The 57,671-nt window shown below is 36.5% G+C and carries 56 protein-coding genes and 1 pseudogene (2 of these 57 running past the window's edge); 47 read left to right on the forward strand and 10 right to left on the reverse strand.

Translation table 11 applies throughout. The features are described 5' to 3' along the window. The 6 genes from rimP to ACFFIT_RS12055 all read left to right on the forward strand — a co-directional run. On the forward strand, window positions 1-222 hold the 3' end of the coding sequence (rimP, locus tag ACFFIT_RS12030) for a ribosome maturation factor RimP (protein WP_385878160.1). The gene continues 231 nt to the left of window position 1, outside the view; only the last 222 of its 453 coding nucleotides appear in the window; its start codon lies off the left edge, out of view; the stop codon is at window positions 220-222. A 53-nt stretch (window positions 223-275) separates the two neighbouring features. After that, entirely contained in the window at window positions 276-1,775 is a 1,500-nt protein-coding gene (nusA, locus tag ACFFIT_RS12035) for a transcription termination factor NusA (RefSeq protein ID WP_385877969.1), read from the forward strand. Between the two features lie 17 nt (window positions 1,776-1,792). After that, window positions 1,793-4,492, forward strand: a complete 2,700-nt coding sequence (infB, locus tag ACFFIT_RS12040; RefSeq protein WP_385877971.1) for a translation initiation factor IF-2 — start codon at window positions 1,793-1,795, stop codon at window positions 4,490-4,492. Window positions 4,493-4,664: 172 nt separating this feature from the next. Further along, window positions 4,665-5,066, forward strand: coding sequence for a 30S ribosome-binding factor RbfA (rbfA, locus tag ACFFIT_RS12045; protein WP_385877973.1), 402 nt, complete (start codon window positions 4,665-4,667; stop codon window positions 5,064-5,066). A 52-nt stretch (window positions 5,067-5,118) separates the two neighbouring features. Then, window positions 5,119-6,216, forward strand: coding sequence for a tRNA pseudouridine(55) synthase TruB (truB, locus tag ACFFIT_RS12050; protein WP_385877975.1), 1,098 nt, complete (start codon window positions 5,119-5,121; stop codon window positions 6,214-6,216). 93 nt (window positions 6,217-6,309) lie between these two features. Then, complete coding sequence (locus ACFFIT_RS12055) at window positions 6,310-7,113, forward strand: sulfite exporter TauE/SafE family protein (RefSeq protein ID WP_385877977.1); 804 nt, start codon at window positions 6,310-6,312, stop codon at window positions 7,111-7,113. Between the two features lie 219 nt (window positions 7,114-7,332). Here ACFFIT_RS12055 and ACFFIT_RS12060 read toward each other — a convergent pair whose 3' ends face one another. From ACFFIT_RS12060 to ACFFIT_RS12070, 3 genes and pseudogenes are all read right to left on the reverse strand, one after another. Beyond that, window positions 7,333-7,968 (reverse strand): methyl-accepting chemotaxis protein, encoded by a 636-nt coding sequence (locus ACFFIT_RS12060; RefSeq protein ID WP_385878161.1) that lies wholly within the window; start codon window positions 7,966-7,968, stop codon window positions 7,333-7,335. 9 nt (window positions 7,969-7,977) lie between these two features. Next, window positions 7,978-9,069, reverse strand: a pseudogene (locus tag ACFFIT_RS12065) (PAS domain S-box protein); the annotation flags it as partial. A 272-nt stretch (window positions 9,070-9,341) separates the two neighbouring features. After that, complete coding sequence (locus ACFFIT_RS12070) at window positions 9,342-12,791, reverse strand: hypothetical protein (RefSeq protein WP_385877979.1); 3,450 nt, start codon at window positions 12,789-12,791, stop codon at window positions 9,342-9,344. Between the two features lie 1,041 nt (window positions 12,792-13,832). Here ACFFIT_RS12070 and parC point away from each other — a divergent pair. From parC to asd, 5 genes are all read left to right on the forward strand, one after another. After that, entirely contained in the window at window positions 13,833-16,145 is a 2,313-nt protein-coding gene (parC, locus tag ACFFIT_RS12075; RefSeq protein WP_385877981.1) for a DNA topoisomerase IV subunit A, read from the forward strand. 20 nt (window positions 16,146-16,165) lie between these two features. Continuing rightward, window positions 16,166-16,927 (forward strand): 1-acylglycerol-3-phosphate O-acyltransferase, encoded by a 762-nt coding sequence (locus tag ACFFIT_RS12080; protein ID WP_385877983.1) that lies wholly within the window; start codon window positions 16,166-16,168, stop codon window positions 16,925-16,927. A 16-nt stretch (window positions 16,928-16,943) separates the two neighbouring features. Next, window positions 16,944-18,371: a multicopper oxidase domain-containing protein gene (locus ACFFIT_RS12085; protein WP_385877985.1), complete on the forward strand. Its 1,428-nt coding sequence runs from the start codon at window positions 16,944-16,946 to the stop codon at window positions 18,369-18,371. A 65-nt stretch (window positions 18,372-18,436) separates the two neighbouring features. Beyond that, window positions 18,437-19,963: a DNA recombination protein RmuC gene (gene rmuC, locus ACFFIT_RS12090; RefSeq protein ID WP_385877986.1), complete on the forward strand. Its 1,527-nt coding sequence runs from the start codon at window positions 18,437-18,439 to the stop codon at window positions 19,961-19,963. Between the two features lie 247 nt (window positions 19,964-20,210). After that, window positions 20,211-21,317 (forward strand): aspartate-semialdehyde dehydrogenase, encoded by a 1,107-nt coding sequence (asd, locus tag ACFFIT_RS12095; RefSeq protein ID WP_385877988.1) that lies wholly within the window; start codon window positions 20,211-20,213, stop codon window positions 21,315-21,317. Window positions 21,318-21,456: 139 nt separating this feature from the next. On the opposite strand, the gene dnaJ is transcribed toward asd, so the two are convergent. Together dnaJ and dnaK are read right to left on the reverse strand one after the other, a co-directional pair. Next, window positions 21,457-22,581 carry a molecular chaperone DnaJ gene (gene dnaJ / locus ACFFIT_RS12100; RefSeq protein WP_385877991.1) on the reverse strand — a complete coding sequence of 375 codons (1,125 nt, stop codon included), beginning with the start codon at window positions 22,579-22,581 and terminating at the stop codon, window positions 21,457-21,459. A 123-nt stretch (window positions 22,582-22,704) separates the two neighbouring features. Further along, complete coding sequence (gene dnaK / locus ACFFIT_RS12105) at window positions 22,705-24,615, reverse strand: molecular chaperone DnaK (RefSeq protein WP_385877993.1); 1,911 nt, start codon at window positions 24,613-24,615, stop codon at window positions 22,705-22,707. 763 nt (window positions 24,616-25,378) lie between these two features. Here dnaK and ACFFIT_RS12110 point away from each other — a divergent pair. From ACFFIT_RS12110 to ACFFIT_RS12120, 3 genes are read left to right on the forward strand one after another with little or no spacing between them, the layout of a single operon-like run. Further along, on the forward strand, window positions 25,379-26,740 hold the full coding sequence (locus ACFFIT_RS12110) for an efflux RND transporter periplasmic adaptor subunit (protein WP_385877995.1): 1,362 nt from the start codon (window positions 25,379-25,381) through the stop codon (window positions 26,738-26,740). Window positions 26,741-26,763: 23 nt separating this feature from the next. Further along, window positions 26,764-29,988 carry an efflux RND transporter permease subunit gene (locus ACFFIT_RS12115; protein ID WP_385878163.1) on the forward strand — a complete coding sequence of 1,075 codons (3,225 nt, stop codon included), beginning with the start codon at window positions 26,764-26,766 and terminating at the stop codon, window positions 29,986-29,988. A gap of 1 nt (window position 29,989) precedes the next feature. Continuing rightward, on the forward strand, window positions 29,990-33,163 hold the full coding sequence (locus ACFFIT_RS12120) for an efflux RND transporter permease subunit (RefSeq protein WP_385877997.1): 3,174 nt from the start codon (window positions 29,990-29,992) through the stop codon (window positions 33,161-33,163). A 544-nt stretch (window positions 33,164-33,707) separates the two neighbouring features. On the opposite strand, the gene ACFFIT_RS12125 is transcribed toward ACFFIT_RS12120, so the two are convergent. Continuing rightward, on the reverse strand, window positions 33,708-33,953 hold the full coding sequence (locus tag ACFFIT_RS12125) for a hypothetical protein (protein ID WP_385877999.1): 246 nt from the start codon (window positions 33,951-33,953) through the stop codon (window positions 33,708-33,710). Window positions 33,954-34,302: 349 nt separating this feature from the next. Further along, entirely contained in the window at window positions 34,303-35,673 is a 1,371-nt protein-coding gene (locus ACFFIT_RS12130; protein WP_385878001.1) for a DUF3748 domain-containing protein, read from the reverse strand. Window positions 35,674-35,992: 319 nt separating this feature from the next. Between ACFFIT_RS12130 and rpsJ the strand changes: the two genes are divergently transcribed. From rpsJ to dusA, 29 genes are all read left to right on the forward strand, one after another. Then, window positions 35,993-36,304 (forward strand): 30S ribosomal protein S10, encoded by a 312-nt coding sequence (rpsJ, locus tag ACFFIT_RS12135; protein WP_001181005.1) that lies wholly within the window; start codon window positions 35,993-35,995, stop codon window positions 36,302-36,304. A 28-nt stretch (window positions 36,305-36,332) separates the two neighbouring features. Next, complete coding sequence (gene rplC, locus ACFFIT_RS12140) at window positions 36,333-36,962, forward strand: 50S ribosomal protein L3 (protein ID WP_385878002.1); 630 nt, start codon at window positions 36,333-36,335, stop codon at window positions 36,960-36,962. A 16-nt stretch (window positions 36,963-36,978) separates the two neighbouring features. After that, the gene (gene rplD / locus ACFFIT_RS12145) at window positions 36,979-37,584 is read left to right on the forward strand and encodes a 50S ribosomal protein L4 (protein ID WP_385878004.1); all 606 of its coding nucleotides are present in this window, start codon (window positions 36,979-36,981) and stop codon (window positions 37,582-37,584) included. Continuing rightward, window positions 37,581-37,883 (forward strand): 50S ribosomal protein L23, encoded by a 303-nt coding sequence (gene rplW, locus ACFFIT_RS12150; protein ID WP_385878006.1) that lies wholly within the window; start codon window positions 37,581-37,583, stop codon window positions 37,881-37,883. The genes rplD and rplW overlap by 4 nt, the downstream gene beginning before the upstream one ends. 19 nt (window positions 37,884-37,902) lie before the next feature. Further along, window positions 37,903-38,724: a 50S ribosomal protein L2 gene (gene rplB / locus ACFFIT_RS12155; protein ID WP_385878007.1), complete on the forward strand. Its 822-nt coding sequence runs from the start codon at window positions 37,903-37,905 to the stop codon at window positions 38,722-38,724. 22 nt (window positions 38,725-38,746) lie between these two features. Continuing rightward, window positions 38,747-39,025 (forward strand): 30S ribosomal protein S19, encoded by a 279-nt coding sequence (rpsS, locus tag ACFFIT_RS12160; protein WP_385878009.1) that lies wholly within the window; start codon window positions 38,747-38,749, stop codon window positions 39,023-39,025. 14 nt (window positions 39,026-39,039) lie between these two features. Then, complete coding sequence (gene rplV / locus ACFFIT_RS12165) at window positions 39,040-39,372, forward strand: 50S ribosomal protein L22 (RefSeq protein WP_385878011.1); 333 nt, start codon at window positions 39,040-39,042, stop codon at window positions 39,370-39,372. A 17-nt stretch (window positions 39,373-39,389) separates the two neighbouring features. Continuing rightward, entirely contained in the window at window positions 39,390-40,091 is a 702-nt protein-coding gene (rpsC, locus tag ACFFIT_RS12170) for a 30S ribosomal protein S3 (RefSeq protein ID WP_385878013.1), read from the forward strand. 12 nt (window positions 40,092-40,103) lie between these two features. Continuing rightward, complete coding sequence (rplP, locus tag ACFFIT_RS12175; RefSeq protein WP_385878015.1) at window positions 40,104-40,514, forward strand: 50S ribosomal protein L16; 411 nt, start codon at window positions 40,104-40,106, stop codon at window positions 40,512-40,514. Continuing rightward, on the forward strand, window positions 40,514-40,705 hold the full coding sequence (rpmC, locus tag ACFFIT_RS12180; RefSeq protein ID WP_385878017.1) for a 50S ribosomal protein L29: 192 nt from the start codon (window positions 40,514-40,516) through the stop codon (window positions 40,703-40,705). The genes rplP and rpmC overlap by 1 nt, the downstream gene beginning before the upstream one ends. Beyond that, window positions 40,705-40,962, forward strand: a complete 258-nt coding sequence (rpsQ, locus tag ACFFIT_RS12185; RefSeq protein WP_385878019.1) for a 30S ribosomal protein S17 — start codon at window positions 40,705-40,707, stop codon at window positions 40,960-40,962. The genes rpmC and rpsQ overlap by 1 nt, the downstream gene beginning before the upstream one ends. Before the next feature lie 197 nt (window positions 40,963-41,159). Then, complete coding sequence (gene rplN / locus ACFFIT_RS12190; RefSeq protein ID WP_385878020.1) at window positions 41,160-41,531, forward strand: 50S ribosomal protein L14; 372 nt, start codon at window positions 41,160-41,162, stop codon at window positions 41,529-41,531. A 10-nt stretch (window positions 41,532-41,541) separates the two neighbouring features. Continuing rightward, window positions 41,542-41,853 carry a 50S ribosomal protein L24 gene (rplX, locus tag ACFFIT_RS12195; protein WP_385878022.1) on the forward strand — a complete coding sequence of 104 codons (312 nt, stop codon included), beginning with the start codon at window positions 41,542-41,544 and terminating at the stop codon, window positions 41,851-41,853. A 29-nt stretch (window positions 41,854-41,882) separates the two neighbouring features. Continuing rightward, window positions 41,883-42,422, forward strand: coding sequence for a 50S ribosomal protein L5 (gene rplE, locus ACFFIT_RS12200; protein WP_385878024.1), 540 nt, complete (start codon window positions 41,883-41,885; stop codon window positions 42,420-42,422). 10 nt (window positions 42,423-42,432) lie between these two features. Beyond that, on the forward strand, window positions 42,433-42,738 hold the full coding sequence (gene rpsN / locus ACFFIT_RS12205) for a 30S ribosomal protein S14 (RefSeq protein WP_385878026.1): 306 nt from the start codon (window positions 42,433-42,435) through the stop codon (window positions 42,736-42,738). Between the two features lie 31 nt (window positions 42,739-42,769). Then, window positions 42,770-43,162 carry a 30S ribosomal protein S8 gene (gene rpsH / locus ACFFIT_RS12210; protein WP_385878027.1) on the forward strand — a complete coding sequence of 131 codons (393 nt, stop codon included), beginning with the start codon at window positions 42,770-42,772 and terminating at the stop codon, window positions 43,160-43,162. A gap of 13 nt (window positions 43,163-43,175) precedes the next feature. After that, window positions 43,176-43,709, forward strand: a complete 534-nt coding sequence (rplF, locus tag ACFFIT_RS12215) for a 50S ribosomal protein L6 (RefSeq protein WP_385878028.1) — start codon at window positions 43,176-43,178, stop codon at window positions 43,707-43,709. A gap of 9 nt (window positions 43,710-43,718) precedes the next feature. Continuing rightward, window positions 43,719-44,072: a 50S ribosomal protein L18 gene (rplR, locus tag ACFFIT_RS12220; protein ID WP_385878030.1), complete on the forward strand. Its 354-nt coding sequence runs from the start codon at window positions 43,719-43,721 to the stop codon at window positions 44,070-44,072. A 12-nt stretch (window positions 44,073-44,084) separates the two neighbouring features. Then, window positions 44,085-44,585 (forward strand): 30S ribosomal protein S5, encoded by a 501-nt coding sequence (rpsE, locus tag ACFFIT_RS12225; RefSeq protein ID WP_385878032.1) that lies wholly within the window; start codon window positions 44,085-44,087, stop codon window positions 44,583-44,585. 16 nt (window positions 44,586-44,601) lie between these two features. After that, entirely contained in the window at window positions 44,602-44,781 is a 180-nt protein-coding gene (gene rpmD / locus ACFFIT_RS12230; protein WP_385878034.1) for a 50S ribosomal protein L30, read from the forward strand. A 3-nt stretch (window positions 44,782-44,784) separates the two neighbouring features. Beyond that, window positions 44,785-45,219: a 50S ribosomal protein L15 gene (gene rplO, locus ACFFIT_RS12235; RefSeq protein ID WP_385878036.1), complete on the forward strand. Its 435-nt coding sequence runs from the start codon at window positions 44,785-44,787 to the stop codon at window positions 45,217-45,219. Between the two features lie 7 nt (window positions 45,220-45,226). Continuing rightward, window positions 45,227-46,552, forward strand: coding sequence for a preprotein translocase subunit SecY (gene secY / locus ACFFIT_RS12240; protein WP_385878038.1), 1,326 nt, complete (start codon window positions 45,227-45,229; stop codon window positions 46,550-46,552). Window positions 46,553-46,582: 30 nt separating this feature from the next. Beyond that, window positions 46,583-46,699, forward strand: coding sequence for a 50S ribosomal protein L36 (gene rpmJ, locus ACFFIT_RS12245; RefSeq protein WP_385878039.1), 117 nt, complete (start codon window positions 46,583-46,585; stop codon window positions 46,697-46,699). A gap of 135 nt (window positions 46,700-46,834) precedes the next feature. After that, window positions 46,835-47,191 (forward strand): 30S ribosomal protein S13, encoded by a 357-nt coding sequence (gene rpsM / locus ACFFIT_RS12250; RefSeq protein ID WP_385878041.1) that lies wholly within the window; start codon window positions 46,835-46,837, stop codon window positions 47,189-47,191. 14 nt (window positions 47,192-47,205) lie between these two features. Beyond that, entirely contained in the window at window positions 47,206-47,595 is a 390-nt protein-coding gene (rpsK, locus tag ACFFIT_RS12255) for a 30S ribosomal protein S11 (protein WP_385878043.1), read from the forward strand. Window positions 47,596-47,625: 30 nt separating this feature from the next. After that, window positions 47,626-48,246 (forward strand): 30S ribosomal protein S4, encoded by a 621-nt coding sequence (rpsD, locus tag ACFFIT_RS12260; protein WP_385878045.1) that lies wholly within the window; start codon window positions 47,626-47,628, stop codon window positions 48,244-48,246. Between the two features lie 31 nt (window positions 48,247-48,277). Then, entirely contained in the window at window positions 48,278-49,267 is a 990-nt protein-coding gene (locus ACFFIT_RS12265; protein WP_385878047.1) for a DNA-directed RNA polymerase subunit alpha, read from the forward strand. 35 nt (window positions 49,268-49,302) lie between these two features. After that, window positions 49,303-49,719: a 50S ribosomal protein L17 gene (rplQ, locus tag ACFFIT_RS12270; RefSeq protein WP_385878049.1), complete on the forward strand. Its 417-nt coding sequence runs from the start codon at window positions 49,303-49,305 to the stop codon at window positions 49,717-49,719. 74 nt (window positions 49,720-49,793) lie between these two features. Further along, a complete protein-coding gene (dusA, locus tag ACFFIT_RS12275; RefSeq protein ID WP_385878051.1) occupies window positions 49,794-50,801 on the forward strand; it encodes a tRNA dihydrouridine(20/20a) synthase DusA in 1,008 nt (335 codons plus the stop codon). Window positions 50,802-50,872: 71 nt separating this feature from the next. Here dusA and ACFFIT_RS12280 read toward each other — a convergent pair whose 3' ends face one another. Together ACFFIT_RS12280 and nhaA are read right to left on the reverse strand one after the other, a co-directional pair. Then, a complete protein-coding gene (locus ACFFIT_RS12280; RefSeq protein ID WP_385878053.1) occupies window positions 50,873-52,264 on the reverse strand; it encodes a Do family serine endopeptidase in 1,392 nt (463 codons plus the stop codon). A gap of 214 nt (window positions 52,265-52,478) precedes the next feature. Continuing rightward, complete coding sequence (nhaA, locus tag ACFFIT_RS12285) at window positions 52,479-53,666, reverse strand: Na+/H+ antiporter NhaA (RefSeq protein WP_385878056.1); 1,188 nt, start codon at window positions 53,664-53,666, stop codon at window positions 52,479-52,481. A gap of 213 nt (window positions 53,667-53,879) precedes the next feature. On the opposite strand from nhaA, the gene lexA reads away from it, so the two are divergent. After that, window positions 53,880-54,506: a transcriptional repressor LexA gene (gene lexA / locus ACFFIT_RS12290; RefSeq protein WP_385878058.1), complete on the forward strand. Its 627-nt coding sequence runs from the start codon at window positions 53,880-53,882 to the stop codon at window positions 54,504-54,506. 78 nt (window positions 54,507-54,584) lie between these two features. Here lexA and ACFFIT_RS12295 read toward each other — a convergent pair whose 3' ends face one another. Continuing rightward, the gene (locus ACFFIT_RS12295; protein WP_385878165.1) at window positions 54,585-55,724 is read right to left on the reverse strand and encodes a chorismate mutase; all 1,140 of its coding nucleotides are present in this window, start codon (window positions 55,722-55,724) and stop codon (window positions 54,585-54,587) included. Between the two features lie 230 nt (window positions 55,725-55,954). Between ACFFIT_RS12295 and coaE the strand changes: the two genes are divergently transcribed. The 3 genes in view from coaE to mltF are tightly spaced (at most 23 nt apart) and all read left to right on the forward strand, a layout consistent with a single transcriptional unit that may run on beyond the window. Next, window positions 55,955-56,584, forward strand: a complete 630-nt coding sequence (gene coaE, locus ACFFIT_RS12300; RefSeq protein ID WP_385878060.1) for a dephospho-CoA kinase — start codon at window positions 55,955-55,957, stop codon at window positions 56,582-56,584. Window positions 56,585-56,598: 14 nt separating this feature from the next. Further along, window positions 56,599-57,339: a cell division protein ZapD gene (locus tag ACFFIT_RS12305; RefSeq protein ID WP_385878062.1), complete on the forward strand. Its 741-nt coding sequence runs from the start codon at window positions 56,599-56,601 to the stop codon at window positions 57,337-57,339. Between the two features lie 23 nt (window positions 57,340-57,362). Continuing rightward, window positions 57,363-57,671: the 5' end (the start) of a membrane-bound lytic murein transglycosylase MltF gene (gene mltF / locus ACFFIT_RS12310; RefSeq protein WP_385878064.1), read on the forward strand. Its footprint extends 1,149 nt past the window's final position; only the first 309 of its 1,458 coding nucleotides appear in the window; it begins with the start codon at window positions 57,363-57,365; its stop codon lies off the right edge, out of view.

Consider the following 57,671-nt stretch of genomic DNA (forward strand, 5'->3'; position numbering starts at 1 on the left):
TCTCCAGGTCTAGATAGATTACTTTTTACTCCTTCTCATTATGAACAATATATCGGTGAACAGGTACAAGTGTCATTAAGAATGGCAGTTTCGAACAGAAGAAATTTCAAAGGTGTGATTGATTCAGTGGACGGTGAAATGATCAACTTAAAAGTTGATGGGCAAATTCTCACTATTGCACTGAGTAACATACAAAAAGGCAATATTATCTATCAGTTTTAATGATATGAAATTATCAACGTAATTACCCTTCGTTTAAAAATGAGGCCAGTAAAATGAATAATAAAGAGATATTAGCGGTAGTCGAATCTGTTTCTAATGAAAAAGGCTTAGCAAGAGAAAAGATTTTTGCTGCAGTTGAAGCAGCACTTGCAACAGCAGCTAAAAAACAACATGGCCAAGATATTGATGCACGTGTTTCCATCGATCGTAAAACTGGGGATTATCAGGCCTTTAGACGTTGGTTAGTTGTTGAATCCGTATCAAACCCTTTTAAGGAAATTACATTTGATGCAGCGAAGTACGATAACGAATTGATTCAATTGAATGAATTTGTTGAAGATGAAATTGAAGAAATTATATTTGATAGAATCACTATGCAAACAGTTAAGCAAGTGATTATGCAAAAAGTAAGAGAAGCTGAAAGAGAACAAATTGCTGATCAATTTCGTGGTCAATTAAATCAAATTATTTCAGGTATTGTTAAAAAAGTTAACAGAGAAAGTATCATTGTTGATTTAGGTAATAATGCAGAGGGTATTATTGCTAGAGAAGATATGTTACCCCGTGAAAACTTTAGGATTGGGGATAGAGTCAGGGGGATCCTCTATGCAGTTAAGCCTGAATCTCGAGGTCCACAACTTTGTATTAGCCGCAGTTTACCTGAAATGCTTGTTGAACTATTCAAAATTGAAGTTCCAGAAATTGCAGAAGAGTTAATCGAAATTAAATCAGCGGCTCGTGATCCTGGCATGCGTGCGAAAATTGCTGTAAAAACAAATGACAGACGAATTGATCCAGTTGGGGCTTGTGTAGGTATACGTGGTGCTAGAGTTCAAGCGGTATCTAGCGAACTAGGTGGTGAAAGAGTGGATATAGTGCTTTGGGATGATAATCCGGCGCAGTTTGTTATTAATGCGATGGCACCAGCTGATGTTGCTTCTATTATCGTAGACGAAGACAATCATGTCATGGATATTGCAGTTCAAGCGGATACCCTAGCCCAAGCTATTGGTAGAAATGGTCAAAATATTCGTCTTGCAACTCAGTTAACACAATGGAAACTCAATGTCATGACGGTAGAAGAGTTACAAGAAAAACATCATCAAGAAAGTAAAAAATCTATTGAAGTGTTTATGGAACATTTAGATATTGATGAGGATTTTGCGATGTTACTCGTTGAAGAAGGTTTTTCTACTTTAGAAGAATTAGCCTATGTACCTGAAGAAGAACTACTTGAAATAGAAGATTTAGACGAAGAACTAGTTGCCATGCTAAGAAGTAGAGCTCTTGCGGCAATTACAACACTTGCTTTAGCAAGACAAGGCGCAAAAAATAAACCTGCAGAAGATTTATTAGGTTTAGCAGAAATGACAGAATCGCTTGCATATCAATTAGCTGATATGGGCGTTTGTACATTAGAAGATTTAGCAGAACAAGGTATCGATGAGTTGATGGACATTGAAGGAATGACCAGTGAGCATGCAGGTAAATTGATCATGGCGGCGAGACAAATTTGTTGGTTCGCAGATGAAGCTGAATCAAATCATAAATAAAGCGGGGAGGAAGAAGTATGACAGAAACAACCGTAAAACAGCTAGCATCTGAGATTAATTTGCCTGTAGAACGTTTAGTTCAGCAATTTAGTGAAGCTGGAATCACTAAAACTATCGATGATACAGTTTCTCAAAGAGAAAAAGAAGCACTATTGAACCATCTGAATAGTAAAAATACAGCTTCCGGCAAAATGACGTTACAACGCAAAACACGTTCTACGCTGAGTGTTGCTGGTAGTGGTGGTAAAAGTAAAGAAGTGCAAATTGAGGTCCGTAAAAAACGCACAGTCAAAACACCAGAAGAAATAGCAGCTGAAGAGCAGGCGAAATTGGAACTTGCTCAAAAGAAAGAACAGGAACGTCTTGAATTAGAAGCTAAGCAAGAAGAAGAACGTCTTGCATCTGAAGCCAAAAAAGAACAAGAACGTGCAGCTAAAGCTGCTGAACTTGCTGCTAAAGCGGAAGAAGAAAAGCTGAAGAAACAAGCAAAAGATAATGGTTTACAAGCCAATAAAAAAGAAATCCGTGAGGAAATTGATCCTGTTCTTAAAGCGCAGCAAGAGGAAAAAGCAAGACTTGAGGCTGAAAGCGCTGCCATTAAACGCAAAGCTGAAGAAGAAATGCAACGTAAGGTCGAAGCAGAAGCAAAAAGAATTGCTGAAGAAGCCAAACGTTTAGCTCAAGAAAATGAAGCTAAATGGGCTAATCAGCCTACCGAAGTTATTGATGAAGGTGATTACCATACAACTACGTCTGTTTATGCTCGTGAAGCTGAAGATGATAACGATGCAGAAGTTGAAAAAGATAAGCGAAGTCGTGCTGCGAAGGCTAAAAAATCACTGCGTCATGGTGATTCGAAATCAGAACGTGAAGATGATCGTAAACTCTCACGTGGTGGCAAGAAAAGTAAACGGGGAGCAAGTTCACTGCAGCAGAGCTTTAATAAACCAGCGCAAGTTATTACCCGTGATGTTATCATAGGCGAAACAATTACTGTCGCAGAATTAGCGAATAAAATGGCAGTAAAAGGCGCTGAAGTGATAAAAACGATGATGAAGATGGGAGCTATGGCAACCATTAATCAGGTTATAGATCAAGAAACTGCACAGTTAGTAGCCGAAGAAATGGGGCATAAAGTTATTCTTCGTCGTGAAAATGAATTAGAAGAGGCTATCATGAGTGATCGTGATGGCTCTGAATCTAAATTAGAACCAAGAGCGCCAGTAGTCACGATAATGGGACATGTTGATCATGGTAAAACTTCTTTACTAGACTACATTCGCGAAGCTAAAGTTGCATCTGCGGAAGCAGGTGGTATAACTCAGCACATTGGTGCATATCACGTTGAACTGCCTAATGGCATGATAACTTTCTTAGACACTCCAGGACATGCGGCATTTACAGCAATGCGTGCTAGGGGTGCTAAAGCAACAGATATTGTTATTCTTGTTGTTGCGGCTGATGATGGAGTTATGCCTCAAACAGTTGAAGCGATTCAGCATGCTAAGGCTGGTAATGTACCTATTGTTGTTGCTGTCAATAAAATAGATAAACCTACAGCTGATCCTGATCGTGTTAAAAATGAACTTTCTCAGCATGGTGTAATTTCTGAAGAGTGGGGCGGCGATACACAATTTGTGCATGTATCTGCAAAAGCTGGTACAGGTATTGATGAGCTATTAGAAGCAATTATCCTGCAATCTGAAGTATTAGAGCTTACAGCGGTTAAAGATGGTATGGCAAGTGGTGTAGTCATTGAGTCTTATTTAGATAAAGGCCGAGGCCCTGTTGCTACTATTCTTGTCCAAGAAGGTACTTTGCGTAAAGGTGATATTGTTCTCTGTGGATTTGAATATGGACGTGTGCGAGCGATGCGTAATGAATTAGGTCAAGAGATTCAAGAAGCAGGCCCATCTATTCCAGTTGAGGTACTCGGTTTATCTGCTGTACCTTCAGCAGGTGATGAAGCGACAGTCGTCCGTGATGAGAAAAAAGCACGTGAAGTGGCACTATATCGTCAAGGTAAGTTCCGTGAAGTAAAACTTGCTCGCCAACAAAAAGCCAAACTAGAAAATATGTTTGCCAATATTGGTGAAGATAGCGTGTCTGAGTTAAATATTGTTATTAAAGCAGACGTTCAAGGTTCTTGTGAAGCAATCATTGATTCTTTAGTTCAGCTATCAACTGATGAAGTTAAAGTTAAAATTATCGGTTCAGGTGTAGGCGGTATTACTGAAACCGATGCTAGCTTAGCTGCTGCATCTAATGCAATTGTTCTAGGATTTAATGTCCGTGCTGATGCATCAGCCAGAAAAATTATTGAATCTGAAGATGTTGATTTACGTTACTATTCTGTCATTTATACCTTGTTAGATGAAGTAAAACAAGCAATGAGTGGTATGTTAGCCCCTGAATTTAAACAAGAAATTATTGGGCTTGCGGAAGTAAGGGATGTGTTTAAATCTCCAAAACTAGGTGCTATTGCTGGTTGTATGGTCACTGAGGGAATTGTTAAACGTAATAATCCAATACGTGTACTCAGAGACAACATTGTTATCTATGAAGGCGAACTTGAATCTTTGAGACGTTTCAAAGATGACGTAAGCGAAGTACGTAATGGCATGGAGTGTGGTATTGGGGTTAAAAACTATAATGACGTGAAAGTAGGAGATGTGATTGAAGTATTTGAAACCATAGAGATCAAACGCTCGATATAAATCCTAATTAAATTTTATAATAAGATAGGGGTTTGCAGGTACTACTGTAAACCCCTATCTTGATTTTAGGTACCTTCTCATACCCTGTAGTGTTTATTTATTGTAAAATAGCGACACTATGGTTTGACTATATTGAATTGTGAAGTGATTAAAAGAGTTAAGGAGATAACGTATGCCTAAAACATTTGGTCGACACGAGCGTGTTGGACAAGAAATTCAAAAAGAAATCGCCTTCATCTTGCAAAGAGAGATCAAAGATCCCCGTCTAGGAATGGTCACAGTATCAGCCGTCGACGTATCAAGAGATCTCGCATATGCTAAGGTATTTGTTTCATTTTTATTGTTGAATGATGAAGAAGAAAACCCCGAAACCATTAAATTAAACTTAGCCATTTTGAATGAAGCAAGCGGGTTTATTCGTACGCTGTTAGGTAAACAAATGCGATTAAGAATTGTTCCTCATTTAACCTTTGAATATGATAAATCTTTAACTGAAGGGATGAGGATGTCAAATTTAGTATCTGATGTGATAAGAAAAGATAAGTTAAAACAAGAAGATAATTCTGACGACTAAGAACGGTTGTTAAGTAAACTTAAATAACCTAATTAAATAGGTGATATTGAATATGGCTAGGCCTAGTAAGCGTGGTCGCGATTTAGATGCGGTCATTTTATTAAATAAACCTCTTGGGATGTCATCTAATGACTTACTTCAAAAGGTTAAGCGTTTGTTCGATGTTAAACGGGCCGGTCATACTGGCGCCCTTGATCCTTTGGCAAGTGGTATGTTGCCTATTTGCTTTGGAGAAGCAACAAAGTTTTCTCAATATCTTTTAGATGCCGACAAGAGATACATAGTAAGCGCAAAATTAGGACAAAGAACGGACACCTCTGATGCAGAAGGTCAAATTATTTCAATTCGCCCAATTGTCCACTCGATAGACGAATTGAACCATGCATTAATGAGTTTTCTTGGCAAAACAGAGCAAATCCCTTCGATTTATTCTGCGCTAAAATATCAAGGTAAGCCTCTGTATGAATATGCAAGGCAGGGTATAGATGTTCCCATTCCTCCAAGACCTATTGAAGTTTATTCTATTGAATTATTGGCTGTCGACGCTGATACGATAACATTAGATATTCACTGCTCTAAAGGCACCTATATCAGAACAATAATTGATGATTTGGGGGAAAAATTAGGATGCGGAGCTCATGTCACCAAACTCCATCGAACAGCAGTTGGCCAGTATCCTGCAGATAAAATGATTGATTGGTTTGATTTGCTTGAATTAGCTCAACCTGAGTTCATTTCTGCACGTCCATCGATGATAACCGCATTACATGATGAAGCTTTTCTAGCTAAAAGCGCTATTCAATTTAAAATGACCTATACGTTACATCCTACAGAGAAAATTTCCAGATTTTCAAGAATAGATAATCTATTGCTTCCTTTAGATACTCCTGCTATAGATCATGAAGCGATTTATTTACCGAAAGAAGCTGCAAATGCCTTTATCAAAGGTATCGATATTCCCTTTTTTGTTATTGGTAGAGAGGAACTAAATCAGTTTAAAAATCATCGTTCTAATACATTTGTTAGTGAATTGCCTAATTTGGGTTTAAAAAGAGTGTATGATGAAAGCAACGGACTTTTTTTAGGCGTTGGACTATTTGATGAGAAACAAAGACTTTGGCCTAAACGTGTAGTGGTTAGAAACGAGTAGATACACAGACAAATATTCACTCTTTGGGCTATGATGAGATATGTTTTTTAAGTGTGGTTATGAAAGTGAATAAGAAGGATAAAGGAGAATAGAATGCTTGAGAGTATGTTAATTTACCTTCCTCTTGGAATTATTGCCGGTTTAATGGCCGGTTTATTGGGTCTTGGTGGCGGTCTTGTTGTCGTCCCAATTTTGACGATCACACTAAAAATAAGTGGTGTCCCTGACGAAGAAATCATGAAAATGGCATTAGGTACTTCATTTGCTACGATATGCTTTACATCACTGAGTTCCGTATATGCTCATAACAAAAAACAAGCGGTCTTGTGGCGAGTGTTGTTCAAATTTTTACCAGGTGTTCTCTGCGGAGTATTTGTATTTGGGTTTTTTGTTACTCTTTTTTCTACTTTAGTGCTTAAATATTGTTTTGCTGTGTTTGTTTTGTTTTCTATTTATAATTTATTGCGAGCGAAGAAAAAAGCTGAAGAGAATAAACCTCCGAATGAATCTATCAAAGTACTGACAGGTTTCGGTTTTGGTATAGGGGGTATTTCTGCTTTAGTAGGTGTTGGTGGTGGTGCGATGACAGTACCTCTTTTGAATCATTTAGGATTTGAAATGAAAAAAGCGATTGGTACATCGGCTGCTGCAGGGTTTCCGATTGCTTTAGCTGGTGCTATCAATGCAATTTGGCATGGGATTAATGTAGAAGGATTACCAGCGATGAGTCTTGGCTATATTTATTTACCTGCACTTTTTGGTATCTCTATCACCAGCATGCTTTTTGCTCCAATTGGTGCTAAATTAGCTCATACTGTGTCTCCTATTATTTTAAAGCGGGTCTTTGTCAGCTATTTAGGCATTATTTTTATTCAAATGGTTTTGTCGGCTCATTGAATTTTAAACGTAACGTATCTTAAACTTTTGAACTCTCTCAGTTCTAAGCCATCGCTAGTACCGAGTTTGGACTGACACAAGTGAGAAAGTTGAAATATATAAAAACTATTTAGTGAAAGAAAAACGACTAGAACAAAAAATGGCTTATTCTTTTGTAAGACATTTTTGTTCTAGTCGTGCAATATTTAATCGTTTAATGGCTAAAAATGAGGTTAAAGATTACCCTTCTATCTTATTGAAGAGCTCAGCGAGCTCCTCTATCTTTTTAAGTGTTTCATTGATTAGATGGTCTATTTCTTGTGTCACACCCTTAGAGTTATTTGCAAGCGTTCGAACTTCATCAGCAACAACAGCAAACCCTCTACCTAGCTCACCTGCTCTTGCTGCTTCTATCGCAGCATTGAGCGCCAGTAAATTTGTTTGATCAGAAATTCTTTTGATGTTACCAACCATTTGACTGATTTGTTTACTGACTGACACAACACTATCCATTGATTCACGGGTCTTAATGATGGTTTCCTTTCTGTCACTGATATCGATACCAAAATAGACATACTGTGTGATTTCCCCTTTAAAATTTCTTAAAGCACAAATTCTTCCATCAACGCTTAATACATCTTTAACCCCGACGAAGTCTTCTCTTAATGAAACAGCTCCGTCAGCCTGTAATTGGTTTTCAACATTATGAACAAAGCCTTTTAATTGTTTCAAAAAACTGTCCATGGTAATTTGATGCTTTTGCATTTGAGTTTCTAAGAGCCGATTAACACTTTTGATGCTGTAATCTTTTTCAAATTCCGCAATAAATAGTGATTCACTTATAGCACCTAATTTTCTGGTAAAGTCGAGAGCCATCTGCTTAACTTCAGTAATATTTGCCTGCACAGAAATGAAACGTCTTACTTGCTTGTTCTCAAATATAGGCGTAATCGATAAAGAGACCCAATAAGGCTCACCCGCCTTATTATAATTGAGTATTTCATCATAGAAACTTTCTCTTGCAGCTAAACATTGTCGTATGCGTTCAACAGTGTCCGGATCCGTTTCAGATCCTTGTAAGAAGTCACCGGGCTTTTTGCCTTTCACTTCTGCTGATTTATGTCCTGTGAGTTTTTCAAAGCCTGAGTTAACGTATTCTATCAGACCTGCAGCATCTGTAATGATCACCGCATTGTTTGTTTCATTAGCTACTAACGAGAGCATTTCACGCTCTTCTCTACGAATGACCTCTTCTGTGACATCTTTAACAAACGCAGTATATAAAATACCTTCATCAATTCTGACTTTTGATAAAGATAATTGTCCCCATACTATATTGCCATCTTTGCGCTCTATTTTTATTTCCCTTGTTGTGCCGACAATTTTATCTTTACCAGTAGTCCTATTATTGTTTACAAATTGATCATGTGAAGGTTGTATTTCACTAGGAACGAGCATTTTTACATTTTTACCCATTACTTCACTACGTGAATAGCCCCATAGAGATTCTGCTGCTTTATTAAAAAGAGTGACGCAGTTATTCGTATCAATACAGACAACTGCATCAATTGCTTGCTCAAGCGTTTGTTGCATAATTTCTTTTTCTCTACGCTCATTAGTGACTTCGCGCACAAAGGCGGTATAATGTTTTTCAAACCCTACTTTGATCTGCGATAATGAGAGTTGAACCCAAATACGTTTACCATCTTTACGTTGAAGTTGAACCTCACGTGAACTCCCTACAATTTTATCCACCCCTGTTTTACGATGATGATTGACGTAATTGTCATGATTAGAACGGATTTCAGATGGTACCAGTAATGAAACATTTTTACCTATCACTTCATTGGCACGGTAGCCCCATAATTTTTCAGCCGCTTTGTTAAAAAATGTGACATTATTTTTGGTATCTATCGTGATTACCGCGATAATACTTTGTTCTAAGGCTTGTCTTTCTACATTCTTTCTAAAAAACATGTTGGGGCTCCATTTTATTATGCACTAAAAATAAGGTGATGAAATTTTTGGTAACAAATGTTTAAAAATATACATCAAAGAAGCAATAAACTCTATAAAAAAAACATTAAGTTTTCTTCATGTATCGATTAGATCAATTAAAAATGTTTTAATTAAATAGCTTAGATAAAAAAGTTAGGGAAAAGTAAATTTTGAGGTAGCCTAAGTTTTATCGGTATAGATAGAACTTAGGCTATAAATAGGAGCAACTAAAATAGGATAAATAATATTTATTATTTATTTTCTTTGATTATGTCTTTTAACTCAAGATGATAAACAATAGCAGAGTTTTCAAATAACCCTACTGGCATATTACTTGCAGTATACCTTCTGCTGGCAGGGCCTACCATTCTCCATTTTTCACCCTTACTCATGCGCATCACTGCATCTTGAAGTACTTTAGGTAATTCAGTCACTTTGACATTTGCTTCTTGCTCCATGATGACAGTACCATCACTTCGTAACTCTCTGATGGAAAGAAGAACTGTGTTTTCAGCGGTTGCTTTAACACCATTACCTGGACGCATAATTCTGAAATAGTTACCATTCGGTAGAGGGTAAGTACCACGAATTGATTTAAAGCTTTCGATATAAGCCGCGTCGCCTTCTAACGATTTTCGTTCTACCATTCCTGTATTTTGATTAAGTTCATTAACAATGACTAATGCTTCAGAAGTTGTCATTTTATTGCTTGCATTTAAAGTATCTGTCAATCCTGCCAAAATAAATTCGGTATTTAGATCCTTACCAGCTTGTTTTTGTTTTTGTAAGCCTCTTTTATAATCATTAGCAAGTAAAACACCTGTAGCGTAAGCTTGTTTTTCAAGTTCATTTGCCGGTGTAGCCTTACTGCTTGTAGCAATCGATCTGCTCTTATCATTAGGTGCATTTTGAGAGAGAGATTTGATTTGTTCTTCTAGAGCCTGTATTTTATCATTTGCCGCATTTAATTGTGATGAGAATTCCTTGGAATCGGAAGCTGCTTTATTTTGAATTTTTGTAGATTCATCTAATTCATTTTGTATATTTGCTAATTCAACAGTCAATTTATTTTTTGCATCCAATGCCTCTTTAAGTTGCTTCTCATAATCAGCCTTAACTTTATCTAATTGATTAGCATTATTTGCTTTGTTTTCTTCAAGAACCTTTAGTTTATCTTCTAAAGATTTAAGTTGAAGATTTGCTACAGCTAAAGTTTTATTTTCCTCAGCCCTTTGTGCGAGTTTCTTTTCGTATTCTTCAGACTGTTTTTTAGCAGCACTCTTTATTTTATCTAATTCCGATAGTAAGGAATTAATACGAGCAGTTTGTTTCTCAAGTTCCGGCTCTAAATCATTTTTATTATTTGCCATACTGAGAGATTCATTAGCTTTAAGAGCTGCATCTCTTTCTTCAGTCAGTTTTTTAACTTCTTCATCATTACGAGCAATCAAATCACGTAATAATTGCATCTCTTCGTTTGTTTTCTCATTATTGATTCTATTTTCTTTTTCAAATCGACTCACCTTCTCTTTTAAATCAGCATTTTCAGACTCTTTTTGACTGAGCAATGACTGTGTATTAGAAAGTTCTTGAACAACTTTAGAATCACTTGTTTCGAGAAGTTTTTTTAATTCAACTAACTGTTTTTCAAGTTTGTTTATTGTTTCTTGGTTTTTCGAAGCTAATAATTCTGCATCCTTTGCTCTAGTTAATGCCGCTTGTAGCTCTTTGTTTAGTGCAGCCTTCTCATCAGCATGTTGAACAAGTTGCGCTTTTGCATCATTAAGCTCTTTTTCAAGTTTACGATTTAGCTCATTTATTTTATTTTGTTCGGTAGTAATAAGTGTTTCATTTTTTTTGCTTAATTCTTTTATGGTTGTTTCATTATTTTTCAGCGCTTTATTTGCAGAGGCGAGTTCTTTAGTTAATTCCTCAATTTGATTATTTAATTCAGGAATTTTTTTATCATTGAGTGTTTTAGCGTCTTTTAATTTTTCCAGTTCACTGTTCAGAGACGCTATAGATTCATTTTTCTTTTGAATTTCTTGCTCAAATTGAGTCATTTTTGCTGAATGTTCTGCATTATTTTTTTCTAAACTTCTAGAAAGATCTTGTAGTTCAGTTTTTTGTTTATTTAATGCTTTATTTGCATCGTTTAATTGTTCAGTCAATGTTTTAATCTGCTTACTCAATTCACTGTCATTTTTTTCAGTTGAAGATTTTGCAGATTCTAGGTCTGATAATTGCAAGGTCAGATCTTTTATAGTCGCTGATCTTTCTTGATTAACCTTTTCTAGTTCCTCAATCTTAATTTTTTGATCAGCTTGAGTTTTAGCAAGTGTATCTTGCGCTTCTTTAAGAGCAGTTTGTAATTTCGCTAAGTTTTCATTGACCTTGTCTTTCTCATTACTTTGGTTTAACAAGGACTTTTCTGCTTTAGCTACTTTTTCCTCGAGTTGTTTTATAGTATTCAGTTGCTCTTTATCTTGTTCTTGCGCTGCTTTAAGCTGGTTTGTTGCAGAAACTAAAGAATTATTGAGGTCACTGTTATCTTTTTCTTTTTGTGCTAACAGCTCTTGAGCAATTTTGAGTTCTGTCTGAAGCTTTGTATTCAGATCATTGATTGTTTTTTGCTTTTCATCTTCAGATTTTTTACTTTCTGCAGTGATTTTTTCTAACTCTGCTTTGAGTTTTTTGTTCTCTTCTTGCGCAAGAGTTAAAGAGTCCGTGAGTTGCTTGATTTTAGTCTCAAATTCACTGATAGAGTCAGTCTGCTTTTGCAAATTATTTTTAGAGGCATCAATTGTTTTTTGTAATTCATCCAATTGTTGAGTTTTTTTCGCTAATTCAGCCTCTAATTGAGCTTTTAATTGACTATTTGTTTGTTGTTCTTTTGTTAATGCTTCGTTAGCTGCTTTAATTTCATCTTGTAATTTTGCTATGCTTGCCTTGTTATCAATGTTTAATGTCTCAGAGGATTTAGCTTTGTTAATTGCTTCTTCAATTGATGAATTTAAGGCTCCTACTTTAGTCTCACTTGCTTTAAGAGATTCTGTTAGTGCATCAATTTTTGTTTGTTGTTCTTTTGTTAATTTATTGGAATTAGCGACTTCTTTACGCAATGCTTCTAATTCTGCTTTTTGTTTTATTAATAATGCCTTTTCTTCTGCACTTAAACCTTGATTTTTATTGGATTCATCTGTTGATATTTTACCTGATAGAATAGCCGCCGCTTTTTCTTCTTCTGTTTGAGCAGAGACAATCGGTTTTTTAATAGTCTCGTCGACTTTAGGTTTTTGCAAAGAAGTTGCTTTTGTCGGTTCGGTTGGCTTTTGAGCAGAGGAGGGCTCAGCCGTTAAAACAGGTTTTTTAGCTTGTATTTCTTGCTGAGCACTTTGCTGTTTAGGTCTAGTTTGTTGAGTGCGTGCAGGTTTAGGTGTTACAGGTGGTGGTGGAGGTGGAGCAGGAATTTCAATAGTTTGAATTTCATCAAGCCAGCTATTTTGGGATGAATTTAGTAAATCATCAATATTCTCAACTCTTGGGTTATTAGCCAAGCTGTAACCGGAGAATACAGTAATGGAAAGGGATGTTATTAGCATCAATGTAATACGGTTTAATGAGAATTGTTTTTTCAACAAGTGATGCTTATTTTCGTTACCATGCGAATTTAAAGGTGTTTTATGATAAGTTAACGTCATTCTCTACTTTTCCGTATTAATTGGGGATTAAATTACTTAATCCAAACCATCTCTTCCGCTCTTTAGATGTATCTATTTTTGTTTTAAGCTCTTATTATAATGACTAATTAATTTTAGTCGACAATTAGATTTAAAAATCAAAAAAAATCTTTATATTGGTCTTATTTACAACAAACATTTTAAACGTATAATTTTAAAATTTTTTGAAATTTAGCTGTTTTACAATCGAATGAATTTATTTTATCTAATTGATTTATAGTTTAAATTATTTTTTTTAGTGTGATAGACAAAATTTAACTCCTGAAATGCATGAGTGTTATTAATCCATCTCTATTGGTTGATGTATTTGTAAATGATAGGAGTTTTTATTCATTTTCCAATTCTATTATTCTTAATTTTTTATTGTATGGCATTTTTCATTTTACTTTGAAGTTATTTGTCATTGGACAATCGGATAAATCTTTATTACTGAATGTGGATACTTAAGGCAACAGGGGCTTTGATTTGCCGATATCTGTTGTCTGATAAATAAAAATACATTTGTCATAAAACGGCACCTTATAAAAGCAAATGCTGCCCATAAATTATTTAACTGCATAGGGTATAAAAATAGTTATATTAAATATTGGGTCTTAATTTATCGCTCATTATTTTGAAGCGTTAAATCATCCCAATTGAAAAAATCATGTTAATTTAATTGACACATTCTACGTTTAAAAACAGGATATACTTAATGGAAATTAAGCTGCAGATTTAGGCATTACTAAACACCCACTCAATAGGCATCGGTAAAATATCAGCACCTGCAACTTGAAGTAACTTCAGTATATAATTAATTATTCCTATTTTAAAAAGATCTCTAATGTCATGAGCTGATCGAAATGCAGGTTGATAATTGTGGTTCAATATGTCTACCCCATCTTATGACTATTTTTAACATTTTAAAAATTACTATCAATTTCGATCAAGCTGACATTTTATGGTAATATAGTTTGAATTATTTATAGAAATTATAGACGTATTTTTAATTTTGGAAGGCTAATGACTGATTTAATAAAAGACGATAACAATTCGAACGATGAATTGTCTAAGCAAGTAACAATTACGGATGAAGGTATAGAAAAATTACCTCTATCAATATTTACTGAAAATGCATATTTGAATTATTCAATGTACGTTATTATGGATAGAGCATTACCATTTATAGGTGATGGACTCAAACCCGTACAGAGACGAATTATTTATGCAATGTCGGAATTGGGTTTAAATGCTACCGCAAAATATAAAAAATCAGCGAGGACAGTTGGTGATGTGTTAGGGAAATATCATCCTCATGGTGATAGTGCGTGTTACGAAGCCATGGTTTTAATGGCTCAACCCTTTTCTTACCGCTATACTTTGGTTGATGGTCAAGGTAACTGGGGAGCTCCAGATGATCCTAAATCCTTTGCGGCCATGCGTTATACAGAATCTAGATTATCAAAATATGCTGACTTATTACTTAGTGAACTAGGTCAAGGAACTGTTGATTGGCAACCTAATTTTGATGGTTCATTAGATGAACCTAAAACATTACCTGCACGCTTACCTAATCTTTTACTCAATGGGACGACAGGAATTGCGGTAGGTATGGCAACTGATATTCCTCCTCATAACCTGAAAGAAGTCGCATTAGCTGCAATCCATCTTCTCGACAATCCTGATGCGTCCCTTGAAAAAATACTGACTTTCATACAAGCTCCTGACTATCCTACTGATGCTGAGATTATTACTGCAAAAGAAGATATTCTAAAAATGTATGAGTCTGGAAAAGGGTCTCTTCGACTTAGAGCTAAATGGCAAAAAGAAGATGGTTGTGCAGTAATCACTGCTTTGCCTCATCAAGTTTCAGGTAGTAAAGTTTTAGAGCAGATCGCAGCTCAGATGAATGCTAAAAAACTCCCCCTAGTGGAAGATCTTCGAGATGAATCTGATCATGAAAATCCTACAAGGTTAGTCATTGTCCCGAGATCTAATCGTGTTGATTTAGATAACGTGATGAGTCATTTATTTGCTACAACAGATTTAGAAAAAAGTTATCGAATTAATATGAATGTGATAGGGCTCGATCAACGCCCTGCTGTAAAAGGATTAATAACCATTTTAAATGAGTGGTTAGTCTTCAGACGCGAAACAGTAAGAAATCGCCTAAACCATCGTTTGGATAAGGTCTCACAGAGATTACATATTTTAGAAGCGCTATTAATTGCTTTTTTAAATATTGATGAAGTCATCCAAATTATTAGAACAGAAGATGAGCCTAAAGAAGTACTGATGTCCCGTTTTTCATTAAGTGAAAAGCAAGCTGAAGCAATTTTAGAAATTCGCTTGAGACATTTAATGAAGCTCGAAGAAATTAAAATTAGAGCGGAGCAATCTGAATTAGAGAAAGAAAGAGATGAATTGCTTCGCATTTTAGGCAGTGAAAGAGAACTCAGCTTACTCATAAAAAGTGAATTACAAGCTGACAGCAAAAAATATGGTGATGACAGAAGATCATTTATCGTACAAAGAGAGGAAGCTAAAGCACTGAGTGAAACTGACATTACTCCTGTAGAATCGGTAACGGTTATTTTATCCCAAATGGGATGGATAAGATGTGCTAAGAGCCACGACATAGATGCATCAAGTTTAAGTTATAAATCTGGTGACAGTTTTATGGCTTCTGCTAAGGGTCGCAGTAATCAGCCTGTCGTTTTACTAGATAGTACTGGACGAAGCTATGCATTAGATGCAAATAATTTACCCTCCGCAAGAGGACAAGGTGAACCGATTACAGGCAAGATTAATTTAGCACCTGGCGCCAAAATAGAACAGATATTAATGGCAACAGAATCACAAAAATTTGTTGTGGCCTCGGATGCTGGATATGGTTTTATTTGTCAATTTAATGATTTTGTCACTAAAACAAAAGCAGGAAAGCATTTAATTAGCCTTCCACCCAACGCAAATGTGCTTAAACCTTTGATGATAACAGACGACACAATGCAGCTGTTAGCTATCACTAAACAAGGTCGAATGTTATTTTTTCCGGTTACTCAGTTACCAGAGCTTGCAAAAGGAAAGGGCAATCAAATTATTAGCATTAATTCAAAAACTGCGCAAAATGGCGAGGATCTTCTGACTCACCTGTACCTTATTCCTCAAGGAACGGAAATAACTTTCCATATTGGTAAAAGAAAGATTATTATGCGCCAAGAAGATTTAATAAAATATCAATCAGATAGAGGAAAAAAAGGTATTCCATTGCCTAGAGGAGTTCACCCCTTTCAACAAATTGAGCTGCATTTTCCCACAATCACAGATACGCCTTAATATTAATAGGATAATAAATTATGTTATCAGTCATTAGAATCTTTTTAACTGTATTGTTTACTGCTGTTGTTTGTTCTGTCGGCTTAATTATTTGTTTATTTAAGCCAAAAGACTTAAATCATGTTTACAGAGTCGCTCGTTTTTTTAGATTTCTCGCTCCTCTATATGGAATTAAAGTCATTTTGAGATATGAAGATAGATCTACAGTCCCAGAACAGGCTATTTATATTACAAATCATCAAAATAATTTAGATTTAGTGACTGCAGCAGGCATTGTTTCTCCTAAAACAGTAACTGTAGGTAAAAAAAGTCTAAAATGGATACCCATTTGGGGTCAACTGTATTGGTTATCAGGAAACATTTTAATTGACCGAGAAAATCAAAAAAAAGCAATACAAACGATGAATCATGTGGTAGATGAAATTAAACAGAAAGGTGTGTCAATATGGATGTTTCCTGAAGGCACTAGGAGCAGAGGTAGAGGGTTATTACCTTTTAAAGCCGGCGCCTTTCATTCTGCTATTGGAGCTAATGTACCTATTGTTCCCATCTGCGTATCAAATATCACCGGAAGTAAAGTGAATTTAAATCGTTGGAATAATGGCTACGTGATTGTAGAGATGTTAAAACCTATTGATGTAACACCTTATATCGAAGAACAAAACTCAAGAAAAGCAGCAAGAGATCTCTCACAATTGGCTTTTGACATAATGAAAAAACGTATTGAAGAACTTGACAAAGAAGTATTGGAGATAGAAGCCTCAATTGAGCAAAAGCGTTAAAACCGTAAGGACAAGTATGAATAAAAGTGTTTCTCGCCGAGATTTTATAAAAACGAGCTTGATAGGTTCTGCAGGATTGGTTTTAAGTTCGAATTTAAAGGCTAAGTCACCGACTGTGACCTCTTCGACGTTACCTATTCCTCCATTAGCTGAGTCTAAAAGAGGTCAAGCAATTTTCTTGACTGCTCAAAAATGCCAATGGAATTTTACTGCTGGGGTTAAATCAACGGTTTTAGGCTTTAATGGACTACACTTAGGCCCAACAATACGTGTTCGAAACGGTGATAATGTCAAAGTAATTTATTCAAATCGGTTAGCGGAAACAATTTCTGTAAATATCCAAGGCCTTCATTTACCTTCCTCTTTAATGGGTGGATATCATCATCCCATAGGACCTAATCAATCTTGGTCTCCAGTTTTACCCATAAGACAATATTATTCTAATTGCTACTATCATGCCGCAATACCCAAGGGGCAAAGTGAAAAAACTTATCTAGGATTAACGGGTCTTTGGCTCATAGAGGATGAACACAGTAGCAAAATGGATTTACCCAAACAGTATGGAGTGGATGATATCCCCTTGCTTATTCAAGATGTAAGACTTGAAAATGATGGGCAGCTAGTTTTTAAAGCTAACAGTAATGAGGGATTTTTAGGTAATCAATTATCTGTAAATGGTGCGATAAGCCCGACTCTTAATGTTCCTAGGCAAATGATTCGTTTTAGATTATACAATCATGCGAATAGCCGTCAACTACAAATCAAACTGTCATCACAATCTCTTTTTTACGTTATCAGCAATGAACAAGGCTTTTTAGCTAAACCTATTTTAGTTCCTAGCTTATCGTTGTCACCAGGTCAACGAATTGAAATTATTATTGATATGGCAAATGAAGAAACTGTCAATATCGAAGCTGGTCAAGCATTAAGCTTCTGGGATAAAACGAAGCAACTATTTGAATCCAGTGATGCACTTTTATCAAACATTTTACTCACCCTTCAACCTATAGGTGATAAGCCTTTAATTAAAGAAAAACTACCCATCACTCTTGTTGAAAATCCAGTTGTGGCAGGGGATTACATTAAAACTAGGGAATTAAGTTTAGACAACGATCCTCCCGGAATTAATCTTTCTTCTTGGGATCCTAAACGTATTGATACTTATGCTAAATTAGGTACCTGGGAAAAATGGACCATCAAAGCTAAATTTCCTCAATCTTTTAGCTTACAAGGTGCTGTTTTTTTGATCAAGTCCGTTAATGGTGCCCCACCCTTACCTGAAAATAGAGGATTATGCGATACAGTTTGGATAGACGGTACCGTTGAACTTTTGATTTATTTTACACACGTGTCTTCACCTCAAATTCCTTTTGTATATGGTAGTAGAAATTTAACACTTCAAGACGCTGGCGCCTTAGCTCAATTAGTTGTGGAGCCAAGGTAAAAAAACTTGAGTAATATAATTATTGTGAATTTCAAGCTAAATTTTTTTATTTCAGGTATTTTTTGATGCAAATAGACTCTAGTCATATAGGCGTATTAGCTCTGATTGCTCTCATTTTGTTTATTTTAGCAGGAGCGACTGTTTTTTTAGTGATTAGCTTGGTCCGTTTAAAAGTTAATTATCAAAATGAATTATATGAAAATGAGAAATTGACTGAACTTTTAGATGTTGAACAATCTCAAAATACTAGGCTTGCAGAAGAAATAAGGATTCTTAAAGAGCAACTGGAAGAAAGAAAGAAAATCATTGATGTGTTAAAAGAAAAAGGATTTGAAGAAAGTTTATTGCATGAGCAAAAATTGGCTGTTTTAAAGCAAGAAAATTCACAGCTATGCAATGACAAAGAATCTATACAAAAAGAGTGGGAATTATTCAAAGAAACGACTTCGGAAAAAATCCAATTCTTGCAACAGACTGAAACACGTCTAATTCATCAATTCGAAAATTTAAGCCAGAGAATGATAACGCATTCTCAAGATACTTTATCTCAGCATAATCATCAAAATCTGACCTCACTATTATCACCACTTAAGGCTCAAATCGATCTATTTAATCAACAACTGAATGAACGTTTAACAGATGAATCAAAAGAACGCTTTGCACTAAAATATGAGATAACACAGCTTTATGGCCTCAATCAGAGATTAGCTGAAGAAGCGTTAAATCTCACTAATGCACTTAAAAATAATAATAAAATCCAAGGGAATTGGGGCGAAATGATTTTAATGAACTTATTAGAATCCGTTGGATTCATTAAAGGAAGAGAATATACGATTCAAAGTTCGTTTGAAAATGATGAAAAAAAACGTTTGATTCCCGATGTGATTGTTCATTTGCCTGAGAATAAACAAGTCATTATCGATTCTAAAGTTTCTTTGGTTGCTTTTGAAAATTATTATCACGCTAAAGATAGACAAGAGAGTGATGCAGCCATCAAAAGCCTTATCAATTCTATCAGAACTCACATGAAAGGATTGAGCGATAAACAATACCAAAAGTTAAAAGGTTTAAATACCTTAGAATATGTACTCATGTTTGTGCCGATAGAAGCAGCTTTCATTCTAGCCGTTGGAGAAGCAGATAATCTATTGGCAGAAGCACAAAAACTAAATATCATGCTAGTTAGTCCTAGTACCTTGTTTGTCGCTCTTAGAACAATTCAACAATTATGGCGAAGCGAATATAAAAATCAAAATGCTACACAGATCGCATTAAAAGCCTCAAAGCTTTATGATAAATTCAGACTTTTTTTGGAAGATTTTCAATCAGTTGGTTTACATATACAAAGAGTAGATCAGAGCTATCAGAATGCGTTTAATAAACTAAGCCAGGGAAAAGGTAACTTAATACAGCATATTGAAGGATTTAGAACTCTAGGAGTAGATGTTAAAAAACCTATTGATAATATTTTGGTTGAAACGAGTACAACATTAACTGACGAGTTATCGCCAGATGAGACTGTTACTTCTTTGCCTTCTGACACAAATAATGTGAAACAATCATTTTGGGACTTAGAAGACAAAATTTTTTAACTCATTTTACTTAAATTAAATAAAAATTGAGTGATTATCTGCGGAGATTTTCTATTTTGACTCTGTTCTTGCGCAGAAAAGATAACTTTTTTGCATAAAAGACTTTTGCAGATTGTATCTTATTTTGATTCGTGTTTTAATTTCTGTGAGTAACAAATAAAGCAATTGATGTTTTAAGAATTCCTTTAAATTATGATATTCATCCTATAATTATTCAGTATATAACAATTACGATGAGGAGATACAAATGAAAAAAGTTGGCTTTGTAGGTTGGCGTGGCATGGTAGGTTCTGTTTTGATGGATAGGATGATCCAAGAAAAAGATTTTTCGTTAATTCAATCTACATTTTTTACAACTTCTCAAGCCGGACAAGCGGCCCCGAATTTTTCAGGGAGTAGCTCAGGATTATTGGAAGATGCTAATAATATTGAAGCATTAAAAGCTCAAGACATTATTATCACTTGTCAGGGGGGAGATTATACTAGTGAAATTTACCCTAAATTAAGGGCTGCAGGTTGGCAAGGCTATTGGATTGATGCAGCATCAACTTTGAGAATGAAGGATGATAGTATTATTATACTTGATCCTGTGAACCAAAAAGTTATTGAACAGGGCATTGACCAAGGTATCAAGACTTTTGCTGGCGGTAATTGTACGGTGAGTCTCATGCTTATGTCTTTAGGTGGATTGTTTACTAATGATTTGGTTGAGTGGGCTAGTGTGTCTACTTATCAAGCAGCTTCAGGCGGCGGTGCAAAGCATATGCGTGAATTGTTAACTCAAATGGGCTCATTGTATAATGTAGCAAGTTCTGATTTAGCAAATCCTGCGAGTGCAATACTAGATATTGAGAAAAAAGTGACAAGTTTAATGCGCAGTGGCAGTTTACCAGTTGATAATTTTGGTGTTCCATTAGCTGGCAGCTTGATTCCTTGGATTGATACTCAGCTCGATAATGGCCAATCAAGGGAGGAGTGGAAAGGACAAGCTGAAACCAATAAAATTTTAGGGACTCAGTCTCTTATTCCTGTTGATGGATTATGTGTTAGGATTGGGGCTTTAAGATGTCACAGTCAGTCTTTTACACTTAAGCTTAAGCGTGATATTCCATTAGCCGAAATTGAAAGTTTATTAGCTTCTCATAACCCTTGGGTTAAAGTTGTTCCTAATGACCGACAAATTACTATGCAGGAATTAACTCCTGCAGCAGTTACGGGTACCTTGTCTACACCGGTGGGACGTCTGCGTAAATTAAATATGGGACCTGAGTATCTATCTGCATTTACCGTTGGGGATCAATTACTATGGGGTGCAGCAGAGCCACTAAGAAGAATGTTAAGAATTCTATTATAATATAATAAAATTTAGTAAAAGATTTTTCTTGTTCATAATATATAAGGGAGCGAAGCTCCCTTATATAATTGTTAGAACATAATATCTTGTCTGCGTACAACCTATATTCTAAAATATTGGTAGTATATTTTTTATCCTATTAGTTTCCTTTCAGATCATCAAAAAATTTTTTCACCCCGTCGAAGAAACTTTTAGAACGAGGGCTATTATCACATTCTTTATTTTCACCAAAACTTTCACCTAAAGAACGTAATAATTCTTTTTGTTCCTCATTAAGCTTAACTGGCGTCTCAACAACCACTCTACAAATTAAGTCACCTCTCGCTGCACTTCTATATGATTTAACCCCTTTGTCTCTGAGTCTAAATGAACGGTGTGTCTGTGTTTCTGCAGGGATTTTTAGTTTTACTCGCCCATCTAAAGTAGGCACTTCAATTTCACCACCTAAAGCAGCCATTGTGAAACTTATAGGCACATCACAATATAAATTATTCCCATCACGTTCAAAAATAGGATGGGATTTGACATGAATTTCCACATATAAGTCACCTGAAGGGGCTCCATTAGGCCCTGCTTCTCCTTCGCCAGACAGACGAATTCTATTACCACTATCAACACCAGCGGGTACAGTCACAGACAAAGTTTTATATTCTTCAACCCGTCCTTCACCACGACAACTTGTGCAAGGCTCTTTAATAATTTTTCCTCTACCGCGACAAGTTGGACAGGTTTGTTGAACAGCGAAAAAACCTTGTCTCATTTGAACTTGCCCTGCTCCACCACAAGTCGTACACGTTGTTGCAGAGGTGCCTGGTTTAGCACCAGATCCATTACAAGGTTTACAGTTTTGCAATGTAGGAATACGAATTTCTTTTTTTACGCCACCAACAGCTTCTTCAAGCGTAATTTCTAATCCATAGCGCAAATCAGCGCCACGTGCTTGTCTTCTGCCACCACGGCCACCACCAAAAAGATCTCCAAAAATATCCCCAAACATATCGCCGAAATCACCTTGTGCACCACCTCCCATGCCTCCTTGTTCAAAGGCTGCATGGCCGTATTGATCATAAGCTGCACGTTTAGAGGAATCGCTGAGTACTTCATAAGCTTCTTTGATTTCTTTAAATAATGCTTCTGATTCTTTATTACCTTGATTTCTATCTGGATGATGTTTCATCGCCAAACGCTTATAGGCTTTTTTAATTTCTGCTTCTGTTGCACCGCGAGCTAAGCCTAATAGTTCGTAATAATCTTTCTTTGACATAAAAATAATAGTCCTTTTTGTAAACAAATAAACGGGCGTCAAGTTACCTTAACGCCCGTTTAATCATGACATTGATAAGTAAAACGCATGCCACACGAGACGTGAAGTCATGTTTTAGTAAATTTACTTATTGTCCTTTACTTCTTCAAATTCAGCATCGATGGTGCCATCATCTGGAGCATTTTGTTTGCTTCCATTTCCAGAATCAGCTTGACCTTGTTGCGCTTGAGCAGCTTCCATTAACTTACCTGATGCTGCAATAAGTGCTTGTATTTTTGCTTCAATTTCCGCTTTATCTTCACCTTTAGAGGCAGTTTCTAATTCCGATAAAGCAGTGTTGATAGTATTTTTGTCTTCCTCAGCTAAATTTACACCCACTTCTTCAAGTTGCTTGCGTGTTGCATGAATCATTTGATCTGCTTGGTTTCTAGTAGAAACCAGTTCTTCAAATTTACGGTCGTTTTCGGCATTCATTTCTGCATCGCGAACCATTTGTTGGATTTCTTCTTCACTAAGGCCTGAAGATGCTTTAATTGTTATTTTTTGCTCACGATTAGTGTTTTTATCTTTTGCAGACACATGTAAAATACCATCCGCATCGATGTCAAAAGTCACTTCAATTTGAGGCGTGCCGCGAGGCGCTGGTTGAATACCATCAAGATTAAATTGACCTAATGATTTGTTATCAGCAGCGCGTTTACGCTCCCCTTGTAACACATGTATTGTCACTGCAGATTGGTTATCATCAGCTGTTGAGAATACTTGGCTGTGTTTTGTCGGTATAGTCGTATTTTTAGGGATTAATGCTGTCATGACACTACCCATTGTTTCAATACCCAAAGATAATGGTGTAACATCTAATAAAAGTACGTCTGTAACATCACCGCTTAAAACCCCACCTTGAACAGCAGCACCAATAGCAACAGCTTCATCTGGATTAACATCTTTGCGCGGTTCTTTACCAAAGAAATCAGTAACCGTTTTTTGGACCATTGGCATGCGCGTTTGCCCACCTACGAGGATCACATCTTGTACATCATTAACAGATAAACCCGCATCTTGAAGAGCAACTTTAACAGGTTCAATCGAACGCGCCACTAAATCTTCCACTAAAGACTCTAATTTTGCACGAGTGACTTTGATATTTAAATGTTTAGGGCCTGTTGCATCCGCTGTGATGTAAGGTAAATTAACATCAGTTTGTTGAGCTGAAGACAGTTCAATTTTTGCTTTTTCCGCAGCTTCTTTTAAACGTTGCATAGCTAATGGGTCATTTTTAAGATCAAAGTTTTGATCTTTTTTAAACTCATCCACTAAATAATTGATTAAACGGCTATCAAAGTCTTCACCACCTAAGTGTGTGTCACCATTTGTTGCAAGCACTTCAAACGTTTTTTCACCGTCAACTTCATCAATTTCAATGATTGAGATATCGAAAGTACCGCCACCTAAATCGTATACAGCAATTGTACGATTGCCTTGTGCTTTATCCATACCGTAGGCTAGTGCTGCTGCAGTTGGCTCATTAATAATACGTTTAACATCAAGCCCAGCAATACGACCGGCATCTTTTGTTGCTTGTCTTTGCGCATCGTTAAAGTAAGCAGGAACAGTGATAACAGCTTCAGTTACAGCTTCACCCAAGAAATCTTCCGCTGTTTTTTTCATTTTTTTCAATACTTCGGCAGAAACTTGAGGGGGAGCAATTTTGTCTCCTTTAATTTCTAACCATGCATCACCATTGTCTGCAGGCACGATTTTGTATGGCATAATATCTTTATCGCGCTGAGCTTCATTATCCTGGAATTTACGGCCTATTAGACGCTTTATAGCAAAAAGTGTGTTCTCAGGATTAGTAACTGCTTGGCGCTTAGCTGGTTGGCCAACTAAAATTTCCCCATCTTGAGTATAAGCAATAATTGAAGGGGTAGTACGATCACCCTCAGCATTTTCAATGACACGGGCTGTATCACCATCCATAACAGCTACGCAAGAGTTTGTTGTTCCTAAATCTATTCCTATAATTTTACCCATAATAATTCTCCAAATAGTTTTTCAAAAGTTTTAAATCAAATTAGTCAGCGATAGTTAACTTACTATGTCTCAAATATGAGGTTCTTTTTCTCTTTTTCAAGTCATTTTCAAAGGGTTTTTTATTTTAACTTATTACTTATTTAAGTAGTTCAGTTATTTTTCGCTTTACAAGTCCTATGTTGGGATGAGTTTTCATAATTCAAGAGGGGGCTGTTTATAATTCTTTTAAAGATATTTTTTTAATTAAGTTATTTAATTGCAATTTAACTCTTTGATTAAGGTATTTTTACATTCCTTACATTTACTACCGTGTTAATAGATACAAGCATTTTAAATTTATACTCAGAGATATCATTCTTATTAATAGTTCTTTACTTTACTTAGTACAGCTTTACCAATTAACGTAAATTGTATTTAAATTTTTCCGTAATAATCCCCTCTAACGAGTTTTACTGTCTGGAATGACCTGATCAATTTAGAGTATAAAGATAGTTTTTCCTTAATTTAATTCTTTATTCATGTTCTGTTCATCTTTTAATTTTATACTTTTAGCGGTTAAATAAAAAATTTAAATTAGTTAAAACATTATATTCAATAGTTTTTAAGCGTGCTAAAGTATAGAAATGTTAATAGTCTTCCTCTAATGCTTTGCAACATACTTTCGCGTACAACCTAATATCTTAACAAGTAAAATTTGTTAATGTTGACGGTTTGATTTTAGAGTTATAAGGCGACTATACGTGCCTATGAAATGGAAAAAAATATGTCATCTACTAAATATTTTAAATACACAATAATCATTTTATTAGTACTGGTTAGCTGCTATTTTTTACTTAATTACTTGGGTGTATTAGGTCAAAGTACTGAACCATCAGGGCAATCCCCTATTTCCAGTAATTCTAATATGCCGACTAACACGCCTAACGCAAGAGGTCGAGGAGCTAGAGCACTACCTCCTGTAAGAGTTGTGTCAGTGATTAAAGGTAATTTGCCTAATCAATTGACATCAATAGGTACGGTTAGTGCATCAGAGACAGTGAATGTAATGAGTCGAATAAATGGAGAGCTAATTTCTGTTGAATTTACTGAGGGCGCACTTGTAAAAGCAGGTGATATTTTATTTAAAATCGATCCTACAAGTTATGAAATTGCGTTATCACAAGCACAAGGACAACTTTTAAAAGATAAGGCGAATTTAGATAATGCTAAAGCTGACTTAGCCAGATTTATTCGATTACAAAGCCAAGGCGGCGTATCTGAGCAGAACATCACTACTCAGCAATCTTTAATTCGTCAACTTGAAGGAACTGTGAAAACGTCACAAGCGCTTTATGATAAGGCTGCTTTAGAACTTAGTTACACAGAAATAAAAGCACCTATAGATGGTGTAACCAGTTTAGTGGATATTAGTGTGGGTAATTTTGTTCAAAGTAATACTCAAATCCTTACAACACTGACTAAAGTAGATCCTATTGATATTCTCTTTAGTTTACCAGAGAGACATATTAGTCAGTTACAACAAGCTAAAAATACTCAAGAAATTGCCATAGAAGTGTGGGATGGTTTTTTAAGAGAAAAATTAGCCAACGCTGTTGTCTTGAGTATAAATAATCAAATAGATACAGCAACAGGCACGATTCAAATTAAAGCTCAATCAAGTAATAAAGAAAACAAACTCTTTGCTAACCAATTTGTTAACGTAAAAATTAATTTATCAGAGCAACAAGATGCATTAATTTTGCCATTTTTTGCAATCCAAAATGGCGCAGATGGCCCTTTTGTTTGGAGAGTTATTGAAAAAAAAGAGGGTGAAAATCCAGTTAATAAGAACAATAAATCTCCTCAAAGTAATCTAGCTCCCGAAGAGAATAAAGAAAATCTAAATGTACAACAGCCAAAAAATACTCGGGCAGGTGATACAGAAAATCTAAATGATAGTAACACAGTAGATAAATCGCCTAACGCCAAAACTATTGTACAAAGAGTCGCAGTCAAACTAGGCTATAGACACCAAGACTCTGTTGTCATTTTGGATGGAGTCGATGCAGGAGATATGATAGTGACTGATGGTGTAGATAAACTGACCGAAGGTTCTCTGGTTAATATTGTGGATGAAACGCGCTAATGAATAATTTACCTGAGTCAGAAATGACACAAAAATCTATAGAAGAAACGACAAAAAGTTTCTCTTCAACTTTTATTTTTAGACCCGTTGCCACCATTTTGTTAATGTGTTCAATTGTCATTTCAGGTTTATTAGGGTATTTCTATCTTCCTGTTGCTCCTCTTCCACAGGTTGATTACCCAACAATACAAGTCACAACCTACTATCCTGGTGCTAGTCCTGATATTATGACCACTGCTGTAACTGCTCCTCTTGAGAGGCAATTAGGGCAGGTTTCGGGATTAGACCAAATGTATTCACAAAATGGCCAAGGCGTTTCGGTCATTACGCTTCAATTTAACCTCAATCTCAGTATGGATGTTGCTGAGCAAGAAGTGCAGGCGGCAATTAATGCAGCAAGACAGCTATTACCTGATGATCTTCCTTATCCTCCGATTTATAACAAGGTCAATCCAGCCGATTCCCCTATTTTAACAATTGCTATAACAAGTGATGTTTTACCAATGACTCAAGTGGCTGATTTGGTTCAAAACAGGATAGTGCATCAACTTTCCCAAGTCGGCGGCATTGGTCTTGTAACTCAATCAGGAGGCCAAAAACCGGCGATTAGAGTAAATTTTAATTCACAAGCAATTACACAATATCGTTTAGACAGTGAAACAATTAGAAATGCGATTGCTAGAGCGAGTGTGAATTCAGCAAAAGGAAGTTTTGACGGACCTTTGCAATCTATAAGTATTACTGCAAATGATCAACTTATGTCGGTTGAGGAATATAAAAATATCATCATAACTCGAAATAATGAAACTGAGAGTGTTTTGAGGCTAGGTGATATAGCTGAGGTAACCGAAGCGGCAGAAAATCTCTATGTAGGTGCTTGGAGTAAGGGAGTGCCGGCTATCATACTTAATATTCAGCGGCAACCTGGTGCAAATGTAATTAAGGCTGTTGATGAAATTAAATTATTACTTCCCTCGTTAACGGAAAGTTTACCTGCCTCTGTTGATGTAGAAATTTTGACGGATAGAACCTCAAGTATTAGAGCATCGATTTTTGATGTGCAATTAGAATTACTTTTTGCTATTTCCCTCGTTATTTTAGTGATTTATTTTTTTCTACGTAATCTAAGAGCAACACTCATTGCATCTATTGCTGTTCCTTTGTCTATTATTGGTACGTTCGCGATAATTCATTTACTTGGATTTTCAATAAATAACTTAACTCTAATGGCACTGACTATCGCTACTGGATTTGTTGTGGATGATGCTATTGTAGTGATCGAAAATATTACTCGCTATATTGAATCTAAAAAAGGAGATAGCGAACTAAAATTAGCGCTCGGAGAAAAACTAGAAGAGGAAGACGGTTTATCATCTTTGGAAGCTTCACTTGTGGGTGCTAAAGAAATTGGATTTACAATTATCTCACTAACAATTTCGTTAGTTGCAGTATTGATCCCTCTTTTATTTATGGGAGATATTATTGGCCGATTATTTTTTGAATTTGCAGTAACTCTTGCGGTAGCTATTTTGATTTCAGGAGTAGTTTCACTTACATTAACCCCGATGTTATGTGCAAAATTACTTAAAAAAGACCCTCATCATCTCTCAGCTATGTCGACGACGATTGAAACATTTTTTAATCGAGTTATCATAGGATATTCAAAAACATTGAAAGTAGCCCTACGCCATCCGAAAAGAATGCTGCTACTTACCATAGCCACTTTTTTATGTACTGTCGGCCTTTATATCATGATCCCTAAGGGTTTTTTCCCTATTCAAGATAACAGTTTGATTCAGGCAACGGTAATTGCTTCTCCCTCTAGCTCTTATCAAAAAATGAGTGAAATCCAAGATGAAGTAAGTAATCGATTAGCTGTTTTAACAGATATTGAAGATATTGCAGGATTTGTGGGCATAGATAATACCAACATCACATTGAATACATTGCAATTACAAATTGGATTAGTTCCCTTAGAGGAGAGATCTTCCACAATAGATGAAATTATGCAGCAAATTCAACAAGAGATTAGAAAGATACCTGATGTAGAGGTTTATCTTCAATTGCAGCAAGATCTGACAATTGATACGCAAAAAAGCAGAACCCCCTATCGTTTCACTATTCAAGCCACGTCCATTGAACAATTTAATGAGTGGGTACCTAAAATTACTGATTCATTAGAAGCGCTCTCTTCAATTAAAGACTTAAACCATGATTGGCAAAATGGAGGCAAAGAAATATATTTGCAAATTAATAGAGATATCGCTAGTCGAATGGGGGTTACTGTAAAAGCCATTAATGATGCACTCTATAATGCCTTTGGTCAAAGGCAAGTCAGTACGCTCTATACACAATCAAATCAATATCGAATTGTTATTGAGAGTAGAGGTAATGATGATAATGATAGCTTAGCGCTTCAGTCTCTTGCTGCGGTCTATGTTAAAAATGATCAAGGAGATATGATCTCTTTGGATGTTTTAGCTCATATGGTAGAAAAAAGTAGTGTACTGTCACTAAATCGATTGGCCCAATTCCCTGTAATTACTTTTTATTTTAATGTAAATGAAGCAAAAGGAGTCGCTTTAGATGAAGCTGTGAGTAGCATTAAAGCCAGTTTGGACAAAGTAGGCTTACCACCTGATATGCGAGTAGAGTTTCAAGGTGCCACATTAGCATTTAGTGCTGCATTAACAAATACCATTTTCTTAATCATAGCAGCAGTCATAACCATGTATATAGTGCTTGGAATATTATATGAAAGTTTCATTCATCCAGTTACTATTTTGTCGACTCTCCCTTCCGCAGCGATTGGCGCCTTAATTGCACTCATGTCACTAGGTAAATCTTTTGATATGATAGCGGTTATAGGCATCATATTGCTGATTGGAATAGTGAAAAAAAATGCCATCATGATGATTGATTTTGCACTTGTAGCGCAAAGAGAACATGGATTATCTCCTTCTGATGCAATTGTACAAGCATGTTTATTAAGATTTCGTCCGATTTTAATGACGACTATGGCAGCAATTTTAGGCGCGGTGCCGTTAATGTTAAGTCAAGGGGTGGGAGCTGAATTAAGACAACCTCTTGGAATAACACTTGTAGGAGGTCTATTACTTAGTCAATTATTGACACTGTATACCACACCTATCATTTATCTCTATTTTGATAAATGGAGCAGCAAATCCAGAGAAGAAACTAAATCTCTCTCTTCCTTATATGCCAACATATCTAAGTCAGAGGATTAAAATGCGTTTTTTTAATCTCTTTTTAGTTCGCCCTGTAGCCGCATGGTTACTCAGTTTTTCCATACTTCTGTTAGGTATCTTAGGCTATCGATTAATGCCTGTTTCTCCCTTGCCTAATTTGGATTTACCTGCAATCGTAGTCTCCGCCTCTTTGTCAGGCGCACCTCCTGAAACAATGGCGAGTAGTGTAGCAGCTCCACTAGAATCAGCACTCAGCAGTATTGCTGGAATTGATGAAATGACTTCTCGAAATTCTTTAGGCTCAACAAGAATAATTTTAGTATTTGATATCAATAAAAATGTGCATGAAGCAGCAAGAGAGGTTCAAGCCGCAATTAATGCGACCATGCCAATGTTGCCAAGCGGAATGAGAACCCCCCCGAGTTTACGGAAAATTAATCCTTCCGATAGTCCGATCATGATCTTAACCTTGACTTCGAATAAAAAAAGCCTCAGTGAGCTCTTTGATTTAGCCAATACAGTAGTTTCACCACAAATAGCTCAGGTTAAGGGGGTAGGTGATGTCTCATTAGGAGGCAGTGCTTCACCTGCCATAAGAATTAAACTTGAACCTATGCAACTTTTTTACCAAGGAATCGGATTGCAATCTGTATCTGAAATTATTTCATCAAGCAATATTCGCAGTCCTTTAGGGCAACTACATACAAAGAATGATACCTATCAAATTAATAATAATGCATTTTTGAAAGATCCTGATGAATATGGTGATTTAATTATAAAAAATGATGAACAAAAAGGGGTTGTTTATTTAAAAGATGTGGCGACAATCACTCAATCTACCCAAGATGAACGAAGCATTGGGTTGAGCAATGGGCAGCCTGCCATTTTATTAGTAGTGAACCGTAGTCAAAATGCAAATATTATTGCAACGGTTGATGAGATTAAAAATAAGCTACCCATATTACAAAGTTTATTACCACAGGATGTCTCTCTTAAGGTAGCCCAAGATAGGACGCCGACGATAAGGGCTTCAATAGCCGAAGTGAACAATACCCTCATTATTGCAATATTATTGGTTATCTTAATTGTTTTTCTTTTTTTACGTTCTTTAAAAGCAACTCTTGTTCCAGCGATAGTTGTGCCGGTCTCTCTCATTGGTAGTTTTAGTGTGATGTATTTATTAGGGTTTAGCTTGAACAATCTCACGCTAATGGCATTAACTATTGCTACTGGATTTGTAGTGGATGATGCGATTGTTATTTCAGAAAATATTGCTCGGCATATTGAGAAAGGTCTGCCACCTTTAAAAGCGGCATATCAGGGTCTAAAAGAAGTCGGATTTACGGTTTGTGCTATTAGTTTTTCGCTGATAGCGGTATTTATTCCTTTACTTTTTGCTCCAGGACTTCAAGGTTTATTATTTTACGAATTTGCAGCAACAATGACAATAGCGATTTTAATTTCTCTTTTTGTATCCCTAACACTTACTCCTATGTTAAGTTCAAGGCTTTTTAATCGTGTTAAGATGAGAGAAAGCGATGATAAAATTATCCACCAAAATCAAGATAGAAAAAATGAGGTCACGATTAAATCTATTCATGCCTTTATTCATTTTCTTTATATCCCATTAAATGCATTTAGTTACTTTTTTGACAAACTAACGCATGGCTATCGTCTGCTTCTTACTATCACCTTAAAGTATTATTATCTTACATGGTTGATTTTTATTGTAACTATCCTAAGTTCTGTGATGATTTTTATTTCTTTACCTAAAACGTTTTTCCCTGAACAAGATACAGGTAGAATTATTGCTTTTGTTAGGGCTGATCAAACCACTTCATTTCAATCAATGTCACAACGGTTAAAAGCAGTGATGGATAAAGTAAATCAACACCCAGCGATTGATAATGTGAGTGGTTTTATTGGGGGGGGGAGGAGTAATAGTGCCAATGTTTTTATTTCTTTAAAGCCTCTTAGTGAAAGAGACTCAATAAATAAAGTGATCTCTGAATTACAATCATCATTAAATAAAGAGCCGGGGACTAGTCTTTTACTTAGACCCGTGCAAGATTTTCGCGTTGGCGGTCGAGAAGGAAATGCAAATTATCAATTCACACTTTTAAGTGACGATGTCCAATTATTAAGAGAATGGGAGCCTAAAATAAGAAAAAGTCTGTCTGACTTAAGTGCAATTGAAGGGGTGGATTCAGACAGTGAGAATAATGCAGCTGAACTTATTCTAAATTATGAGAGAGATTTGTTGAATCGATTTGGGTTAAATATCAGTGATTCAAATGCATTGATCAACAATGCTTTTGGGCAAAGAGCAATATCTACAATCTATGATGAACAGAATCAATATCAAGTTATTATGGAAGTTAATTCAGCAATGACTGCTGATGACAATGCACTAAATTATATGTATTTAACAAATTCACTTAATAAAGCGATCTCCCTGGAATCTATTGCTGGATGGTCATTACAAGGTGCTGCGGGTACCATCAATCATGAACAACTTTCAGCTGCAACGACCATTTCATTTAATTTACCTGAAAACGGCACCTTATCGGATGCAATTAATGCGATAAACGAACAGATGGTTATTTTGGGAGTACCCAATAAAATCCAAGGACAATTCGCTGGGAATGCCAAATTATTTGAAAAGAGTAATCATGATCAGTTAATTTTGATTATCGGTGCGATAATTGCCATCTATTTAGTATTAGGTATTTTATATGAAAGTTTTTTACACCCAGTAACCATTCTATCGACGTTACCCTCAGCGGCATTAGGTGCGCTTATTGCACTTAAATTGTTTGACACGCCTTTTAGCTTAATTGCTATGATAGGTATTTTATTGCTTATAGGTATTGTGAAAAAAAATGCAATTATGATGATCGATTTTGCGCTTGTTGAACAAAAAACGAAGGGATGTTCTCCTAAAGAGGCTATTTTTGAAGCCTGCATTATAAGATTTCGCCCCATCATGATGACAACCTTAGCTGCTATAGGCGGTGCTATTCCTTTGATGTTAGGGCAAGGAGATGGCGCTGAATTAAGACAACCCTTAGGAATAACTATCGTTGGTGGACTAATAGTAAGTCAGTGTTTAACACTTTTTAGCACTCCAGTTATTTACTTGGGGTTTGAAAAAGTGAGAGGATGGAGAAAAAAACAAAATAGTACGGATCTGAAACAGGAAAAAAGTGGCTAGTTCAGCAATTAAAGAGCCGAAGAGATAAATTTTCGGCCGCCTCTTATATTGCCCTGTAAAATTAGCAAACTGCTATACGATATACCTACACTAAATATATATATCAGTACGATCAACTTGCTTTGATAGGGTGACGTTATATTTTCTGATGAAAAGCGAACTTTTCTTTTTTACAAGTAGAAACTAGTGATTAGCACTCCATTATCTTTTAGTGTAGTGAAAATCCCTTTGGTTTCTTCTCAACAGTTAAAATCTAATTATCCTCTATTGGTCTTGCAGTTTATATTTGAATATTAAACAAATATGTTCTGCATGCTTTTCCCATTTGATAACTCTACCTCCATATATTATAAATACATCTTTCGATATAAAATACTGATGTTATTTCTAGTTGCAAAGGCATATATTATTCCGATGCCGCTTTAGTTGCGTTAAGCAATGCTAAAACCTGCATCTTTATTTCCATTGAGTATATTACCTACGGCAGATATTTTAAAACAACTTCTATAGCATAACTTAATTTAATGAAAATTCACTGATTTTCTTATTTTTTATATTGTTTGCATATCTCAATACCATCAAGTATTAAAGGATCAAAATCTATTAGTTCGTTCGCCTCAAGACCCATAGGTAATGATTTTTGGTTTCTAATTACACTAAGAGCCAAATGAAGATTAATAAGCCTACTCAGTGCAGTATCTAAAGGAAAAAGGATCACGCTTATATGAATCGGTTCAAAAATTTTAAAGTTATCAGCATAATTTGTAGTTAAAATTTGAAAATTTTTCAAAAGGCATTCTTTTTCATCCTGTCGAGGGGTAATCAGCCATACATGGTTAGCTGAATGATTAAAATCGTTAATGAACACTTCTATTATTGTGAGGGTAAAGTTGTCTGAATAGCTTACTGCAACCAAGGTTTTACTATTTAATTCAACACTACAAATAACCCATTCCTTAAGAAATTGCTAGCTTTATGGATTAATAGGCGAAGCAATTAGGATAGCGTAAGCAAAACTTTTCCCACTAGGCGCTGGTATGATCAAGCCTAAAAATGTTTTTAAAGTTTGTTTTAATTGTTGTTTTAAGGTGAATTATAAAAAGGAAATTAAAGCAAAATGATGGCTATAAATAAACTACTTAATTAGCTAAAAAATCCGTAATAAAAACTTGTCTATACCTAACTTCATTCATTGGAATATCACGAGTAAACGCAATCCATTTGCCACAAGGAGAAAAAACACAAGCTTCAGGATTAGGCTCAGGGGATAAAGGTTCAGTTAAAGGTGAAGATTTTTTTGATACAACATGACAAACATAAATTGATTGCTGTGAGATAAATCCAATATATTCTCCTTGAGGGTGCCATGTAAAAGCTGAATCAACAGAGTGGCTTAGATAGGTTAATTGAGTCAAATTACCCGAAGCAGTATGAACTAACCATAGTTGAGTCACTGAAGATTGATCTTGCATTAAAAAGGCAATATATTGACCACATGGTGATGATCTAAGCCAATGTCGTGTTTTTTGATAGATCCCTTTATATTCTTGGGTATACGTTAATCTTCTTTGTACAAGTTTAGCGGTTGGTTTTCTCAATTCATAGGCGGTGCTTTCTGGATAAAAAGGGGTAATACCCAAAGCATCAAAATTACAGGCGGTTTCCCAAGCATCACGATTATCTGGTAGGTCTACAACAAAAATTTCGGAATAAAGATGCCCTGAACTGTCTCTTACATCACCAACAAAGGCAATTGCCTTTTTTTGATGAGTACCATCTGATTTTATATATCCATCAACACCGATCCAACATTCTTCGTAAGCCTTTTCAATTTCATCAGTACCAAAAGCAGCGATAGCGGCAGTAGATGAAACTAACGAACAATAATAGGTACCAACATATTGCCTAGGGTGTAGTGGTTTAAAAGAGATTTGGTCAGAGGGGAATGCGATGGCAACATTACGTTTAGCTAATGGAGAGTTAGATTTATTTAATAAATAATCATCATAAGTAAAACTTATCATACTGCCATCAGCACAAAACATATGCACATGAGAACCTCCATGCAAAACTCCAGGAATATATGGGCTATATTCACAAAAACCATCTAAATTAGTTATTGAAGTTATTTGCAATTGTGGTGAAGAGCATTCACTAGCTTGGAAGGATAAGCTATTTTTATTCACAGGATTGGCAGTGTAAGTGAGTAGGACACCTCGACGATAGCATAATTCATACTGCCAGGTTGAATCCGGAAATTCGGGCCCCTGAATGAATACAATAATATTATTGACAGGAGAACAGGTTACAACACCAACATGTGAACCGTTAGCGCTTGTATAAAGAGTCTCCTCTGTCCTGCTTGCAATATTAATGTAGCCAATCTCTTTACCAGTAAAATAGGCCTGTGAATCTCGGGTATCAAAAAAAATGAAACTAGAGTCCGCAGACCAAATTTGCGCATTTGTTAATTGATGGTTTTTAGCTGAATTAGTAAGTTGAATGACCACAGTAACCTCCTTAAAGTAAAATTAAGCGGATAATAACGCGAAAAAAAAAATTGAGAAAGGTTAAAAGAATGAAGAGAAAGTTTTAATTGAAAAATGAGAAAATAATATTGTAATAAAGCGGAAAATCTGTATAATTATCCAAGCGCATTAATTTTATGTGCATACAAGTTTAGTGAATAGCAAATGCTATCACTTAGCAGGTATCGTAAAATACTCCCGATTGGGGAGTTATATACAAAGGACTTTCATGCTAGCTTATGGTATAAGCAAGTGTGATATTTTCGTTTTTAAATTAATTAACAGAGGGAGCTCTGGTCTCATGCAGAACCAAAGAATCCGTATCCGCCTTAAAGCATTCGATCATCGCTTGATTGATCAATCTACAGCTGAAATTGTGGAAACAGCTAAGCGCACGGGCGCACAAGTTCGCGGTCCAATTCCTTTGCCTACGCGCAAAGAGCGTTTTACTGTGTTGATATCTCCGCATGTAAATAAAGATGCGCGTGATCAATATGAAATTCGCACTCACAAACGCTTAGTCGATATAGTTGAACCAACAGAGAAAACTGTTGACGCACTTATGCGTTTAGACTTGGCTGCTGGTGTTGACGTACAGATTAGTCTGGGTTAACAGGCATCAAGATTGAGAGGTTAAGATAATGATTGGTTTAGTCGGTAAGAAATTAGGAATGACACGTATCTTCACTGAAGAAGGTGTTTCAGTTCCAGTAACAGTAATAGAAATAGAAGCTAATCGAATCACTCAGGTTAGAGATTTGGAAAAAGACGGTTACCGTGCAATCCAAGTTACTACTGGTGTGAAGAAAGCTAGCAGAGTTAATAAGCCAGAAGCAGGTCATTTTGCCAAAGCGGGTGTCGAAGCTGGTCGTGGATTGTGGGAATTCCGTCTTTCTGGAGATGAAGAGTATACAATCGGACAAAATATCAGTGTTGAATACTTTGAAAATGTTCAAAAAGTTGACGTAACTGGTCAATCAAAAGGTAAAGGTTTTGCCGGTACTGTAAAGCGCTGGAATTTCCGTACCCAAGATGCGACTCATGGTAACTCTTTGTCACATCGTGTACCAGGTTCAATTGGTCAAAACCAAACACCAGGTAAAGTATTCAAAGGCAAAAAAATGGCAGGTCAACTAGGTAACGAGCGTGTCACAGTACAGAGCTTGGAAGTTGTACGAGTTGATTCAGAACGTAATCTACTGTTAGTTAAAGGCGCTGTTCCAGGTGCTACTGGCGGTGATTTAATCGTTAAACCCGCTGTTAAGGCTTAACGTCTAGGAGATAGGCATGGAATTAGTAATTAAAGACGCAAATCGTCAACTATCTGTTTCCGAAGCTACCTTTGGTCGTGAGTTTAATGAAGCACTCGTTCACCAAGTAGTTGTTGCATATGCAGCAGGTGCTCGTCAAGGAACTCGTGCACAGAAAACTCGTGCTGAAGTCGCTGGTACAGGTAAAAAACCATGGCGTCAAAAAGGTACAGGTAGAGCGCGTTCAGGTAATGCGAAAAGCCCAATCTGGCGTTCAGGTGGTGTGACATTTGCAGCAAGACCACAAGATCACAGCCAAAAAGTTAACAAGAAAATGTATCGTGGTGCAATCCTCAGTATTTTATCTGAATTAGTTCGCCAAGATAGATTAATTGTTGTTGAAAACTTTAAAGTTGATGCACCAAAAACAAAATTATTAGCACAAAAATTAAAAGACATGTCTCTAAATGATGTGCTAATCGTTACTCATGAATTTGATGAAAATCTATTCTTAGCAGCGCGTAATTTATATAAAGTTGATGTGCGTGATACCGCTGGAATTGATCCTGTGAGTTTAATTGCATTTGATAAAGTTGTCATGACAGCTGATGCAGTAAAACAAATTGAGGAGATGTTAGCATGATCCGCGAACAACGTTTATTGAGTGTGCTACGTGCACCACATGTTTCTGAAAAAGCTTCTACTGCAATGGAAAAAACTAATACTTTAGTTCTTAAAGTTGCAAAAGATGCTACGAAACTTGAAATCAAAGCTGCAGTTCAAAAGCTTTTTGAAGTTGAAGTCAAAGAAGTGAATACCTTAGTAGTAAAAGGGAAAACTAAGCGTCATGGCCAACGTGTTGGTCGCCGCAGTGACTGGAAAAAAGCTTATGTAACACTAAAAGAAGGCCAGAATCTAGACTTAGCTGGCAGCGTCGAATAGGTCATAGGAGTGAATAACGATGGCAGTTGTTAAATGTAAACCTACGTCTCCTGGGCGCCGTCACGTTGTTAAAGTGGTCAACCCAGAGCTACATAAAGGTAAGCCTTATGCACCTCTTTTAGAAAAATTATCTAAAAGCGGCGGGCGTAATAATAATGGTCGTATAACTACACGTCATATTGGCGGTGGTCATAAACAACATTATCGTCTTATCGATTTTAAAAGAAACAAAGATGGCATTCCAGCAGTAGTAGAACGTTTAGAGTATGATCCTAACCGTTCAGCGAACATTGCTTTAGTCCTCTATAAAGATGGAGAAAGAAGATATATTCTTGCTCCTAAAGGACTTAAAGCAGGGGATGAAATCCAATCTGGATCAGCAGCGCTTATTAAAACGGGTAATGCTTTACCTATGCGTAATATCCCTGTTGGTGCAACAATTCACAACATTGAGATGAAACCTGGCAAAGGCGGACAAATTGCGCGTTCAGCTGGTGCTTATGCTCAAATCGTTGCTCGTGATGGTGCTTATGTTACTATTCGCTTACGTTCAGGTGAAATGAGAAAAGTACCAGTAGATTGCCGTGCAACGCTTGGTGAAGTAGGTAACTCTGAACATATGTTAAGAGTTTTAGGTAAAGCTGGTGCTTCTCGTTGGAGAGGTATTCGTCCTACAGTACGTGGTACTGCGATGAACCCAGTAGATCATCCGCATGGTGGTGGTGAAGGTCGTAACTTTGGTAAACATCCAGTAACGCCTTGGGGCTTACAAACCAAAGGTAAGAAAACACGTAGCAATAAACGTACTGATAAGTTTATTGTTCGCCGTCGTAAAAAATAACATTAACTAAATGAGGTAAGTTATGCCACGTTCTCTCAAGAAAGGTCCATTTATAGACCTACACTTGCTGAAGAAGGTTGAGAAAGCGGTCGAAGTCAGTGACAAAAAGCCAATTAGGACTTGGTCACGTCGTTCAACTATCTTTCCTAATATGATCGGATTGACCATAGCAGTCCATAATGGTCGTCAGCATGTTCCAGTATTTATAACCGATGAAATGGTCGGTCATAAACTAGGTGAATTTGCACCGACACGTACTTATCGCGGTCATGTGGCCGATAAAAAAGCCAAAAAGCGCTAAGGTAGGAGGTTGAGATGGAAACTATAGCAAAATATCGCCACGCTCGGTCTTCTGCACAGAAGGTACGTTTAGTAGCCGATTTAATTCGCGGTAAAAAAGTAGAGCAAGCCCTAGAAATTCTAACTTATACAAACAAAAAAGCTGCGGCTTTAGTTAAAAAAGTTTTAGAGTCTGCTATTGCTAATGCGGAAAATAATGATGGTGCAGATGTCGACAGTTTAAAAGTCAGTAAGATTTTTGTTGATGAAGGCCCGAGCATGAAGCGTATAATGCCTCGTGCAAAGGGACGCGCTGATCGTATCCTTAAACGTACAAGCCACATCACTGTGGTTGTGTCAGACCGCTAGGGCTCAGGAGAATAGTAATGGGTCAGAAAGTTCATCCAAATGGTATTAGATTAGGTATTGTTAAACAATGGAACTCAACTTGGTATGCAAATACTAAAGATTTCGCTGATAACATCGAAAGTGATTTCAAAGTTCGTCAATACTTAACAAAAGAGTTAGCGAAAGCATCAATTTCTCGTCTTGTGATTGAAAGACCAGCAAAAAGCATTCGTGTGACAATTCATACAGCTCGCCCGGGTATCGTTATTGGTAAAAAAGGTGAAGATGTTGAAAAAATCCGCGCAGCTGTAAGTAAAATTGCTGGAGTTCCTGCACAAATCAATATCGCTGAAATTAAAAATCCTGATAAAGATGCTAAATTAGTAGCAGAAAGCATCGCTTCACAATTAGAACGTCGTGTGATGTTCCGTCGTGCAATGAAACGTGCGGTACAAAATGCAATGCGTATGAATGAAGTTAAAGGAATTAAAGTTGAAGTAAGTGGTCGTTTAGGTGGTGCAGAAATCGCACGTACTGAATGGTACCGTGAAGGTCGGGTCCCTCTACACACTTTAAGAGCAGATATTGATTATAATACAGCAGAAGCTCACACGACTTATGGCGTTATTGGTGTTAAAGTATGGATCTTTAAAGGTGAAGTATTAGGTGGAATGGCTGAGCTTGAACAAGCAGACAAAGCAACTCCACAACCTGCTAAACCTCGTAAGAACCGTAAGTAAGGAGATACGAGAATGTTACAACCAAAACGTACTAAATTCCGTAAAATTCACAAAGGACGTAACCGTGGTCTAGCTGCTGGAACAGATGTAAGTTTCGGTACTTTTGGACTTAAAGCGGTTGACCGTGGTCGTTTGACTGCGCGTCAAATTGAATCTGCTCGTCGTGCGATGACTAGATCAGTTAAGCGTCAAGGTAAAATTTGGATTAGAGTATTTCCAGACAAACCTATTACAGAAAAACCATTAGAAGTTCGTATGGGTAAAGGTAAAGGTAACGTTGAATATTGGGTAGCACTAATCCAACCTGGAAAAGTACTCTATGAAATGGATGGCGTACCAGAAGAAGTAGCGCGTGAAGCGTTTAAACTTGCTGCTGCCAAACTTCCAATTAAAACCACTTTTGTAAGCAAAACGGTGATGTAATGAATATAAAAGAATTGCGTGAAAAAAGTGTAGAGCAATTAAATGAAGAACTCATTGAATTACTACGTGAGCAATTCAGTTACCGCATGCAGTTATCAAGCGGTCAATTGCAACAAACTCACTTATTAAGACAAGTTCGTCGTAATATTGCGCGTGTTAAAACCATTATTACAGAGAAGGCTGGTGCGTAATGACTCAAAAAAATGTTCGTACACTTCAAGGTCGCGTAACTAGTGATAAAATGGATAAATCTATCGTTGTTTCAATAGACAGGTTTGTTAAACATCCTGTCTATGGTAAATTTATCAGACGTACAACAAAACTTCATGTTCATGATGAGAATAATGAAAGTGGTATCGGTGATATCGTAGAAATACGTGAATGCCGTCCAATTTCTAAAACTAAATCTTGGACATTAGTAGGTGTTGTTTCTAAAGCTATCATCTAAGTTAGCAAAAAAATTAAAATAAACGGCTCATTTTTAATGAGTCGTTTATTTTTTTGTATCCATATTTAGGAAAGTGGTATATACTACTCAATCCCTAAATATGGGTTTTCTGTTATTAAAAAACAGAAATAGGTCGAAAGAACACCATTTAGATGGTTTTCTTTTATTTGTTAGGTAGAAGACAAACGGAGCACAAGATGATCCAAGAGCAGAGTATGCTAAGCGTCGCTGATAATTCAGGTGCGCGTCGTGTAATGTGTATCAAGGTTCTAGGTGGCTCACACCGTCGCTACGCAGATATCGGCGATATCATTAAAATTACCATTAAAGAAGCAATTCCACGTGGTAAAGTTAAGAAAGGCGATGTTCTAAAGGCGGTTGTTGTGCGCACTAGAAAGGGCGTACGTCGTCCAGATGGTTCAGTCATTAGATTTGATGGTAACGCATGCGTTATTTTAAACAATACAAGTGAACAACCAATTGGTACACGTATTTTTGGGCCTGTGACGCGTGAGCTTCGCGGCGAAAAATTCATGAAAATTATTTCATTAGCCCCAGAAGTACTGTAAGGAGCGAATAATGGCATCTAAGATACGTCTTAATGATGAAGTTATCGTGATTACCGGGAAAGATAAAGGTAAACGCGGTAAAGTAAAACAAATGCTAACTGGTAAAGTTGTGGTTGAAGGCATTAACATGGTGAAAAAACACCAGAAGCCAAACCCTAACCTAAATCAGCCTGGCGGTATTATTGAAAAAGAAGCTGCGTTAGATATTTCTAATGTTGCACTTTTCAATACTGCAACAGGAAAAGCAGATCGAGTTGGTTTCAAGTTTGAAGATGGAAAAAAAGTAAGGTTTTTCAAATCAAACAATGAAATCGTTAAGTAGTTTTTATTTTGAATTTATGGAGTAATAAGATGGCGAAACTGCATGATTTTTATAAAGACGAAGTGGTAAAAAAACTGATGTCAGAATTTGGTTATCACTCTGTCATGCAAGTCCCTCAGATTAAAAAAATCACATTGAATATGGGTGTTGGTGAAGCAATTAATGATAAGAAATTGCTTGAAAATGCGGCGGCTGATTTGACTGCAATCTCTGGTCAAAAACCCCTAATCACTAAGGCACGTAAATCAGTTGCTGGATTTAAAATACGTCAGGGCTATCCAATTGGTTGTAAAGTAACACTTCGCGGTGAGCGTATGTGGGAATTCTTTGAAAGATTAGTAACTATCGCAGTTCCTAGGATCAGAGACTTCCGTGGTCTTTCACCAAAATCATTTGATGGTCACGGTAATTACAGCATGGGTGTGCGTGAGCAAATCATTTTCCCAGAAGTGGATTATGACAAAGTAGATCGTATCCGTGGTCTTGATATTACAATTACTACTAGCGCTAAAAACGATGACGAAGGTCGTGCTTTATTAGCAGCTTTTAATTTTCCATTCCGTAAGTGAGGCATAAACAATGGCTAAAACATCAATGAAAGCTCGTGAAGCAAAACGTGCTCAATTAGCTGAAAAATACTTTGCAAAACGCATGGAGCTTAAAAAGCTAGTCTCAGATCCTAAAACTTCAGATGAAGAACGTTGGGATGCTGTGATGAAACTACAAAGCCTACCACGTGATTCAAGTTTATCTCGTAAACGTAACCGTTGCCGCCAAACAGGTCGTCCACACGGTATAGTGAGTAAATTTGGATTAAGTAGAATCAAATTGCGTGAAGCTGCTATGCGTGGGGAAATCCCAGGTCTTAGAAAAGCGAGCTGGTAATATTAAATATTAATCACGGGAGAAATACCTTATGAGCATGCAAGATCCTATAGCGGATATGCTAACCCGTATCCGTAATGGTCAAGCAGCAGCTAAAGTTGCTGTCTTAATGCCATCTTCTAAGTTAAAAGTGTCAATTGCACAACTTTTAAAACAAGAAGGATACATTGAAGATTATAAAATTACAGGTGACATTAAACCTGAATTAGAACTTACTTTGAAATATTTCCAGGGTAAGCCAGTAGTAGAAACAATTCAGAGAGTTAGCCGTCCAGGTCTTAGAATTTATAAGAGAAAGGATGAGTTACCAAAAGTAATGGCTGGTTTAGGAATAGCAATTATTTCTACATCTAAAGGCATTATGACTGATCGTGCAGCTCGCCAAGCGGGTCTGGGCGGTGAAGTCATTTGCTATGTCGCTTAATTAGGAGGAAAATATGTCTCGTGTTGCAAAAGCACCTATATTAATTCCTGGTGGCGTAGAAGTAGCTATTAATGGACAGGAAATTACTATTAAAGGTAAAAATGGTACATTAAACAGTTTAATAAACAAAGCTGTTAATGTTGCTAAAGAAGATAACCAAATCGTATTTTCACCAAAAGAAGATGCTGTTGATGGTTGGGCTCAAGCAGGTACTGCTAGATCTATAATTAATAATATGGTTTTAGGTGTTACTGAAGGCTTTACTAGAAAACTACAGTTAGTTGGTGTTGGTTTTAGAGCAGCAATTAAAGGTAACAGTGTTGCTTTAACTATCGGTTATTCACATCCAGTAGAGCACGAATTGCCAAATGGTGTTAGCGCTGAATGTCCTTCTCAAACTGAAATCGTACTAAAAAGTAACGATAAACAGCTTTTAGGACAAGTAGCAGCAGATATCCGCGCATATCGTCGTCCTGAACCATACAAAGGTAAAGGTATTCGTTATTCTGACGAAGTTGTTCGCTCTAAAGAAGCTAAGAAAAAGTAAGGTGATACAATGGATAAGAAAATTGCTCGGATTAAGCGTGCTACTCGTAGCCGTAAAAAAATGAAAGAGTTAGGGGCGACTCGTTTAGTTATTCATCGTACCCCTCGCCATATTTACGCGCAAGTAATTGCACCAAATGGTAATGAAGTTTTAGCATCTGCATCAACTTTAGATAAAGAAGTTAAATCTACTATAGCGTATACAGGTAACATTAATGCTGCTTCTGCAGTAGGTGCTGCAATTGCTAAAAAAGCACTTGCAAAAGGCATTAGCTCAGTCGCATTCGATCGTTCAGGTTTTCAATACCACGGTCGTGTTCAAGCATTAGCTGACGCAGCGCGTGAAGCTGGTCTTCAGTTCTAAGAGGATATCAACATGGTAAACAACGAGAAACAAACGAGTGACCTGCAAGAAAAATTAATTTCTGTGAACCGTGTTTCAAAAACTGTTAAAGGTGGTCGTATTTTTAGTTTTACGGCTTTAACAGTTGTTGGAGATGGTAATGGTCGTATCGGTTTTGGATATGGTAAAGCTAGAGAAGTTCCTGCTGCAATCCAAAAAGCGATGGAAAAAGCTCGTCGTAATATGATAACAATATCTATTAACGATGGCACTTTATTCCACCCTGTTAAAGGTACACATACAGGTTCACGTGTATTTATGCAACCTGCGCATGAAGGTACGGGTATCATCGCTGGTGGTGCTATGCGTGCTGTTCTTGAAGTCGCTGGTGTGCGTAACGTACTTGCAAAAACTTATGGGTCAACAAATCCAATCAATGTAGTGAGAGCTACTATGGATGCATTGGCTGCAATGAAATCACCCGAAATGATTGCTGCTAAACGTGGTAAGTCTATCGAAGATATCATCGGATAATAGATAGGGGATTGAAATGTCTAAATTAATTAAAATTACACAGACTAAAAGTTCAATTGGTCGTTTGCCTAAACATAAAGCAACGCTAATGGGTCTAGGTCTACGTCGTATTGGACATACTGTTGAGCGTCAGGACACTCCTGCGATTCGCGGCATGATCAATCAAGTATCATATATGATTAAGGTAGAGGAGTAGTTTATGCGTTTAAATACTCTTTCTCCAGCTGAAGGTTCACGTAACAGTGAAAAGAGGCTTGGACGTGGTATTGGTTCTGGTTTAGGTAAAACTGGTGGTAAAGGTCACAAAGGTCAAAAAGCACGTTCGGGCGGTACAGTTCGTCGTGGATTTGAAGGTGGTCAAATGCCTTTATACAGACGCTTACCTAAATTTGGTTTCACTTCGCGCACAGCTAAATTTAATGCTGAAATTCGTCTTAATGAATTAGCTAAAGTTGACAGCGATGTTATCGATTTAGCTGCATTAAAAGAAGCTAACTTAGTTGATCTTCAAGTCGAAACTGTTAAAGTAATTCTTTCAGGTAAAATTGAAAAGGCAGTGACTCTTAAAGGTATTGGAGCAACTAAAGGTGCTCGTGCAGCAATTGAAGCTGCCGGTGGAAAAATTGAGGAATAATTAAGATATGGCAAAGCAACCAGGCTTAGAATTTCAAAGTGCTAAAAGTGGCATGCAAGAATTAAAAAGTCGATTATTATTCGTAATCGGTGCTTTAATTGTATTCCGTATTGGTTCTTACATCCCTATTCCTGGTGTAAATACAGCTGTGCTAGCGCAATTAATGGAACAAAGTAGTGGTACCATGTTAGACATGTTTAACTTGTTTTCAGGTGGTGCCATGAGCCGAGCTTCTATATTCACGCTGGGTATTTTGCCATATATTTCTGCATCCATTATCGTTCAGTTACTTGGGGCAATTGTTCCAAGTATAGCTGAATTAAAAAAAGAAGGTGAGTCTGGTAAGAAAAAAATAACTCAATACACTCGTATAGGTACTTTATTTCTTGCTACCATTCAAGCTATAGGTATATCTGTTGGGTTACCTAACATGATAGCTGGTTTGGTTTTAAATCCTGGATTCCCCTTCTATTTCACTTCTGTAGTGAGTTTAGTCACTGGTACCATGTTTTTGATGTGGTTAGGTGAACAAATCACAGAAAGGGGTGTTGGTAACGGAATATCAATTTTAATTTTTGCTGGTATTGTTGCTGGATTCCCATCAGCAATAGCTCAAATATTAGAGATGGCAAGAGAAGACAGCTCGAATATCATTCTGGTATTAGGTGTTGGTATTCTTGTATTAGCCGTGACTTATTTCGTTGTTTTCATCGAAAGAGGTCAGCGCAGGATTGTAGTAAATTATGCCAAAAGACAAGAAGGTAGAAGAGTATACCAAGCACAATCAACTCATTTACCGTTAAAAATTAATATGGCGGGTGTATTACCAGCTATTTTTGCAACGAGTATTATTCTTTTCCCTGCTACTATTACCACATGGCTTGGAACGAGTGAGAAATTTGTTTGGTTAACATATATCTCTTTAGCTTTAGAGCAAGGCAAACCCTTGTATATTATTCTATTAGCTTCAGCTATTATTTTCTTCTGCTTTTTCTATACAGCATTAATGTTCAATCCAAGAGAAATTGCTGATAATTTAAAAAAATCAGGTGCTTTTATTCCTGGGATTCGCCCAGGTGAGCAAACTGCTAAACATATTGATGCCATTACCGTTAGATTAACTTTAGTTGGTTCATTGTATATCACGTTTATTTGTTTAGTTCCTGATCTCATGAAAAGTTTCTTTGGACTCCCTTTTAATCTAGGTGGTACATCAATGTTAATCGTTGTTGTTGTTATCATGGATTTTATGGCACAAGTTCAATCTCTTCTCATGTCTACACAGTATGGTCCAGCGCTTGAAAAAGCTAATTTGAGAAATAGCGGTCGATAAGAAATCGATCAATATAGTGATGAGGTATCTATGAAAGTTAGAGCATCAGTTAAAAAACTCTGTCGTAATTGTAAGATAATTAAAAGACACGGTGTTTTAAGAGTTATCTGTAGTAGCGAACCAAAGCATAAACAACGTCAAGGTTAAAAAAAGCTTGCTTTTTTTAAAATTTTTGGTATTGTGATGTGCTTTAAATGTAACAGCTAAGCTTGAGTATCCTGAAAACGGGCTTTTCAGCGCTTAGCTGTTGTTTTATTTATTTTTTTAACTAAGGAGTGCACAGTGGCCCGTATTGCAGGCATAAACATTCCTGACCAAAAACACGCTGTAATTGGCTTGATGTCAATTTATGGTATCGGTAAAACTCGTTCTAAAGCAATATGTGCAGCGGCGGGTATTCCTGAAAGTTTGAAGGTCAGAGAGCTCAATGAAGAGCAAATCGAAAAACTTCGTGAAGAAGTAGCTAAGTACACTGTTGAAGGTGACTTACGTCGTGAAGTTACTCTAAGTATTAAACGTTTAATGGACATTGGTTGCTATCGTGGTGTTCGTCATCGTAGAGGTTTACCTGTACGCGGACAAAGAACTAAAACAAACGCTCGCACAAGAAAAGGTCCACGTAAACCAATTAAAAAATAATAGGGTAATCTATCATGGCAAAAACTCCTGTACGCGCGCGTAAGCGTGTCAAAAAACAAGTCGCGGATGGTGTAGCTCATATCCACGCTTCTTTCAATAATACAATAGTGACTATAACAGATCGTCAAGGTAATGCTTTAGGTTGGGCAACTGCTGGTGGTTCTGGATTTAGAGGTTCACGTAAATCTACTCCATTTGCTGCGCAAGTAGCTGCGGAAAGATGTGCTGAATCTGTAAAAGAATATGGCATTAAAAACCTTGAAGTAATGGTGAAAGGACCTGGTCCTGGCCGCGAATCAACGATTCGTGCATTAAATGCAGCTGGTTTTCGTATCACGAACATCACTGATGTAACACCTATTCCACATAACGGCTGCAGACCTCCTAAAAAGCGTCGTGTTTAATACTACTATTGGATTATTGGAGAAATAACAATGGCTAGATATCTAGGGCCAAAGCTCAAATTGAGCCGTCGTGAAGGCACTGATTTATTCCTTAAATCAGGCGTCAGAGCGGTCGACACAAAATGTAAAATTGAACAAGCACCTGGTCAGCATGGTGCACGTAAACCACGTCTTTCAGATTATGGTGTTCAGTTAAGAGAAAAGCAAAAAGTTCGTCGTATGTACGGTATTTTAGAACGTCAATTCCGTAATTACTACAAAGAAGCAACTCGTCTTAAAGGTAACACAGGTGAAAACCTTCTTCAGTTACTTGAAGGCAGATTAGATAATGTTGTTTACAGAATGGGCTTTGGTTCAACTCGTGCTGAATCAAGACAATTAGTAAGCCACAAATCTGTGTTAGTGAATGGTAAAGTTGTAAATATTCCTTCTTACCAAGTTTCACCAAATGACACAATTACGATTAGAGAAAAAAGCAAAAAACAAGCTAGAATTACAGCAGCTCTTGAGTTAGCTGATCAACGTGAAAAACCAACTTGGATTGAAGTTGATTCTAGTAAAGTCGAAGGAATATTCAAACGTAAGCCAGAGCGTTCTGACTTGTCGGCTGATATTAACGAGAGTTTAATTGTCGAACTTTACTCTAAGTAATGTTTTAAAGCTTTGTTAAAGAGAGGACACAATGCTGGGTTCTGCAACAGAATTTCTTAAACCACGATTAGTTGAGATTGAACAATTAAGTTTAACTCATGCCAAAGTTACCTTGGAACCATTAGAGCGCGGCTTTGGACATACGCTTGGTAATGCTTTGCGCCGTATCTTATTGTCTTCTATGCCTGGTTGTGCAGTCACAGAAGTTGAAATAGATGGTGTTTTGCATGAATACAGCACAAAAGAAGGTGTACAAGAAGATGTTCTGGAAATATTGTTGAACCTTAAAAGTTTAGCAATTAGGGTTCATGGTAAGGATGATGTCATGCTTACCTTGAATAAAACAGGTGTTGGTCCTGTTCTCGCAAGTGATATTACCATTCCTGGTGATGTTGAAATTGCGCAACCTGATCAAGTCATATGTCACCTAACGCAACCAGACTCTAGTTTATCTATGCGTATTCGTGTTCAGCGTGGTAGAGGTTATATACCAGCATCTGCACGTTTACACATTGATGAAGATGAGCGCCCTATCGGTCGTTTATTAATAGATGCTTCTTTTAGCCCTATTGATCGTATTTCTTATAATGTAGAAGCTGCTCGTGTTGAACAACGTACCGATCTTGATAGATTAATTATCGAGATGGAAACGAATGGTACCATCGAACCTGAAGAGGCTATTCGTCGTGCTTCAACTATTCTTGCTGAGCAACTTGATGCATTTGTCGATTTACGTGATGTTCGTCAACCAGAAGTGAAAGAAGAAAAACCTGAATTTGATCCTGTCCTTTTACGACCTGTTGATGATCTTGAATTGACAGTTCGTTCTGCAAACTGTTTAAAAGCAGAGTCTATTCACTATATTGGTGATTTGGTACAAAGAACAGAAGTTGAGTTGCTTAAAACTCCTAATTTAGGTAAGAAATCTCTTACTGAAATTAAAGACGTGCTTGCCTCACGTGGGTTATCTCTTGGTATGCGTCTTGAGAATTGGCCCCCTGCAAGCATTGCAGAAGATTGATCGACTATTTATAGTCTTATAAGAAGGATATAGTTATGCGTCATCGTAAAAGTGGACGTCAACTTAATCGTAACAGTAGCCATCGCCAAGCGATGTTTCGTAATATGGCTGCCTCATTGATTGAGCATGAAATCATAAACACTACGCTACCAAAAGCGAAAGAGTTGCGTCGTATTGTAGAACCATTAATTACACTAGCTAAAAATGATAGTGTAGCTAATCGTCGTATTGCCTTTGCTCGTACTCGTGTTCCTGCGGTTCGTGACAAAAATGGTAAAATTGTTTTTGATGTAGTTATGAAATTATTTAATGATTTAGGTCCAAGATTTGCTAACCGTCAAGGTGGATATACTAGAATATTAAAAGCTGGTTTCCGTCCTGGTGACAATGCACCAATGGCCTATATTGAGTTTGTTGACCGCCCTGCGGTTGAAAACACTACTGAAGCGTAATTTAAATTACTCTTTAATTAAGAATGCCCACTTATGTGGGTATTTTTTTGCCTGTTATTTTAATGGATATTATAATGTCATCCTTTTTTTCTCATCGATTTTCAGTCGCTCCAATGCTCGATTGGACAACAAGACATTGCCGTGTATTTCATCGTAGCCTAACAAAAAATGCTATGCTGTATACTGAAATGATCACTACGGGTGCAATTATTCACGGTAAGTACGATCATCTTTTATTTAATCAAATTGAATCGCCGATTGCGCTTCAATTAGGGGGGGCAAATCCTACAGAATTAGCTTTCTGTGCAAAAAAAGCGGAAAGTTATGGGTATAATGAAATCAATTTGAATGTAGGTTGCCCGTCAGATCGAGTGCAAAATGGTAAATTTGGTGCTTGTCTTATGGCTGAGGCTGATCTGGTTGCAGAATGTATTGATGCCATGAGTAACGCAGTCAATATTCCAGTCACTGTTAAAACGCGTATTGGTATTGATGAATTAGATTCTTATGAATTTTTAGTGAATTTTATCGAAACTATCAAAAAAAAGTCAGGGTGTACCCATTTTATTATTCATGCCAGAAAAGCTTGGCTAAACGGTCTTAGCCCTAAACAGAATAGAGAAATACCACCACTTGATTACGACAGAGTATTCAAATTAAAGCATGACTTTCCTGAGTTAACTATCATCTTAAATGGAGGGCTGAAGGACATTAATCTAGCCCATTCTCTTTTACAACATGTTGATGGTGTGATGTTAGGCAGAGAAGCATATCAAAACCCCATGATCTTATTAGGTGTTGACAAACTATTTTTTGATGAGCAACCCCTAGCTTTTGATATTTCATCTGATAAAATGGTTGAAAAAGCGATCCTAGCTGTTGAATCTCTATATCCCTATATTGAAAATGAACTCTCAAAAGGTAATAAATTATCTCATATTACAAGGCATATGGTTGGTTTATTTACTGGGATTAAAGGATCTAAACAATGGAGAAGGGATTTAAGTGAATTAGCTCATAGGCCTTCTGCAGATAATCGTATTCTTGAAAATGCACTTTTGCACATAAAAAATGCTAGATAATCAGCTAGATGCAAAAATAAAACCCCTGGATTAAAAATGAACAGGGGTTTTTGATTGGTTTAGGCCTGTAATTATCTAAATACTAAGTATATATTACTATTCCCTCTAATGATATTTAACGCAACGACTTTAGGTTTATCTTGCAATATTTTTTTCAATTGGCTTACTGATTCAACTGGTGTACGGTTTGCGCTGATAATGATGTCATCTTTTTGCAACGTGTATCTTTCAGCTACTGAATTTTTTTCTACACTTTCGATTTTAACACCTTTTAAACCGTCATCACTCGAATGATCTACAAGTACAGCCCCAGTCAAGAATGGAGATATGTCTTCAGCATTTGCAGTATTAACTGAATCAGGTAACAAAGTCACTTTGACATCTAATTCTTTACCATCCCTAATTAGACCCACATTCACTTCCTCACCTGGTGGTGTTGTTGCAATGCGCGCACGGAGTTCAGCAAAACTTTTAAGTGGTTTGCCTTCTAATGAGACTAATATATCTCCTGATTTGATTCCTGCTTTATCAGCAGCTGAATCAGATAGTACTTCACTTACAAATGCCCCTCTTTGAGCTTCAACGTTGAAAGCTTTTGCGATATCTGGCGTCATTTCACTACCTTTAATACCCAGTATGCTGCGTTTTACCTCGCCATGCTCAATTAATTGTTGGCTAAGATTTTTTGCCATATTACTAGGAATAGCAAAGCCAATCCCAATGTTACCACCACCTGGCGCTAATATAGCGGTATTAATACCAATTAGCTCACCATTTAGATTAATCAATGCACCACCTGAGTTTCCTTGATTTATAGATGCATCCGTTTGTATAAAGTTTTCTAAACCTTCTAGATTTAGCCCTGTTCTACCTAATGCGGATATAATACCTGAAGTAACTGTTTGGCCTAATCCAAAAGGATTTCCTATCGCAATAGAGAAATCACCCACCCTTAATGCATCCGAATCAGCAATTTTGATTTCTGTTAAATTTTCAGGGTTTTCAACTTTTAGTAAGGCAATGTCAGACTGTGCATCACTGCCTATTAATTTAGCATCGAACTCTTTACCATCATTGAGTTGAATGCGTATCTCTGAAGCCCCCTCTATGACGTGATTATTTGTGATTATATAGCCATCTTTTGCGTTAATAATGACACCAGAGCCTAAACCTGAGAATTTATTAGGGCCTCTTTGTCTTGAACTATCTCCGGGGAAGTTTGGACCAAAGAAGTATCTAAATTCTTCAGGAATTTCGTTAGTTCTTTGACTCTGTCTTTCACCTGATACTTTCACCGAAACGACTGCAGGAAGTACTTTTTCAAGCATAGGTGCAAGTGATTGCTCTTCGATGATCGCTGCAGGCAGACTCGCTTCTGCACTCATGTAGGGGGTTAAGTATAAACCTAAGCTCAATGCAATGGCTGTAAATAATTTGGACGTTTTATTTTTTGATAGGTACATAATTGCTCCTAGTTAAGTAATGTTATTACTTGATATTATTCAAAGCTTCTAGGATGTAAACCTAAAAGTTTTGCGCTTGTCATTCATACTATATAGGCACTTATTAAAATTGAAAGACCTATTTCTGTAAAGTTGTTTAAATTGGTAACTTGATTTTATAAGTTATTAAAACAACATTTAAAGCTGAATAAAAACAAAAAATTTCGTCTATGTATTATTGGGATTGTTTCTTAGAGGTTGCTACTAACAATAAATACCCAATAATCCCTGATGCAATTGATCCAGACAGAATTCCAACCTTAGCATAGTTTATAAGTTCTTTGCTAGCTTCATCAAAGGCCAAAATACTAATAAATATAGACATGGTAAATCCTATTCCGCAAATAAATGATACTCCTAGTATTTGACCGAAATTAACATTTTCAGGGAGCTTGCATATTCCTCTTTTTATAGCGAACCATGCAAAGGAAAAAATCCCAATTGGTTTTCCTAACAATAAACCAAGCGCAATCCCTAAAGGTAAGGGACCTGCAATTTTGCTAAGTTCAATGCCTGCCAATTCAATACCTGAATTAGCAAAGGCAAAGAGAGGAAGAATACACCAAGTAACCCATGGATGAAGTGTATGCTCTAAGCGTTCTAATGGTGATTCTGTCTGATGCAGCAGATCTGATTTCTTCGGACGCAGAGGAATAGAAAATCCTATGATTACCCCAGCAATTGTTGCATGTACACCTGATTTAAGAACGGCTACCCAAAGTATTATCCCTATAAGCATATAAGGAGTGATTTTTTTGATGCCTAGCATATTCATTAATAGCAAAATGAAACTAGCAATAGCTGCCACGCCAATAGCTTCCCAATAAATGTCTTTTGTATAAAAAAATGCGATGATTAAAATAGCGCCCAAATCATCAATGATCGCAAGAGCCAGTAGGAATATTTTAAGTGTCATAGGAATACGAGAGCCTAATAATGAAAGCACCCCTACAGCAAAAGCTATATCTGTAGCCGTTGGTATCGCCCAGCCACGCAATGTTTCTCTAGAAAAAAGATTAAACAACACAAAAATAATTGCAGGAATAGCGATACCGCCAATCGCAGCAATAAGAGGAAATAATGCCTTTTCTTTCGTGTTAAGTGCTCCTATGAGTAATTCTCTTTTAACTTCTAAGCCAATCACCAAGAAAAAAATAGCCATTAAGCCATCGTTAATCCAATGTAATAAAGATTCTTGTATTTTTATTTCACCTATTCCTATTGTGAAATAAAGATGAAGCACAGTATCATACACTCCCCCTAGTGGACTATTTGCGATGAGTAATGCAATCATCGCAGCTATAATGAGGATTATTCCTCCACTCGCTTCAAATTTGATAAAACGTCTAAATAATTCTTCCATCTTTTTCTCCATAAACAATTAAGGTTTATTTACTATCTCATTGTGATAATTACTTCTTGTAACTTCTTGCCAATAGTTTTACACAAGCAATGTTATATATAAAAATATAAACTGTAAATAAAAACACTGTTATTTTATACAGATGTGATATAATTAACTCAGTCTTTGCCAGTTTAACATATTTCTTGCAAAGAAATATCTTAGGAGATAATTATGAAATCATTAACTAATAGACAACAAGAGATTTATCAATTAATAAAAGATGCTATACATGAAACGGGCATGCCACCAACGAGACAAGAAATTGCAAAGCAATTAGGTTTTCGCTCTGCCAACGCTGCTGAAGAGCATTTGAAAGCATTAGCAAAAAAAGGCTATATTGAAATGTTGGCTGGAACATCAAGAGGTATTAAATTATTAATCAATGAGGATGTATTGCAAAAGGAACCTGAGGGGTTACCTTTAGTGGGTAAAGTGGCTGCAGGTGAACCTGTGCTTGCAATAGAAAATATAGACAGTTATTTCCAAGTGGATGCGAATTTATTTACGCCAAGCGCAGATTATTTATTGAGAGTGGAGGGTACATCAATGATAAATATAGGAATAATGGATGGCGATCTTTTGGCTGTGCATAAGACTGAGCAAGTCAGAAATGGGCAAGTTGTGGTTGCAAGAGTTAACGATGAAGTGACTGTGAAAAGATTGAAAAAAGAAGGTAATATTATTTATTTAATTGCGGAGAATGATGAATTTGAACCGATTGCAGTGGATTTGCGAATTGAACAGTTTGCTATTGAAGGTCTCGCTGTTGGTGTAATTCGTAACAAATCATTTCTATAGAGTGTTTGATTAAGGAAGTTATCTTCCTTAAGATAACTACAAATCACCTCAAGGAAGCTATTGGTTTTTATAATGGCATCATGAATTGTCAGTAGGGTAAGAACCAAGAATTTTAAGAAAACGAGTTTGTTTTCTTAAGGCTTCCAAGGCATTTTGTAAATGACTTGAACTACTATTTCCTTCAACATCAATATAAAACATTTCCTCCCAAGGATTTCCCTTCATCGGCCTTGATTCAAGTTTTTTCATGATGATATTATGTTCTTTTAGTATCACCAATGCCTCCACTAAAGCACCGGCATGTTGTCCAGTTGCCATTAAAAAGGTTGTTTTGCTTGGTATATGCTCTGGTATTTCGTTTTTTTGCCTGCTTAATATTAAGAACCTAGTCATATTCTGCCCTTGGTTAGAAGGAGCCTTTTGTATAAGAGACAATCCATACATTTCTCCCCCTGCTTGACTTCCAATTGCAACATGTCCTTTAGAGTTGAGTTGACTTACTTTTTCCATCGCAGATGCTGTACTCTCGCAATAAACCACTTTCCAATTTGGGTATTGGGCTAAAAATTTGCTACATTGCTGGAAGGGTTGAGGGTGACTATATACAGTGGTGATTTCATCTAGTGATATAGGCGTTATGCCCATGAGGCAATGATCTATTGGAATAATTTTTTCACCTACTGCAAAAAGATGTGTATTTTGCAATAAGTCATAAACTTCATTAATTGCACCTGAGCTGCTGTTTTCTAAGGGAACAATTGCATACTCTCCTTGGCCTTGTTCTACAGTTTGGAATATTTCTTCAAAATTATGAGCGTAGCATTCTATTATTTTATCAAGATTTGCTCGACCAAATTCTCTTGCAGCTACATGCGAGTAGGAACCTTTAGGTCCCAAAAAAACAACTCTAGCTGTATTACTTTCGGTGCTGTTGATCTGCTGGTTTATCCACTTTTGTTGAGTTTGAACAGATTGGGCAATAATTGTTTTAAACAGGCTGATGACAAATGATTCATCTAACCCATAAGATTTCCCTAATTTGACTAAACGATTTAATAACTCATCTTCTCTAGCAACATCTTTAATAGGTTTATGTATTTCCAATTTTATTTTAGCTACTTCAGTAGCTAATTCAATTCTGCTACTCAAGAGGGTAAGTATTTTTTCATCTATATCAGTGATTTTGTCACGTATGTCAATCAAAATTGGGTTATTCATCATTAGAACTCGCTTATCTTAATGCATAGATTATGCTTATTATTTGTAGCGTAATTAATAGGGTAGCACTTGTGTCAAGGCCTAGGTTTGACAAAATAGATAAAAAAGTTTTATTCATACTCTGTCATAAGAGTGATATTATACTCATTTGATAATAACAGATTAAGCCCAATGAATAAAATGATAATCTTCTCAGTTTCTTTAACCGATTTTAATTTAAAGGTGGTAAGGTGAAATATAAAGTGGCCCTTACTGGAGGCATTGGTAGCGGTAAAACAACTGTAAGTCAACAATTTGAAGCACTTGGTGTATCTGTAGTTGATGCCGATATTATAGCCAGGGAAGTTGTTTTACCTAAATCAAAAGGACTCGTGCAGTTAGTGACTCTTTTAGGAGACTCTATTTTAAATCCAGATGGTACCTTAGATAGAGCGTATTTACGTCACATGATGTTTAATGAGAATGAAAACGCTTTATTAATCAAAAACAAAGTAAATGCAATTTTGCATCCTTTGATAAAAGAAACAACACAACGCTACTTCAATGAAGCAACATCTGATTATGTGCTTTGGGTTGTTCCTTTGCTTTTTGAAAATAAACTTAACCATGAAGCCCAAAGAGTTCTTGTTATTGATGTACCTGAATCTATTCAAATTAAAAGGACAATTAATAGAGACTGTGTTAGTGAAGCACAAGTAAAAAAGATTATTGAAGCTCAAATTCCACGTGTGAAGAGGATAAATATGGCAGATGATATATTAAATGGTCATTTGCCTTTGGATGAAATGAAAGAACAAGTGAAGTTGTTACATCATCACTATATACAATTAGCTAAGAAATTTAAGAAGAGTAGTCGTTAGGATAAAGTAATTACATGACAGAAATAATTTTTGAACACCCGTTAACAGAAAAAATGCGTACCTGGCTTAGGCTTGAGTACCTCTTTAAATCAATAAATTGCAGTAAAGAAATTGACTCTGAATCAATGGCGATCAACCATTTAAGGTCACTAATTGAAATTTCAGAAGTCCTTGAAAGAGGAGACATTAAAGTCGACTTATATAAGGATTTAGATAGATTTCAGGCAAAATTTTCTTTTTGGTCACAAGCTGCAGATGTTGATCAGAATGTTATAAGTAACTGGCAAAATAAGTTAAAATCCCTATCTGAGGGCATCAAACAAGCGGGTCGCTTTAATACCCACTTACAAAACGATAAATTATTAAATGTAGTACGTCAAAGAATTGCTATACCCGGTGGCTGCTGTAATTTTGATTTGCCAACATTTCATGTATGGTTACATTTACCTAAATATCGGCAGCAAGAGATTATCAACGATTGGTTTAGACCTCTAGAAATACTTTATGAAGTGATAGCAACAATTAATGATTTGACTCGTAATATGGGGCAGCTCAAGCAAGTAGTCGCTAAAAAAGGTTTTTTTCAAGATGTCGCTGAAGATAAAGAGTTGTTGAGATTACATTTGTCAACTCAAGACTTAATTTATCCTCAGGTTTCAGGAGTGAAAAATCGTTTTATGATTAGATTTTTACCTTATGATGCTGAAGCAGGTTTTGTTCCTGAACAATTAAGTTTTACATTAGCCACATGCTAAGTTACTTTGTTTATTAGTTGATTATGACAAAATCTCTATCACTGAAATGGCGAGTTGGTTTGACCACATTTTTTCTAAGTGCATTACTTATACCCTCTTTTTTTTCAATGTTCTCCCATTGGCATGAGCATGAGTCATCCGATAAAAAGAATAATCACTTAGCTTCTTTGATGAGTAAAAATCAATTAGTGGTCAGAGTGATTAATTCCCCTTTTTCATTGGTTGATTCAGATTATTCTAAGGGCTTTAATGTTGAATTGGTTGATGCCTTTGTGACTAGCTTAGGACTTGAATTAGACATAGAACATATCGCATCAATCGATGAAATTCAG

The sequence above is a fragment of the Thorsellia kenyensis genome (assembly GCF_042432445.1).
GTDB classification, from domain to species: Bacteria; Pseudomonadota; Gammaproteobacteria; order Enterobacterales; family Thorselliaceae; genus Thorsellia; species Thorsellia kenyensis.

Excerpts from the sequence above, each read along its gene's own strand:
- nusA (WP_385877969.1), top strand. The coding sequence starts at position 276 with ATGAATAATAAAGAGATATTAGCGGTAGTCGAATCTGTTTCTAATGAA.
- infB (WP_385877971.1), top strand. The coding sequence starts at position 1,793 with ATGACAGAAACAACCGTAAAACAGCTAGCATCTGAGATTAATTTGCCT.
- rbfA (WP_385877973.1), top strand. The coding sequence starts at position 4,665 with ATGCCTAAAACATTTGGTCGACACGAGCGTGTTGGACAAGAAATTCAA.
- truB (WP_385877975.1), top strand. The coding sequence starts at position 5,119 with ATGGCTAGGCCTAGTAAGCGTGGTCGCGATTTAGATGCGGTCATTTTA.
- ACFFIT_RS12055 (WP_385877977.1), top strand. The coding sequence starts at position 6,310 with ATGCTTGAGAGTATGTTAATTTACCTTCCTCTTGGAATTATTGCCGGT.
- ACFFIT_RS12060 (WP_385878161.1), bottom strand. The coding sequence starts at position 7,968 with ATGGCTCTCGACTTTACCAGAAAATTAGGTGCTATAAGTGAATCACTA.
- ACFFIT_RS12070 (WP_385877979.1), bottom strand. The coding sequence starts at position 12,791 with ATGACGTTAACTTATCATAAAACACCTTTAAATTCGCATGGTAACGAA.
- parC (WP_385877981.1), top strand. The coding sequence starts at position 13,833 with ATGACTGATTTAATAAAAGACGATAACAATTCGAACGATGAATTGTCT.
- ACFFIT_RS12080 (WP_385877983.1), top strand. The coding sequence starts at position 16,166 with ATGTTATCAGTCATTAGAATCTTTTTAACTGTATTGTTTACTGCTGTT.
- ACFFIT_RS12085 (WP_385877985.1), top strand. The coding sequence starts at position 16,944 with ATGAATAAAAGTGTTTCTCGCCGAGATTTTATAAAAACGAGCTTGATA.
- rmuC (WP_385877986.1), top strand. The coding sequence starts at position 18,437 with ATGCAAATAGACTCTAGTCATATAGGCGTATTAGCTCTGATTGCTCTC.
- asd (WP_385877988.1), top strand. The coding sequence starts at position 20,211 with ATGAAAAAAGTTGGCTTTGTAGGTTGGCGTGGCATGGTAGGTTCTGTT.
- dnaJ (WP_385877991.1), bottom strand. The coding sequence starts at position 22,581 with ATGTCAAAGAAAGATTATTACGAACTATTAGGCTTAGCTCGCGGTGCA.
- dnaK (WP_385877993.1), bottom strand. The coding sequence starts at position 24,615 with ATGGGTAAAATTATAGGAATAGATTTAGGAACAACAAACTCTTGCGTA.
- ACFFIT_RS12110 (WP_385877995.1), top strand. The coding sequence starts at position 25,379 with ATGTCATCTACTAAATATTTTAAATACACAATAATCATTTTATTAGTA.
- ACFFIT_RS12115 (WP_385878163.1), top strand. The coding sequence starts at position 26,764 with ATGACACAAAAATCTATAGAAGAAACGACAAAAAGTTTCTCTTCAACT.
- ACFFIT_RS12120 (WP_385877997.1), top strand. The coding sequence starts at position 29,990 with ATGCGTTTTTTTAATCTCTTTTTAGTTCGCCCTGTAGCCGCATGGTTA.
- rpsJ (WP_001181005.1), top strand. The coding sequence starts at position 35,993 with ATGCAGAACCAAAGAATCCGTATCCGCCTTAAAGCATTCGATCATCGC.
- rplC (WP_385878002.1), top strand. The coding sequence starts at position 36,333 with ATGATTGGTTTAGTCGGTAAGAAATTAGGAATGACACGTATCTTCACT.
- rplD (WP_385878004.1), top strand. The coding sequence starts at position 36,979 with ATGGAATTAGTAATTAAAGACGCAAATCGTCAACTATCTGTTTCCGAA.
- rplW (WP_385878006.1), top strand. The coding sequence starts at position 37,581 with ATGATCCGCGAACAACGTTTATTGAGTGTGCTACGTGCACCACATGTT.
- rplB (WP_385878007.1), top strand. The coding sequence starts at position 37,903 with ATGGCAGTTGTTAAATGTAAACCTACGTCTCCTGGGCGCCGTCACGTT.
- rpsS (WP_385878009.1), top strand. The coding sequence starts at position 38,747 with ATGCCACGTTCTCTCAAGAAAGGTCCATTTATAGACCTACACTTGCTG.
- rplV (WP_385878011.1), top strand. The coding sequence starts at position 39,040 with ATGGAAACTATAGCAAAATATCGCCACGCTCGGTCTTCTGCACAGAAG.
- rpsC (WP_385878013.1), top strand. The coding sequence starts at position 39,390 with ATGGGTCAGAAAGTTCATCCAAATGGTATTAGATTAGGTATTGTTAAA.
- rplP (WP_385878015.1), top strand. The coding sequence starts at position 40,104 with ATGTTACAACCAAAACGTACTAAATTCCGTAAAATTCACAAAGGACGT.
- rpmC (WP_385878017.1), top strand. The coding sequence starts at position 40,514 with ATGAATATAAAAGAATTGCGTGAAAAAAGTGTAGAGCAATTAAATGAA.
- rpsQ (WP_385878019.1), top strand. The coding sequence starts at position 40,705 with ATGACTCAAAAAAATGTTCGTACACTTCAAGGTCGCGTAACTAGTGAT.
- rplN (WP_385878020.1), top strand. The coding sequence starts at position 41,160 with ATGATCCAAGAGCAGAGTATGCTAAGCGTCGCTGATAATTCAGGTGCG.
- rplX (WP_385878022.1), top strand. The coding sequence starts at position 41,542 with ATGGCATCTAAGATACGTCTTAATGATGAAGTTATCGTGATTACCGGG.
- rplE (WP_385878024.1), top strand. The coding sequence starts at position 41,883 with ATGGCGAAACTGCATGATTTTTATAAAGACGAAGTGGTAAAAAAACTG.
- rpsN (WP_385878026.1), top strand. The coding sequence starts at position 42,433 with ATGGCTAAAACATCAATGAAAGCTCGTGAAGCAAAACGTGCTCAATTA.
- rpsH (WP_385878027.1), top strand. The coding sequence starts at position 42,770 with ATGAGCATGCAAGATCCTATAGCGGATATGCTAACCCGTATCCGTAAT.
- rplF (WP_385878028.1), top strand. The coding sequence starts at position 43,176 with ATGTCTCGTGTTGCAAAAGCACCTATATTAATTCCTGGTGGCGTAGAA.
- rplR (WP_385878030.1), top strand. The coding sequence starts at position 43,719 with ATGGATAAGAAAATTGCTCGGATTAAGCGTGCTACTCGTAGCCGTAAA.
- rpsE (WP_385878032.1), top strand. The coding sequence starts at position 44,085 with ATGGTAAACAACGAGAAACAAACGAGTGACCTGCAAGAAAAATTAATT.
- rpmD (WP_385878034.1), top strand. The coding sequence starts at position 44,602 with ATGTCTAAATTAATTAAAATTACACAGACTAAAAGTTCAATTGGTCGT.
- rplO (WP_385878036.1), top strand. The coding sequence starts at position 44,785 with ATGCGTTTAAATACTCTTTCTCCAGCTGAAGGTTCACGTAACAGTGAA.
- secY (WP_385878038.1), top strand. The coding sequence starts at position 45,227 with ATGGCAAAGCAACCAGGCTTAGAATTTCAAAGTGCTAAAAGTGGCATG.
- rpmJ (WP_385878039.1), top strand. The coding sequence starts at position 46,583 with ATGAAAGTTAGAGCATCAGTTAAAAAACTCTGTCGTAATTGTAAGATA.
- rpsK (WP_385878043.1), top strand. The coding sequence starts at position 47,206 with ATGGCAAAAACTCCTGTACGCGCGCGTAAGCGTGTCAAAAAACAAGTC.
- rpsD (WP_385878045.1), top strand. The coding sequence starts at position 47,626 with ATGGCTAGATATCTAGGGCCAAAGCTCAAATTGAGCCGTCGTGAAGGC.
- ACFFIT_RS12265 (WP_385878047.1), top strand. The coding sequence starts at position 48,278 with ATGCTGGGTTCTGCAACAGAATTTCTTAAACCACGATTAGTTGAGATT.
- rplQ (WP_385878049.1), top strand. The coding sequence starts at position 49,303 with ATGCGTCATCGTAAAAGTGGACGTCAACTTAATCGTAACAGTAGCCAT.
- dusA (WP_385878051.1), top strand. The coding sequence starts at position 49,794 with ATGTCATCCTTTTTTTCTCATCGATTTTCAGTCGCTCCAATGCTCGAT.
- ACFFIT_RS12280 (WP_385878053.1), bottom strand. The coding sequence starts at position 52,264 with ATGTACCTATCAAAAAATAAAACGTCCAAATTATTTACAGCCATTGCA.
- nhaA (WP_385878056.1), bottom strand. The coding sequence starts at position 53,666 with ATGGAAGAATTATTTAGACGTTTTATCAAATTTGAAGCGAGTGGAGGA.
- lexA (WP_385878058.1), top strand. The coding sequence starts at position 53,880 with ATGAAATCATTAACTAATAGACAACAAGAGATTTATCAATTAATAAAA.
- ACFFIT_RS12295 (WP_385878165.1), bottom strand. The coding sequence starts at position 55,724 with ATGAATAACCCAATTTTGATTGACATACGTGACAAAATCACTGATATA.
- ACFFIT_RS12305 (WP_385878062.1), top strand. The coding sequence starts at position 56,599 with ATGACAGAAATAATTTTTGAACACCCGTTAACAGAAAAAATGCGTACC.